The sequence below is a fragment of the Tenacibaculum sp. SSH1-16 genome, assembly GCF_040104435.1.
GTDB classification, from domain to species: Bacteria; Bacteroidota; Bacteroidia; order Flavobacteriales; family Flavobacteriaceae; genus Polaribacter; species Polaribacter mesophilus.
The window spans coordinates 57,672-107,580 of the sequence record NZ_JBECOV010000011.1 but is presented as its reverse complement, the minus strand read 5'-3'; the positions used below and the strand labels follow the sequence as shown (position 1 = coordinate 107,580).

At 32.0% G+C, this 49,909-nt stretch carries 58 protein-coding genes (1 of these 58 running past the window's edge); 44 read left to right on the top strand and 14 right to left on the bottom strand.

Features of this window, described 5'->3' with window-relative positions; translation table 11 throughout:
- The 11 genes from ABMY20_RS13005 to ABMY20_RS12955 form a co-directional block, all read left to right on the top strand.
- Positions 1–1,391 (top strand): phage baseplate assembly protein V (locus ABMY20_RS13005; protein WP_349265511.1); only part of this gene is annotated, 1,391 nt, incomplete at its 5' end.
- A 21-nt stretch (positions 1,392–1,412) separates the two neighbouring features.
- Complete coding sequence (locus ABMY20_RS13000; RefSeq protein ID WP_349265510.1) at positions 1,413–3,029, top strand: PAAR domain-containing protein; 1,617 nt, start codon at positions 1,413–1,415, stop codon at positions 3,027–3,029.
- Positions 3,026–3,808: a hypothetical protein gene (locus ABMY20_RS12995; protein WP_349265509.1), complete on the top strand. Its 783-nt coding sequence runs from the start codon at positions 3,026–3,028 to the stop codon at positions 3,806–3,808. The genes ABMY20_RS13000 and ABMY20_RS12995 overlap by 4 nt, the downstream gene beginning before the upstream one ends.
- Positions 3,809–3,811: 3 nt before the next feature.
- Positions 3,812–7,114: a toxin VasX gene (locus tag ABMY20_RS12990; RefSeq protein ID WP_349265508.1), complete on the top strand. Its 3,303-nt coding sequence runs from the start codon at positions 3,812–3,814 to the stop codon at positions 7,112–7,114.
- Positions 7,108–7,866, top strand: coding sequence for a hypothetical protein (locus ABMY20_RS12985; RefSeq protein WP_349265507.1), 759 nt, complete (start codon positions 7,108–7,110; stop codon positions 7,864–7,866). Before ABMY20_RS12990 ends, ABMY20_RS12985 begins: the two co-directional genes overlap by 7 nt.
- On the top strand, positions 7,860–8,618 hold the full coding sequence (locus tag ABMY20_RS12980) for a hypothetical protein (RefSeq protein WP_349265506.1): 759 nt from the start codon (positions 7,860–7,862) through the stop codon (positions 8,616–8,618). Before ABMY20_RS12985 ends, ABMY20_RS12980 begins: the two co-directional genes overlap by 7 nt.
- 71 nt (positions 8,619–8,689) lie before the next feature.
- A complete protein-coding gene (locus ABMY20_RS12975) occupies positions 8,690–9,409 on the top strand; it encodes a hypothetical protein (RefSeq protein WP_349265505.1) in 720 nt (239 codons plus the stop codon).
- A 67-nt stretch (positions 9,410–9,476) separates the two neighbouring features.
- A complete protein-coding gene (locus ABMY20_RS12970) occupies positions 9,477–10,196 on the top strand; it encodes a hypothetical protein (RefSeq protein WP_349265504.1) in 720 nt (239 codons plus the stop codon).
- A 116-nt stretch (positions 10,197–10,312) separates the two neighbouring features.
- Positions 10,313–10,723, top strand: a complete 411-nt coding sequence (locus ABMY20_RS12965) for a hypothetical protein (protein ID WP_047790556.1) — start codon at positions 10,313–10,315, stop codon at positions 10,721–10,723.
- A 57-nt stretch (positions 10,724–10,780) separates the two neighbouring features.
- Positions 10,781–13,006: a TonB-dependent receptor gene (locus ABMY20_RS12960; protein WP_349265503.1), complete on the top strand. Its 2,226-nt coding sequence runs from the start codon at positions 10,781–10,783 to the stop codon at positions 13,004–13,006.
- A gap of 26 nt (positions 13,007–13,032) precedes the next feature.
- Positions 13,033–13,398, top strand: coding sequence for a heavy-metal-associated domain-containing protein (locus tag ABMY20_RS12955; protein WP_125066765.1), 366 nt, complete (start codon positions 13,033–13,035; stop codon positions 13,396–13,398).
- A 37-nt stretch (positions 13,399–13,435) separates the two neighbouring features.
- Here the strand turns inward: ABMY20_RS12955 and ABMY20_RS12950 are convergent, their stop codons facing one another.
- The 5 genes from ABMY20_RS12950 to ABMY20_RS12930 are packed head-to-tail and all read right to left on the bottom strand — an operon-like array spanning position 13,436 to position 17,816.
- Positions 13,436–14,272, bottom strand: a complete 837-nt coding sequence (locus tag ABMY20_RS12950) for a pseudouridine synthase (RefSeq protein WP_047790553.1) — start codon at positions 14,270–14,272, stop codon at positions 13,436–13,438.
- 45 nt (positions 14,273–14,317) lie between these two features.
- On the bottom strand, positions 14,318–15,235 hold the full coding sequence (locus ABMY20_RS12945; protein WP_047790552.1) for a geranylgeranylglycerol-phosphate geranylgeranyltransferase: 918 nt from the start codon (positions 15,233–15,235) through the stop codon (positions 14,318–14,320).
- A gap of 9 nt (positions 15,236–15,244) precedes the next feature.
- Positions 15,245–16,171 carry a hypothetical protein gene (locus tag ABMY20_RS12940; RefSeq protein ID WP_047790551.1) on the bottom strand — a complete coding sequence of 309 codons (927 nt, stop codon included), beginning with the start codon at positions 16,169–16,171 and terminating at the stop codon, positions 15,245–15,247.
- A 51-nt stretch (positions 16,172–16,222) separates the two neighbouring features.
- The gene (locus ABMY20_RS12935; RefSeq protein WP_053056775.1) at positions 16,223–16,717 is read right to left on the bottom strand and encodes a hypothetical protein; all 495 of its coding nucleotides are present in this window, start codon (positions 16,715–16,717) and stop codon (positions 16,223–16,225) included.
- 13 nt (positions 16,718–16,730) lie between these two features.
- Entirely contained in the window at positions 16,731–17,816 is a 1,086-nt protein-coding gene (locus ABMY20_RS12930) for a diphosphomevalonate decarboxylase (RefSeq protein WP_349265502.1), read from the bottom strand.
- A 374-nt stretch (positions 17,817–18,190) separates the two neighbouring features.
- On the opposite strand from ABMY20_RS12930, the gene ABMY20_RS12925 reads away from it, so the two are divergent.
- Positions 18,191–18,421: a hypothetical protein gene (locus tag ABMY20_RS12925; protein WP_047790549.1), complete on the top strand. Its 231-nt coding sequence runs from the start codon at positions 18,191–18,193 to the stop codon at positions 18,419–18,421.
- Between the two features lie 23 nt (positions 18,422–18,444).
- Positions 18,445–18,747 (top strand): hypothetical protein, encoded by a 303-nt coding sequence (locus tag ABMY20_RS12920; RefSeq protein WP_047790548.1) that lies wholly within the window; start codon positions 18,445–18,447, stop codon positions 18,745–18,747.
- A gap of 65 nt (positions 18,748–18,812) precedes the next feature.
- On the opposite strand, the gene ABMY20_RS12915 is transcribed toward ABMY20_RS12920, so the two are convergent.
- From ABMY20_RS12915 to ABMY20_RS12905, 3 genes are all read right to left on the bottom strand, one after another.
- Positions 18,813–20,021: an NAD(P)/FAD-dependent oxidoreductase gene (locus ABMY20_RS12915; protein ID WP_349265501.1), complete on the bottom strand. Its 1,209-nt coding sequence runs from the start codon at positions 20,019–20,021 to the stop codon at positions 18,813–18,815.
- 120 nt (positions 20,022–20,141) lie between these two features.
- Complete coding sequence (locus tag ABMY20_RS12910) at positions 20,142–21,068, bottom strand: GYDIA family GHMP kinase (RefSeq protein ID WP_239178756.1); 927 nt, start codon at positions 21,066–21,068, stop codon at positions 20,142–20,144.
- Positions 21,068–22,801, bottom strand: a complete 1,734-nt coding sequence (locus tag ABMY20_RS12905; protein ID WP_349265500.1) for a hydroxymethylglutaryl-CoA reductase, degradative — start codon at positions 22,799–22,801, stop codon at positions 21,068–21,070. The genes ABMY20_RS12910 and ABMY20_RS12905 overlap by 1 nt, the downstream gene beginning before the upstream one ends.
- Positions 22,802–22,943: 142 nt before the next feature.
- On the opposite strand from ABMY20_RS12905, the gene ABMY20_RS12900 reads away from it, so the two are divergent.
- The 4 genes from ABMY20_RS12900 (at position 22,944) to ABMY20_RS12885 (ending at position 29,094) form a co-directional block, all read left to right on the top strand.
- Positions 22,944–25,091, top strand: coding sequence for a S9 family peptidase (locus tag ABMY20_RS12900; protein ID WP_349265499.1), 2,148 nt, complete (start codon positions 22,944–22,946; stop codon positions 25,089–25,091).
- A gap of 16 nt (positions 25,092–25,107) precedes the next feature.
- Positions 25,108–26,652: a peptide MFS transporter gene (locus ABMY20_RS12895; protein ID WP_047790544.1), complete on the top strand. Its 1,545-nt coding sequence runs from the start codon at positions 25,108–25,110 to the stop codon at positions 26,650–26,652.
- A 66-nt stretch (positions 26,653–26,718) separates the two neighbouring features.
- Positions 26,719–28,476: a peptide MFS transporter gene (locus ABMY20_RS12890; RefSeq protein WP_253057458.1), complete on the top strand. Its 1,758-nt coding sequence runs from the start codon at positions 26,719–26,721 to the stop codon at positions 28,474–28,476.
- Between the two features lie 99 nt (positions 28,477–28,575).
- Positions 28,576–29,094 carry a DUF255 domain-containing protein gene (locus ABMY20_RS12885; RefSeq protein WP_047790542.1) on the top strand — a complete coding sequence of 173 codons (519 nt, stop codon included), beginning with the start codon at positions 28,576–28,578 and terminating at the stop codon, positions 29,092–29,094.
- Between the two features lie 4 nt (positions 29,095–29,098).
- Here the strand turns inward: ABMY20_RS12885 and ABMY20_RS12880 are convergent, their stop codons facing one another.
- The 4 genes from ABMY20_RS12880 to ABMY20_RS12865 form a co-directional block, all read right to left on the bottom strand.
- Complete coding sequence (locus ABMY20_RS12880; RefSeq protein ID WP_349265498.1) at positions 29,099–31,126, bottom strand: ComEC/Rec2 family competence protein; 2,028 nt, start codon at positions 31,124–31,126, stop codon at positions 29,099–29,101.
- An 89-nt stretch (positions 31,127–31,215) separates the two neighbouring features.
- Positions 31,216–31,620, bottom strand: coding sequence for a DUF3592 domain-containing protein (locus tag ABMY20_RS12875; RefSeq protein WP_349265497.1), 405 nt, complete (start codon positions 31,618–31,620; stop codon positions 31,216–31,218).
- 157 nt (positions 31,621–31,777) lie between these two features.
- Complete coding sequence (lysS, locus tag ABMY20_RS12870) at positions 31,778–33,475, bottom strand: lysine--tRNA ligase (RefSeq protein WP_349265496.1); 1,698 nt, start codon at positions 33,473–33,475, stop codon at positions 31,778–31,780.
- A 449-nt stretch (positions 33,476–33,924) separates the two neighbouring features.
- Complete coding sequence (locus ABMY20_RS12865) at positions 33,925–34,425, bottom strand: DUF456 domain-containing protein (RefSeq protein ID WP_047790539.1); 501 nt, start codon at positions 34,423–34,425, stop codon at positions 33,925–33,927.
- Between the two features lie 120 nt (positions 34,426–34,545).
- Between ABMY20_RS12865 and ABMY20_RS12860 the strand changes: the two genes are divergently transcribed.
- The 5 genes from ABMY20_RS12860 to ABMY20_RS12840 all read left to right on the top strand — a co-directional run bounded on the left by ABMY20_RS12860 (position 34,546) and on the right by ABMY20_RS12840 (position 38,181).
- A complete protein-coding gene (locus ABMY20_RS12860; protein ID WP_073184392.1) occupies positions 34,546–34,914 on the top strand; it encodes a BlaI/MecI/CopY family transcriptional regulator in 369 nt (122 codons plus the stop codon).
- Positions 34,911–36,422: a M56 family metallopeptidase gene (locus ABMY20_RS12855; RefSeq protein ID WP_349265495.1), complete on the top strand. Its 1,512-nt coding sequence runs from the start codon at positions 34,911–34,913 to the stop codon at positions 36,420–36,422. Before ABMY20_RS12860 ends, ABMY20_RS12855 begins: the two co-directional genes overlap by 4 nt.
- A 51-nt stretch (positions 36,423–36,473) precedes the next feature.
- Positions 36,474–37,181, top strand: a complete 708-nt coding sequence (locus tag ABMY20_RS12850; protein WP_349265494.1) for a tetratricopeptide repeat protein — start codon at positions 36,474–36,476, stop codon at positions 37,179–37,181.
- Positions 37,182–37,541: 360 nt separating this feature from the next.
- The gene (locus ABMY20_RS12845) at positions 37,542–37,730 is read left to right on the top strand and encodes a hypothetical protein (RefSeq protein WP_349265493.1); all 189 of its coding nucleotides are present in this window, start codon (positions 37,542–37,544) and stop codon (positions 37,728–37,730) included.
- Positions 37,723–38,181: a hypothetical protein gene (locus ABMY20_RS12840; protein WP_349265492.1), complete on the top strand. Its 459-nt coding sequence runs from the start codon at positions 37,723–37,725 to the stop codon at positions 38,179–38,181. Before ABMY20_RS12845 ends, ABMY20_RS12840 begins: the two co-directional genes overlap by 8 nt.
- 197 nt (positions 38,182–38,378) lie before the next feature.
- Here the strand turns inward: ABMY20_RS12840 and ABMY20_RS12835 are convergent, their stop codons facing one another.
- Positions 38,379–38,906, bottom strand: a complete 528-nt coding sequence (locus ABMY20_RS12835; protein WP_349265491.1) for a hypothetical protein — start codon at positions 38,904–38,906, stop codon at positions 38,379–38,381.
- Positions 38,907–39,000: 94 nt separating this feature from the next.
- On the opposite strand from ABMY20_RS12835, the gene ABMY20_RS12830 reads away from it, so the two are divergent.
- From ABMY20_RS12830 to ABMY20_RS12750, 17 genes are all read left to right on the top strand, one after another.
- On the top strand, positions 39,001–39,186 hold the full coding sequence (locus ABMY20_RS12830; protein WP_349265490.1) for an XRE family transcriptional regulator: 186 nt from the start codon (positions 39,001–39,003) through the stop codon (positions 39,184–39,186).
- Between the two features lie 254 nt (positions 39,187–39,440).
- Complete coding sequence (locus ABMY20_RS12825; protein ID WP_349265489.1) at positions 39,441–41,618, top strand: hypothetical protein; 2,178 nt, start codon at positions 39,441–39,443, stop codon at positions 41,616–41,618.
- 34 nt (positions 41,619–41,652) lie between these two features.
- A complete protein-coding gene (locus tag ABMY20_RS12820; protein ID WP_349265488.1) occupies positions 41,653–42,573 on the top strand; it encodes an ATP-binding protein in 921 nt (306 codons plus the stop codon).
- Positions 42,573–42,746 (top strand): hypothetical protein, encoded by a 174-nt coding sequence (locus tag ABMY20_RS12815; RefSeq protein ID WP_349265487.1) that lies wholly within the window; start codon positions 42,573–42,575, stop codon positions 42,744–42,746. The genes ABMY20_RS12820 and ABMY20_RS12815 overlap by 1 nt, the downstream gene beginning before the upstream one ends.
- A gap of 2 nt (positions 42,747–42,748) precedes the next feature.
- The gene (locus ABMY20_RS12810; protein WP_349265486.1) at positions 42,749–43,372 is read left to right on the top strand and encodes a DUF3164 family protein; all 624 of its coding nucleotides are present in this window, start codon (positions 42,749–42,751) and stop codon (positions 43,370–43,372) included.
- A 118-nt stretch (positions 43,373–43,490) separates the two neighbouring features.
- Entirely contained in the window at positions 43,491–43,958 is a 468-nt protein-coding gene (locus tag ABMY20_RS12805) for a hypothetical protein (protein WP_349265485.1), read from the top strand.
- A gap of 162 nt (positions 43,959–44,120) precedes the next feature.
- A complete protein-coding gene (locus ABMY20_RS12800; RefSeq protein WP_349265484.1) occupies positions 44,121–44,279 on the top strand; it encodes a hypothetical protein in 159 nt (52 codons plus the stop codon).
- Positions 44,273–44,881, top strand: coding sequence for an N-acetylmuramidase family protein (locus ABMY20_RS12795; protein ID WP_349265483.1), 609 nt, complete (start codon positions 44,273–44,275; stop codon positions 44,879–44,881). Before ABMY20_RS12800 ends, ABMY20_RS12795 begins: the two co-directional genes overlap by 7 nt.
- Positions 44,882–44,974: 93 nt before the next feature.
- Positions 44,975–45,310, top strand: a complete 336-nt coding sequence (locus tag ABMY20_RS12790) for a hypothetical protein (protein ID WP_349265482.1) — start codon at positions 44,975–44,977, stop codon at positions 45,308–45,310.
- The gene (locus ABMY20_RS12785; RefSeq protein WP_349265481.1) at positions 45,307–45,759 is read left to right on the top strand and encodes a hypothetical protein; all 453 of its coding nucleotides are present in this window, start codon (positions 45,307–45,309) and stop codon (positions 45,757–45,759) included. The genes ABMY20_RS12790 and ABMY20_RS12785 overlap by 4 nt, the downstream gene beginning before the upstream one ends.
- Positions 45,760–45,771: 12 nt before the next feature.
- Positions 45,772–45,918, top strand: coding sequence for a hypothetical protein (locus ABMY20_RS12780; protein WP_349265480.1), 147 nt, complete (start codon positions 45,772–45,774; stop codon positions 45,916–45,918).
- 109 nt (positions 45,919–46,027) lie between these two features.
- Entirely contained in the window at positions 46,028–46,309 is a 282-nt protein-coding gene (locus ABMY20_RS12775) for a hypothetical protein (protein WP_349265479.1), read from the top strand.
- Positions 46,296–46,463 carry a hypothetical protein gene (locus ABMY20_RS12770; protein WP_349265478.1) on the top strand — a complete coding sequence of 56 codons (168 nt, stop codon included), beginning with the start codon at positions 46,296–46,298 and terminating at the stop codon, positions 46,461–46,463. Before ABMY20_RS12775 ends, ABMY20_RS12770 begins: the two co-directional genes overlap by 14 nt.
- A 60-nt stretch (positions 46,464–46,523) precedes the next feature.
- Positions 46,524–46,730, top strand: a complete 207-nt coding sequence (locus tag ABMY20_RS12765; RefSeq protein WP_349265477.1) for a hypothetical protein — start codon at positions 46,524–46,526, stop codon at positions 46,728–46,730.
- Between the two features lie 11 nt (positions 46,731–46,741).
- Entirely contained in the window at positions 46,742–47,209 is a 468-nt protein-coding gene (locus ABMY20_RS12760; RefSeq protein ID WP_349265476.1) for a hypothetical protein, read from the top strand.
- A gap of 14 nt (positions 47,210–47,223) precedes the next feature.
- A complete protein-coding gene (locus ABMY20_RS12755; protein ID WP_349265475.1) occupies positions 47,224–47,418 on the top strand; it encodes a hypothetical protein in 195 nt (64 codons plus the stop codon).
- A 67-nt stretch (positions 47,419–47,485) separates the two neighbouring features.
- Positions 47,486–47,767 carry a hypothetical protein gene (locus ABMY20_RS12750; RefSeq protein ID WP_349265474.1) on the top strand — a complete coding sequence of 94 codons (282 nt, stop codon included), beginning with the start codon at positions 47,486–47,488 and terminating at the stop codon, positions 47,765–47,767.
- Here the strand turns inward: ABMY20_RS12750 and ABMY20_RS12745 are convergent.
- Positions 47,764–48,024, bottom strand: a complete 261-nt coding sequence (locus tag ABMY20_RS12745; RefSeq protein ID WP_349265473.1) for a hypothetical protein — start codon at positions 48,022–48,024, stop codon at positions 47,764–47,766. The two genes, ABMY20_RS12750 and ABMY20_RS12745, sit on opposite strands and share 4 nt — an antisense overlap.
- 30 nt (positions 48,025–48,054) lie before the next feature.
- Here ABMY20_RS12745 and ABMY20_RS12740 point away from each other — a divergent pair, with 30 nt between their 5' ends.
- The 5 genes in view from ABMY20_RS12740 to ABMY20_RS12720 are tightly spaced (at most 51 nt apart) and all read left to right on the top strand, a layout consistent with a single transcriptional unit that may run on beyond the window.
- Complete coding sequence (locus ABMY20_RS12740) at positions 48,055–48,267, top strand: hypothetical protein (RefSeq protein WP_349265472.1); 213 nt, start codon at positions 48,055–48,057, stop codon at positions 48,265–48,267.
- A gap of 6 nt (positions 48,268–48,273) precedes the next feature.
- Positions 48,274–49,326 (top strand): nucleoid-associated protein, encoded by a 1,053-nt coding sequence (locus ABMY20_RS12735; protein ID WP_349265471.1) that lies wholly within the window; start codon positions 48,274–48,276, stop codon positions 49,324–49,326.
- 10 nt (positions 49,327–49,336) lie between these two features.
- Positions 49,337–49,582, top strand: coding sequence for a hypothetical protein (locus ABMY20_RS12730; RefSeq protein ID WP_349265470.1), 246 nt, complete (start codon positions 49,337–49,339; stop codon positions 49,580–49,582).
- A gap of 51 nt (positions 49,583–49,633) precedes the next feature.
- Positions 49,634–49,837 carry a hypothetical protein gene (locus ABMY20_RS12725; protein ID WP_349265469.1) on the top strand — a complete coding sequence of 68 codons (204 nt, stop codon included), beginning with the start codon at positions 49,634–49,636 and terminating at the stop codon, positions 49,835–49,837.
- A gap of 10 nt (positions 49,838–49,847) precedes the next feature.
- Positions 49,848–49,909: the beginning of a DUF3850 domain-containing protein gene (locus ABMY20_RS12720; RefSeq protein ID WP_349265468.1), read on the top strand. 193 nt of this gene lie beyond the right edge of the window; the window shows 62 of its 255 coding nt (coding positions 1–62); it begins with the start codon at positions 49,848–49,850; its stop codon lies off the right edge, out of view.

Here is a 49,909-nt window from a genome sequence, read left to right as displayed (position 1 = left end):
CAGAGAGCGATTATAAGTACCTACAAAGATTAGCATATCAGTATAATGAATGGTTTTATTTTGATGGAGTAGACGTTATTTTTGGAAAGCCAGAATCACAAGGTCAAAAACCAATAGAGCTAGAATACAGTAAAGACTTAAAAGAGCTACAAATAAAAACGAAAACGTATAATCCTACTTTAGCAACTTATAGTTACGATTCATTAAATGATCAGTTTTTTGAAGGAGATTTAAAAGTAACTAACGAAGGATTAAACGATTTAGCAAATACAGCACTTAAAGCATCAGAACAAGTTTATAAAGAAGTAAAAGACTTTGGTGTAAGTGATGTGTTTTTACAAGACAAATCATCATTAGATGAGTATTTACAAAAACGATTACAAGGGTTAAGTGCAGGAGGTAATGTACTAAAAGCAAGTGGAGGAGCGAAAGGACTAAGTTTAGGGAGCGTAATTAAAGTAAGTGCAGCAAAGTATGACGAAGGAAAATATACTGTAAAACAGTATGGAGAATATATTATAACACAAATAAGCCACTTTGCAGATGTAGGAGGAGCATATTCTAATACTTTTGAGGCAATTCCAGCAAACACAAAAAGCTTACCATTAAACGAAAATATAGCACCAGCTGTAGCTAATAATCAAGTAGCGAAGGTAGTAAGTAATAAAGACCCAGAAAGTAAAGGACGTGTACAAGTTCAGTTTTACTGGCAAGAAGCTATTGGAGCAAAAACAGATTTTATTCGTGTAATGACCCCAGATGCAGGGAGCAGTGATCTTACTAAAACTAATAGAGGTTTTGTTTTCATACCAGAAGTAGGAGACCAAGTAATGGTAGGTTTTGAGCATAACGATCCTAACCGTCCCTTTGTAATGGGAAGTATGTTTACAGGTAAAAATGGAGCAGGAGGAGATGAAGAAAATGTAAGAAAGAGTATTATTACGCGAGGTGGACACACTATTGAGTTAGATGACACAAAAGATAAAGAGAAAATAACCATAAAAGACAAAGACGGAAGTATCATAACCTTTGATACTAAAGAAAAATCATTGTTTGTTCAGTCTGCTGAAACTATGGAGTTTTCTGCAAAAAATGTAAAAATAATTGCTGAAGAAAATATCGAACTACAAGCAAAAGGAGAAATAAAAACAGCATCAGAAAAAGACACTTCAATCTTATCTCAAGGAGCAATTAAAGCTCAGGCAGATAAAGACGCTAGTATTACAAGTAGTGCAAATGTAGCCATTGAAGCAAGTAGTAAAGCTACCATTAAAGGGCAAAACACAACTATTGAAGGTCAAGCGGCAGCCGAGTTAAAAGGACAACAAACAAAAGTACAAGGGCAAATGACTGTTGTACAAGGAGCAAGCGGTAAGTTTGATATAATGTAATCTTTTTAAAAACTAAAACATATGCCAGGACCAGTAGCAACAGTAGGTAGTATGCATGTATGTCCTATGTGTAGTGGAACCACTCCTCATGTTGGAGGACCAATAGCACAAGGAGAAACAAATGTATTAGCCAATGGTAAACCCGTAGCCACCATAGGTAGTATGTGTACCTGTGTAGGACCACCAGATACCATAGCACAAGGGTTTCCTAATATTTTAATTAATGGAAAACCTGTAGCATGTTTGGGAGACCTAACAGCTCATGGAGGAACAATAACAGCAGGAGAAGCTAATATTATAGTAGGTAGTGCTACTCCAGTTCCTTCAGTTAATATGCCAGTAAATAAAATACCATTTCCTAAAATTACTATTGTAGATAGATTGGCTCATAATAGTAAAATAAAAGAAGCAGAAGAAAATCAAGAAAAGCTAAAAGAAGAAGAGCAAGGAGAACCGCGAATTTATAACTTACAATGGCTAAAAGAGAAGAATATAATACGGAAGTCAAAAGTGTTAAAAGAAGTAACACTTCGAGCTTATGTGTATAATATACCAGAAGGAGAGAGTATTACGTTTAAAGTAAAGAAACCTGTTGAAACTACCGATGAAAATGGTAGTACAACCACAAATGAAGAAGAAGTGGTAGAATTAACAGGAACAGTACAAGATAAAAAAGTAGAAGTTACTTGGGAGGTTGAAGATGCTACGGAAGAAAAGGAAAGTACCAATAATGAAGGTAGTAATTCAAATTCTAATACAAAAGAAGCGTGTAATTCAACACCATCACCTAGTAATCTAATAGTACCAGCTTCTGAAGAAGAAAAAAAAGACCGTTTTGTTGAAGTAGAAAAAGGAGAGGTTAAAAAAGGTAGTTGGATTATAGAAGAAGGAAACACAATTATTGTTAATAGGAATGGAAATAGAGCATATGATTGGGAGTATGCAGATGCTCCCAGTGAAGCTAAAATGAAGAAAAATGGGATGTCAGATCATGATATTTTTAATGTGAAGTTAACAAAATCTTACCCAGAAGCATATTTAAAAGCAGAAATGAAAGTTACTCTTTGGTTGTTTTCTGATCTGGAAGATGGTTTTGGAGAAAATGGAATACAATTAGCTAATCACTTTTTTTCTGGAGGAGGAAAAGATTTTGAATTTAATCAAAATTCAAACCCTTCAAAAGAAATACGTGATTCAAAAAGGTTTAAGTCTTTTTTGTCATCTTTAAAAAAGGAACTTAAAGAGAAATATAATAAAGATGGTGTTATAGATAATGATTCTACAAAGAATACATCTTATAAAATAAAAACTTCACTTCCTTACTATGGAGTATCATCATCATTAAACCCAAATATGAATGAAGCAGCAACATTTATTGGAGGTATTCAAGGTTGTTTGGCAAAATATAGAGTGTTAAAAAATGAAAAGACCAATGAAGTAAAAGTTGAAATAGATAGGGTGATATTTCTTGATACTTTTGGAGCAGGATGGGAAGATGGAGGAGCTAATGGTATGGCTAAGCAATGGGTGCCAGGTTTGGTGGCAATGTTCTGTTTACAACATTTTAAAAATGTAAATAATCCTGAAAAGTATAGACCTTTTACAGTGTTTGTAGATATTAAACCTTCGGAATCATGAATTTAATTTTTCTTTCTCTAGTTATTATTGTTGTAATTTTCATTCTTTTTTTTATTAAAAAAAAGAAGTCAATAAAAATCGTACTGTCTCTTTTGTTACTTTCAACTGCTTTTTGGGTATATCTTTTAAGTGAGAGGGAAGTAAAAAATAAAAACTCAACTTTTGAAATAAAACATGTTACAATAAATGATTATTATGCAGATTATGTATTTAACTTTAAAGGCAACTCTGATCAAATAGAAAGCATATTTAATTATGTTTATGATGACATAAAAAATAGAAAACTAAAACAAAAAAAGAAAGTCCAAGAGAAGATTATATCGGGAAGTGCAATGGCGGATAAGTCAGCTAAAAATGTAGTTAATAAAGCTTCAGTAACTAAAGAAGAAATAGAATCAAGCTTTTTTGATTATGAGCTTTTAAGGCCTGTTGAAAATGCAAACCCCAATGATAGAGAGAACTTAATATTTAAGTTTATAATAGATAAGGAAAAAGGAGATATAGAAAGTATTATATCAAAATTTACGAATACGGAGATAAAAAAAGAGGAGTATAAAATTGAATCAGTAAATGATACTTTATCTAACATATATTTAGAAGATACATTATTAAATTATAATTCATTTTCTAAAAGCTTAGAGTTGGCAAAAAAGAACAAATCTCACTTTACTTCGAATATTTACAATTACGATGTTTTATGCAAAAACAAATTTATTTTCAGAATAAAATATTTTGAAAGAGGAAAACATCTTAAAGTACTTTTTAAAAACAAAAATTAAAAAATGGCTAACGATATTTTAGAAAAAAACCAACTAACAGAATATAATGAGGTAGTTGCTAGGTATTTTTTTGAATGTACAGGAGGTGGTGTTACGGAACCTGTAAAGAGTCCAGAAAAAGAAGCTTTAAAACCGGGTATTCGTTTACATTTTTTACGTTATGGTTTATTTGATAGGAATTCAGAAAACCAAACAGAAGAAGATGTAAATGCACCTAAATATAACGATCCGAGAATAACCAAAGGTGTTTTAGTACAAGAAGGTAAAGCAGTATGTAAAAATGTAGCTACTTGTAATTCTAATACCCAGAATACAAATGCAGCAGAAAACAGTACGCTTGAGTTAGAAGAAGTAGAGGTGTTGTCACTAAAAGAATTGCCTCAAATTAATAATTTTTATGTAGCCCGAACTGCTCTAAATAAAGGATATATTTATCTAATTAACGATGAAGATCAAGACGATTACCACGAACTATATGTTGATGAAAGTGGACAGCTACAGCATATTATATGGGCATACAACAAAGATGAAAAAGGAAACTATAAAGATATTCGAAAACCATCTGGAGATAAGAGTGAATATAAGTTAATAATAGAACCAGAAAAAAAATATTGGGTAGCATACTCTCCTGTACAATGGAGTAGAGATTATCATAATGAGCTGAATACGGATGCTAATAAGCGTAAAGAACGTATGAAGTTGATAGACTGTAGTGGTATAAAAAAAGGAGAAGAAGAAAAACATGAAAATGTTATACCATTTACAAACGTAAGAGCAACGTTTCCTGGTAATCATCCAAGGGCAGGTGCACTTGAAAAAATGCTAGATTCAATATTATCAGATGAAAAGAAGCAAGATGAAAAAGGAGATAATGAGGTTTTTGAAGATATGTTTATCACATTACATGACCCAGCAGGTTGTGCAGCAGATATAAGTGAGGTTGTAAGTGATAAAACATTAAAGCTTCAAGCATTAACCCAAGCAATACAATCGGGTGAATCGGTAAAAGAGGCGTTAGGTAGATTAGAAAGAAAAGAAATACAAGCACCTGAGCCTAAAGATAAAGAGTATGGGCATTTATTTACATTGGCACTCACTTGTTATCAGATGGTGTATAACGATGATAAAGCTATCTTAAAATTTGATGGAGGTTCACCTGGTTGGTTTAATTTTGACGATAGGCATTCGTTAGATCCAAGGCCCATGTATTCTGAGTATTACAGTATGGCTGAAAAAGGAACAGTCTATAGAAAAAATAGTGGACATATAGGTTATGGTTTAGACCATGAAAAACTAAAAGGTATTTTAGGAGTTGAGGAACGTAAGCAAGCAAGAAAAATCTTATTAAATTATAGAGAAGATTTAGGTGTTTTATTAAGTTCTACATATGTAAGAACCTATTTAGACGATTTTTTAGGAAATCACCCAGAACGTATTGTAGAAGGGAGAGATTTTATGTTAAATATTATTGATCCTTTAAGTTACCATCCTTATAAGTTTGATAGACATTTATTACTAAAAAAGGATTATGTAGAGAATGATAAATGGGTGAATTGGTTGTATGATGTGATAGACGATAAATACCCTGAACGAGTAAAAAATAAAGAAACTAAAAGTAAAGCAAAAGGATTTGAAGGTTTAGACCCTCTATTAGCTTTATTAGCGGCGCCTTTAAATATTAACGAAGTACTTAGTAAAGGGGAGAGCTTTAGCCAAAAAATAGCTGGAGTTTATAAAAAGAATTTAAAATATCATGCAGGTAAAGCATCAAGTTTTAAGGAAGTAGATGGAATATTACTCAAGTCTATAGAAGAACGTCAAAAATTTATTGTTGAAAAGCTTAACAAAAATCTAAAAGTTTTTGGCGAAGAAATGTTTGAAATAATTGATGGTGACATTCACTTACGATTACAAGAGTTAGGTGTAGAGTTAGATCCTGAATATGTTAAAAAAGGAAAATACACAGGTAAACGTAGGGATGTATTACGTATTTTAAAAGAAAGCCATGGTAAAGATGGTTTTACCTACCGCACTCGTAAAAAAGGAAGAAGTACAACCTACGAAATAAAAGTAAAAGTAGTAGAAAATGTAAGTGACGATGCCCAAGCTGTTAAAAACTATAAACTTAGTAAGATAGTTAATGGTAAAGCCTTTAATGGGGTGTTTGCCTTATTGGAGCTTTATAATTTCGGTAATTCGGTAATCAAGGTAACAAGTGAAGGAAGTACCACGAAGGATAAAGTGTATGCCTTTGGATCTGCTATAAAATTAGCTGAAGCTAGTATGAGTTTAGCTAAAGTAACCATAATTAGTGAAGAAATGGCAGAAAAAACTTTAACACGTCTTTCTACAAGTTCTCTTACCGCTTTGGGAGGTGTTGTAACAGTAGGATGGTGTTTTTATGATAGTTATAAGGCCATGGATAAAGGAGATACAGATGCTGGTTTTGCTATGATTGGTGCTGGGGTTGCTTTTGGAATATCTTCTATGGCGTCTTTAGGAATTGTCTTTGCTTCTACAGGTCCTGTAGGATGGATAGCAGCTGCTATAGGGGTGGGGCTACTAATTATAGCATCATTACTTACCGATAGTGAGTTGGAAACCTTTTTTAAAAACTTCTTATTAAGTGATTCATATGGGGAAGGCTTTCCTAAGCGCTCAAAAGAATTACCTATGGACTACGCCCGTAGAATTTTAGAAAATAGAAAATTATTAACAGATGATGATTTTCACGATACTTTAATGAACCCTTTGGATGCCCAAGCTAAATTGTTCGACTGTATTGTATGCAAACAGATAGCTTTTAAACCCATAAATTCTAAAACAGAAACCTATACCAGTTATAGCCCATATGGAGGGGTAGCATCTTCCATAGAAACAGCTTCGTATTTTAGTGCTAAAATGGTGTTTAGCCGCTTTTTTAATCATCCTGATCAAGTAGAACCCCATGTGTTTTTTTATCCAAAAGGGGTAAAAAACGGAAAAGCAATGAAGATGAATATTGGGACGGTAAATAAAATTTACGATACAGAGAATGGTGAGGCTTTAGAGGTAAAGTTTTGGGTGCCGAAATCACATGAGGATAAAATAACCTCACAGTCTGAAGCAATATTTGCTCTAAGATTAAAAGTAGACGAGAGTGAAAAATTATATTTTCCATATTCGCTACAAAAAAAAGAACGTTACTTAGGAGCTAAAATAAGGTTACGTGCCTTAAGTGCAGGTTTATACATTACTGATTTAGATCAAAATAAAGATGTTACCATTGCTTCTTTACCAGAATTAAAAACTGATAAACCATGGTAAACGATTATACTCGTAAAATAACGCATCAAAATTATAAAAATCCAGAAAAGCTAAAAAAATATTATCATAGGGTAGTAAAGAAAATTTATACACGACCACGTGATTTGGGGCAAAAAGATATTAATATGAAGTATTCAGATTATATTTTTTTTGATGATAATTTTTTAGTGACTAAAACGAGTTATTTTATAATACCAATAATTTTTGGAGGAGCATCATTGATTCTATCTTTATTACTTATATTTCCTTTAAATGAACCGAGAGACGTTGCAGATTGGTCTGTTTTAGTTATTTCAGTTTTTTGTACTATGTTTTTTGTCATTTTTGGGCTTACGATGCCTAAAAAAGAACATATTTTAAACCGAAAAGACGGTTTAATTACTTTTACGGGCTTTTTTTGGCAAAAAGACATTACTATGGAATTTAATAAAGTAGAGTTTGCATACAGTACAGGAGGAGAAGATCTTGTAGGTGGTTTTCAGTTACAAATCATACGCCCCAATAAATGGCAAACATTTGCTATAGCAGGTTATATAGGTAGTGAATGCTATTCTAATATGTCTTTTATTACTTGGTATATGGATAAAAATCGTCCACTACCTCCTGGAGAAGCTTTTGATCCATATCGTCAGCAAGACTTTGAACGAAGAAAAGCGGAGGGGTTTCCTAAGCCTCTATATTCAAGCAAAATCTCAACACCTGAGGCTACAAAAGAACAGCAAGCAGAACGTAAACGTATTGGCGGATGGTAGATTTTACCCGTAAAATAACCCATCAGGATTATAAAAATCCAGAAAAGCTTAAAAAATATTATCATAGAGTAGAAAAGAAAATAGATATAAAACCAAGCAAGTTTGACAAAGGCTATGTTGAAAGGAAACGTTCTGATTATATTTTATATAATGATGAATTTTTAGCAACAAAAATCCCTTACTATATAGTACCTTTATTAGGAGGGGGATTATCTTTAATATTATTTTTAGGGACTTTAAAATATTCTTTGAGAGATGGGGTTACAAATGAAAATCTTTTTTTTATAATCTTTTCTTCTGCTATATTACTGTTTTTTGTTGTTTTTGGGTTAACGATGCCAAAAAAAGAACAAATATTAAATCGTAAAGATGGTTTAATTACTTTTCATGGTTTCCTTTGGCAACCTAATATAACGATGGAGTTTGAAAAAGCAGAATTTGCCTATAGTACAGGAGGAGAGGATTTAGTTGGAGGTTTTCAATTACAAATCATACGTCCCAATAAATGGCAAACATTTGCTATTACTGGTTATGTAGGAAGCGAGTGTTATGAAGATATGTCTTTTATTACTTGGTATATGGATAAAAACCGTCCGCTACCTCCTGGAGAAGCTTTTGATCCATATCGTCAGCAAGACTTTGAACGAAGAAAAGCGGAGGGATTTCCTAAGCCTTTGTACCCAAGTAAAATATCAACACCAGAGGCTACAAAAGAACAACAAGCAGAACGTAAACGTATTGGTGGATGGTAAAATATTATAGAGTCCTATCATGAAAGAGAAATTTCAATACAAATAAAGCTCTGGTATTGAATATATAATTTATGGCAAAAATTAAAAAAAGGTACGGTAAATGGGGTGGATATTTAGAGAAGCTTATTTATGAAAAACCGAAACGAAAGGTAGAAAAAGAGAAAGTAAACGATCCTGATTATTACGTAAGAGTAGATAATCAGTTTTTTATAATGAATAATGGTCTTATTGGTAATATATATATGTATACAGGGATGTGGATAAGTTTTTGTGCATTATTGTATCTTTTTGGAAGAACTGTTGTAAGTAAAGGAGTTAACTATTTAGGTTTTTTTCTTCTACTCTCTTTAGGCTTCTTTTTTATAGTATATCATTATACTCGCCCCAAAAAAGAGCTAGTATTAAATCGTTTAGAAGGGCTTATAACTGTACCGAATACATTATATTTTAAACCATATACAATGCCTTTTCAAGACGCTTTAGCAGCATGGTCAGTAAAAAATTCTGGTATCAACCCTACAGGTCCAAGTTTGTCTCTTCTTCACCCAAATGGGTTTACAAGTACAGATGTTATGGGACATGAAGTAATAGAAGATTGGAGTTTTATAGTTTGGTACATGGATAAAAATAGACCGTTACCACCAGGAAGTGCTTTTGATGAGTACAGGAAATCCGATTATGAACGCAGAAAAGCAGCAGGTTTCCCTATGCCTTTATACCCAAGTAGTATACCAACACCCGAAGCTACGCCAGAACAACAAGCAGAACGTAAACGTATTGGTGGATGGTAAAATATTATAGAGTAGTCCTACTATAAAATAAAAATTTAAATGCGAATAAAACCTTAGCATTAAATTTATGACAAAAATTAAAAAAAGGTACGGTAAATGGGGTGGATATTTAGAGAAGCTTATTTATGAAAAACCGAAACGAAAGGTAGAAAAAGAGAAAGTAAACGATCCTGATTATTACGTAAGAGTAGATAATCAGTTTTTTATAATGAATAATGGTCTTATTGGTAATGTATATATATATATAGGGACAGCACTTATGATTTTAATATCATTATTTATTTTACTTCGTGAGTTGAAAGGAGTAGCTCATAATATTCTTTTCTATATTTTTTTTTATTGCTTAGGAGCTTTTTTTATAGCCTATCATTATACCCGTCCCAAAAAAGAGCTAGTATTAAATCGTTTAGAAGGGCTTATAACTATACCGAATACATTATATTTTAAACCATATACAATGCCTTTTCAAGACGCTTTAGCAGCATGGTCAGTAAAAAATTCTGGTATCAACCCTACAGGTCCAAGTTTGTCTCTTCTTCACCCAAATGGGTTTACAAGTACAGATGTTATGGGACATGAAGTAATAGAAGATTGGAGTTTTATAGTTTGGTACATGGATAAAAATAGACCGTTACCACCAGGAAGTGCTTTTGACGAGTACAGACAAGCGGATTTTGAACGAAGAAAAGCAGCAGGTTTTCCTATGCCTTTATACCCAAGTAGTATACCAACACCCGAAGCTACGCCAGAACAACAAGCAGAACGTAAACGTATTGGAGGATGGTAAAGAGATAAAATTAAGTAAGCTATGTTATGAGTTATTGTTTTACAAATAATTTTTAAAAGAGTAAAAGCCTAAGGTTATGAAATGTAAAGTTTTAAAAATTTGTACCTTTGCAAGGCATGAAGAAACATTTTTCTAAAATAACAGCTATAACCTTAGCACTAACAGTGTTGCTATCTACATTCTCTTTTAATGTAGAAAAACATTTTTGTGGTGATTTTTTAGTAGCTATTTCTTATGTAGGAAGTGTAGCTAGCTGTGATGATGTAGAGGAGGACAGCTGCGAGAGTAAAACAATAGAACCATCGTGTTGTAAAGACGATGTAGAGCTTATAAAAGGGCAAACTCAAATTCAGAAATCGTCTGTAGAAAAAATAACCTTTATAAAGGTTGCTACAGCGGTTACTTCATATGTTTTTAACAGTCTGTTATTTCAAGACTTAGAAAAACAAATTATTCCACATAAACAGTATGTACCACCTAAGTTATTTTTTGACATACAGGTGCTTCACGAAGTCTTTATCATATGATTTACAATTCTTACTAAAAAAATAAGAATTGTATAATATAGTATGATGAAATAAATAATGAAAAAAAACTTCATAATCAGTATTTTTTTACTGATTTCTCTATCACTTTTTGCTCAAAAAGAGTTAAAAGGAGTAATAAAAGATAATAATAATTTAGAAATATTTGGAGCGAATGTATATTGGTTAAACACAAATACAGGAACGACCACCAATGAAACAGGAACTTTTAGTATTCCGTATAAAAAGGAGTATAAAAAATTAATAATAAGTTTTGTTGGTTATAAGACAGATACAATAAATGTTAGCAGTACAAAACCAATCAATCACTATTTAACAGAAAGTAATACGTTAAATGAGGTTGCAGTTTCTGCAAAAAAAAATTCAACACAAAGGTCGTATTTACAAACACAAAACTTGGTAACTATTAATAGTGATGAGTTGTTAAAAGCCGCTTGTTGTAATCTGTCAGAAAGTTTTGAAACCAACCCGTCAATAGATGTTAATTTTTCTGATGCGTTAACAGGTACAAAACAAATTCAAATGTTAGGATTAACAAGTCCGTATTTGTTAATTACCCAAGAAAATATTCCGTCAATTAGAGGAGCAGCACAAGCATTCGGATTAACATTTACACCTGGAACTTGGGTTGAAAGTATTCAAATAACAAAAGGAGCAGGAAGTGTTGTAAATGGTTTCGAAAGTATTTCGGGACAAATAAATACGGAGCTAGTAAAACCATCTACTAATCATAAGTTTTACCTTAATGCTTATGGAGCTTTGGGAGGTAGATTAGAGTTCAATACCCATTTCAATCAAAAAGTGAGCGAAAAGTGGCAAACAGGGTTGTATGTACATGGAAACTATAGAGGAGAAAAATTTGATAAAAACAAGGATAACTTTTTAGACAATCCATTAGCAGAACAAATTAATGTGATGAACCGTTGGCAATATACTGATGCCGAAAAAGGTTGGGTAAGTTTTATCAATTTTAGGTATTTAGACGATTCAAAACAAGTAGGAGAAGTTGGTTTTGATCCAGAAGTAGATAAAGGTTCAAATACTGTTTGGGGAAGTGAAATTAAAACCAAACGTTTTGACACTTCTGTAAAAGTAGGCTATGTGTTTCCAGATATGCCATTTCAAAATATGGGCTTTCAAGCGGCGTATAGTAACCATAAACAAGATTCGTATTTTGGATTGAGAGATTACAACATTCAGCATCAAAGCTTTTATAGCAGTTTTGTCTTTAGCTCTATTATTGGAGATACTCGTAATAAGTTTAAAACTGGTGCTAGCCTTACGTATGACAATTACGAAGAGTTTGTTAGTGAGCTGCTGTCCCCTAATTTTAATAGAAAAGAGAATTCTGTAGGAGCTTTTTTTGAATATGCTTATGACAATGCAGATAATCTTAGTGTTACAGCAGGCGTTCGATTAGACCATCATAACTTGTTAGGGACTTTTGTAACACCAAGATTGCACATGCGTTATGTTCCTTGGGAAAGAGGAGTATTAAGAGCTTCTGTAGGAAGAGGAAAACGAAGCGCGAATATTTTTGCAGAGAATCAACAATTTTTTGCTTCATCACGAGCAATTACTATTGAAAGTTCAGGTGGAAATATTTATGGCTTAGACCCAGAAGAGGCTTGGAATTACGGAGTATCGTTTTTACAAGGATATAAACTATTTGGTAGAAAAGGAGATGTAACATTCGATTTTTATCAAACAAATTTTTCAAATCAGGTGGTAGTCGATTGGGAGAATCCACAAGAAATTTCTTTTTATAATTTAGAAGGAAAGAGTATAGCAAATAGTTTTCAGGTAGAAATGAATCAAAATATAATCCCTTATTTTAATACTCGATTCTCTTATAAGTTTTATGATGTTTCTACAGATTATAAATCAGGAAACTTAGCGAAAACATTACAAGCAAAACATCGTTTTTTTGCTAATGTATCTTACGAAACTAAAACAGAAGAAAGCGATGCCAGTTGGAAGTTTGATGTAACTTATAACTGGATAGGAGAGCAACGACTACCTAATACAAACAACCAGTTACCAACATATTCAGATAGCTATAACTTATTAAACACGCAAATAACAAAAGTGTTTTCAAAAAAGTTTGAAATGTATGCTGGGGCTGAAAATATTACAAATTACAAACAAAAAAATCCTATACTGGGAAGTGATAATCCATTTGGTGCAAATTTTGATACTACTATTGTATATGCACCAGTTTTTGGAAGTAACTTCTATGCAGGGTTACGATTTAAAATAGATTAATTCAATAAATTAAAAATCAAGAACACATGAAAAATATATTTTTATTAGCAGTTGTTTTATTATTAAGCACATCAACATTTGCTCAGAAGAAGAATGCAAAAGTATCTTTTGAAGTAGACGGTGTTTGTATGATGTGTAAGCAGCGTATAGAAAAAGCAGCGTTAAAAACTAAAGGAGTGAAATTTGCAAAATGGGATGTGAATACTCACGAGTTAAGTTTAATTATTGATGAACGCAAAACAAGTACAGAAACAGTTAAAAAAACTATTGCTGGTGTAGGTCATGACACAAAAGAGTTTAAAGCAACAAAAGAAGCTTATGATAATTTACATGAGTGCTGTAAGTATCGTGATGAGGAAGTGCAAAAAGATCATAAAAAACCAAAGAAGTAATAAAAAAAATCCCGAGTATTAACTCGGGATTTTTATGTTATAACATTTGTAAAGTGTTAATTTCTTGTTGCGTTAATTCACGCCATCTACCACGAGGTAAATTCTTTTTAGTTAAACCAGCAAAAATAACACGATCTAATTTTTTTACATGATATCCATAATGTTCAAAAATTTTACGAACAATACGGTTTCTACCAGAGTGAATTTCAATACCTACCTCAGTTTTCTTTTCACCCTCTACGTAAGAAACGGCATCAATAAAAACTTTTCTTCCCTCAATAATTACATCACCACGTAATTTTTCTAAATCAGCAATGGTTAATTTTTTATCTAAAGAAGCATGGTATAATTTACGAACGTTATGCTTAGGGTGCGTTAATTTTTTTGCTAATTCACCGTCGTTAGTAAATAATAATAAACCAGTAGTATTTCTATCTAATCTTCCAACAGGGTAAATTCGTTCTCTAGTGGCGTTTCCTACTAATTCCATTACAGTTTTACGACCACGGTCATCTTCCATAGTAGTAATGTAATTTTTAGGTTTGTTTAATAAAACGTAACGTTTCTGCTCCATAGAAATTAAAGTTCCATCAAAACGAACTTCATCAGTAGGCTGCACTTTGTAACCCATTTCCGTAACTAATTTCCCGTTTACAGAAACACTTCCGTGTTCAATATACGTATCTGCTTCTCTACGAGAACAAATTCCTGAATTAGAGATAAATTTGTTCAAGCGAATTCCTGTATCTTCAGTTTTTTTCTGAGTAGGTTTATTGCTTTTTGGTTTTCTGAAATCTTTTTTGAATTGATTTTTTCCTTGAGGATTGCTGTTACGTCCAGCTTGTCGTCCTCTCGACGAGTTTTTTGAATTCATAATTAAATTTTAAAAGTTTGCAAATTTACGGTAATTATTTGGTTTTTAATCTAAAACCTCAACTACTTTATCTACAATTAAAGATTTATCGATAAATAACAAGCTAAAGACTCCTATTAATAACAAGACCTTTAAAATGTTGTGAGCTAATCTATATTGATTGTTTTTTGTTGATTCCCATGTGTAAAAACCAACAAATATTAAGGTAATGGCAGCTAAATAAAAATAATATTTCATGTATTCTATAGCAGGGTAGTTAAATAAAACTCCAATAGGTACTAAAGTTAATACCATTAATAAAATAATTAGCTTTTTAGTATTTCGTTCTCCATATTTAACAGGGAAAGTGTTGTAGTTATTAGCTATAGCTCCTTTAATATTTTCTAAATCCTTCATAAGTTCTCGAATCATGATGACTAGAAAAAGAAAGATTGCGTGTATGAAAATTACTTTTGAAAAATTTTTGTAGTGTACAAAAATTACAAAAAAAGGAAGTATGGTTAATACTGTGGCTGTTATTAATCCTATTAGTGGATGTTTTTTTAGTTTATGAGAGTAAAACCAAATGCCAAATATATATACAGAGAAAAAGAATGCTGCTCGCCATGAAACTAACCATCCGAAGAAAAAACCAATAAAATTTAGTGTAAAATATAACGTTAGTTTTGTTTCTTGCTTTACATAAGAATCTAAGCCTGTTTTTATAGGTCTGTTAATAATATCAGCTTTTTTATCGTAAAAATTATTGATGATATATCCGGAAGCAACTACACAAACGGTAGCAATAACTAAATAAAGTAAATGCCAATCAAAAACTACAGGTTTAACTGATTTTGCATCAGAGAAAATAAAAATAGCAGCCAAATATTGGGCTGCTATTAATACTAGAATGTTATAACCTCTTATGACAGATAAAAGGCTAAATATTTTTAAGAAAAATGTATTGTTTTTAAATGTACTCATAGTAGCATTTTAAAAGCGATACACTAATTCTAATTTATAATCTTTTAAACTGTTTTTTGCTTTTTCGTAATCTTCAGTAAATCCTAAGATGTAACCTCCACCACCAGAACCACAAAGCTTTAAATAGTAATCGTTGGTTTGTATACCTTTTTCCCATACTTTATGAAAAGCAGTAGGAATCATAGGTTTAAAGTTAGCTAAAACTACTTTTGATAGTTTTTTCACGTTACCAAATAACGATTTTACGTTTCCTTGTAAAAAGTCTTCAATACAAGCATCTGTATGTGTTGCGAACTCTTCGCTAATCATTTTTCTGAAACCTTCGTTTTTCATCTTGTTCATAAAGATGTTTACCATTGGTTCAGTCTCCCCAATTTGCTCAGAATCTAATAAGAAAACAGCTCCTTTTCCTTCTTTTTGAGAAGGAATTCCTGCTGGTTCAATATGTTCTTTTGAATTGATTAAGATAGGTAAACTTAAATAAGAGTTTAAAGGATCTAACCCAGAGCTTTTTCCATGGAAAAAAGACTCCATCAATGAAAAAATTTGTTTTAAAGTTAAAAGCTTGTCTCTCGTTAGGTTTTCTAAAATTGTAATTTTATCATTAGCATATTTATCGTAAATAGAAGCTACTAAAGCGCCAGAACTTCCAACTCCGTACCCTTGAGGTATTGAAGAATCGAAATACATTCCGTTATCAATATCACTTTTCAAAGAATCTAAATCAAAAGATACTAATTCAGAATTTAAGTTAGTCAAATAACTATAAAACTTCGCTAAGCTTTGATTTGACTTCTCAGCCTCTCCAGTTAAGTTTTTTGCAGATTTTAACGCTCCTTTATAAGAACTAAAAGGTATTGCTAATCCTTTAGAGTCTTTGATAATTCCATACTCTCCAAAGAGTAATATTTTTGCGTAAAATAAGGGTCCTTTCATAGGTGTTTTAATTACGGTGCAAACATACAAGTAAAACCACTAGTTTACAAACTAGTACACGTTTTTGTAAAAAGTTTTCCAAACGCCCACTTTTTCGTTATCGCGGTATTTACCTTTTGTTTCTATTTTACCATTCTTATAAAAAGTTTTCCATATACCTTCTCTTTCACCTTCTTCATACTTTCCTTCCTCTTTTAACTCACCAGATTCATAGTATACCTTTCGAATTCCGTGAAGTTTTCCGTTTTTGTAATTGGCTCTATGAAAAGGTTTGCCATTGGTATGGTAATATAGTACCAAACCATCAAATTCTTCTTGGTTAGGAGTTTTTACAGTACTAAAACCCTCCATTTGTACTTGACCATTTTTGTAGTAATCTACAATCCAAAAGCCGTCATTCATTCTTTTGGGAGCAGGTCTATAAAACTCATGCTCTCCTTTAGTTGTTTCTTGCCAGTTTTTATCAAACCAAATAGTATCTTGTGCATTGACTGAATTGGTTATAAAACCAATAAAAAGGGCAATTATTAATGTTGAAGTTTTCATAATAGTAGGGAATTTAGGTTAAAATAGGTCTCGCGCCAAAACCCACACTATCACAAATATAATGATTTTTTTGGCAGTATGCAGCTAAATTATTCTTAATAAATACTTCAATATCAGTCTTTTCCGAATTAGGGTATAATACATGTACATTCGCGCCTGCATCTAAGGTAAAGCAAACATTGCTATCATTTTCTTGTCTGTATTCCCATATTTTATTGATGATTTCTAACGTGTTCGGTTTCATTAAAATGAAATATGGACTACTTGTTAACATCATTGCATGTAATGTTAAAGCTTCGCTTTCAACAAGGTCAATAAATGCTTTAATATCTCCATTTTGAAGGATTTTTGAAAGTTTTTCTAAGTTTTCATTGGCCTGATTAAAACGATTTTCAGCATACGGATGATTATGCATTAAATTGTGACCAACTGTACTTGAAACTTGCTTTTCACCTTTATCAACTAATAAAATAGTATCCTGGTAGTCTTCAAAAATAGGATGAATTTTATAAGGGAATTTTGTACCGAATAAATCTGAACTTCCTTTAATCTCAGGATGATTTCCCCAAACGACTAATGGTCCTTCAATACTTCTACTAGCACTTCCTGATCCTAAACGAGCTAAAAAAGAAGCTTTTTTATTAATATATTCATCAGTTAAATTTGGATTTAATTCTTTTTCCAAATTCATTAAACACATAGCAATAGCACTCATTCCACTTGCAGAAGAAGCAATACCACTACTGTGTGGAAATGAATTTTCAGAAGAAATAACCATGTTATACTCTAAAATATAGGTACAGTATTTTTGTATTCTTTCAAAGAATTTGGCTATTTTAGGTTTAAAATCATCTTTCTTTTTTCCTTCAAAGTACAATTCAAATTCTACTTGGTTTTTTGGTAATGTCTTTATGAATTCAATTTTTGTAGTTGTATGGCAATTATTCAATGTAAAGCTTATTGAGGCATTTTTAGGAATTTGAGGTTCGCTTTTTCCCCAGTATTTTACCAAAGCAATATTACTAGGTGTCTGCCATGTAACGGTTAAGTTATCTACTTTTTTATCTTGAGAAAGAAATAAGAAATCTGATGTATTCAACGTGTAAAAAATTTGCTGTAAAGATAGAACTTCGCTTACACTTGTGCTAATTTTTGTAAAACGCTTTCTTTATAGCTTCTGCTTATTGAGATTGCTTTTTTAGTAACTTCAATATATTCGTTAGTATATGAGGAAATTTTAGAAACTGAAACGATGTACTCTTATAAAACAATCACTTGGTAATATGGCTTCAAAATTACTAATGGTTTCTCTAGTAACTATAGTATTTCGTCTCAAGTTTTAGCGCCAGCATTTGGATTGTTGAGGGCTATTCGATATTATCTTGTTGTGGAAAAGAGATAGCTAATCTAGATTTTTGATTAGTTAATCCTTTTAATACCTATTTCTAACATAGAAATGGGTATTTTTGTTGTATGAGAAAAATTAAACTGATTTGGGACTTTAAAGGTCCTGATGGATTGGAAACAGCAAAACATCACTGTATACATTTAAAAGAATTTACGCAGATAGATGGTTTGCCATATCATGAAGTAAATTTTGTATCTTTAAACGAAATGCATACCATCGCTTTTATTGTGGTTGATGAGGAATATATGAAAACCTTTAGAGATGCATTGAAACCTCATAGAGGAGAATTAGCATAATATAACACAAAAAAAATAGATCTATGTTTTTAATTAATGCCCTAGCAAAACCAAAAAAATCTTCTGAACATTATGATCAAGTTATAGGAGCTTACGTAAGCTTGTATATTGATTATAAAGATATTGAAGGAGCTATGCGATTAGCGAAATTTTATATCAAAAATGAAGATTGGAAAGTAGTAGAAATAGAAGACGAATATTTTACGTTAGATTCTGTGGATGATGTAGAAGATAATGAGCAAAAAGAATTGTATGAAGAAGCTGTAGAGTATGGATACTCTATTATTTTTAATTGCTACGAAGAAGAAGGAGAAGACGAAGATTAAAAAAAGCATGTCATTTCGAACGGAGTGAGAAACCTTAATTATTTTCGTTCGAAATGATATTTTATTTATTCAGCAATTGCATTAGCACAAATAAAACCACCTGTCCAAGCATTTTGAAAGTTGAAGCCACCAGTAACGGCATCAATATTTAATACTTCACCTACAAAAAACAAGTTTTTGTGTTTTTTACTTTCAAAACGTTTAAAGTTAATTTCTTTTAAATCGATACCACCAGCAGTAACAAACTCCTCTTTAAAAGTAGTACGTCCATTTGCATTGAATAATCCTTTGGTTAACTGATCTGCTAAGTTTTGAAGTTGCTTATTGCTCAAATCAGCCCAGTTTTGGTTGTTTTTTATTTCTGAAGTCATTACCAAACGTTCCCATAATCGGCGAGGAATATCACTAAATGGAGATTTTAAACTAACTTGTTTTTTAGCTTGTGATTTTTTTAACTCTTGTAATGTTGAAAAAACGGAATCGGTATCTTGTCCTAACCAATTTACCAATACGTTATATTGATAGTTTTTATCAGCTAAAATACGAGCACCAAAAGCGGATAATTTTAAAATAGCAGGACCACTCAAGCCCCAATGGGTAATTAGTAATGGACCAGAATTTTCTAAATTTGTTCCAACAAGTGTAACTTCTGCATTTGGAACTGATATTCCGCCTAAATCAATAATTCGCTTGTCTTTTATATTGAAAGTAAATAAGGAAGGAACAGGTTCAATAATTGTGTGATTTAACGTTTTACATAAATCCCATACTTTTTTACTACTTCCTGCGGCAACCACTACGAAATCAGCTTCAAAATCTTGATTTTTTGTGTTGATAATCCATTTCTCATTTTGTTGATAAATAGAGTTTACACCATGGTTTTTTAACACGCTAATTCCAAGGTTATCAACAGCGTTTTGAAAACAATCTATAATAGCTTGTGAGGTGTTTGCTTCTGGAAATACTCGATTATCTTCTTCTATTTTTAAAGGAACTCCGCGATTTTCAAACCATTCAAAAGTATCACCCGTCATGAATTTATGAAAAGGACCTAATAACTCCTTTTTACCTCTCGGGTAGAATTTTGTTAGTTCTTTAGGTTCAAAACAAGCATGTGTAACATTGCAACGACCTCCACCAGAAATTTTTACTTTCTGTAAAACCTCTTTTCCTTTCTCAAGAATAGTAATGTCCAATTCAGGATTAAGTTCTTTTGCATTAATCGCAGTAAAATAACCTGCAGCTCCACCACCAATAATAATAACTTTTTTCATCTTTTTTATGTCAGTTCGAGTAATTTTCGGTAGAAAATTGTATCGAGAACTTTTTTAAATCATCTCGATACAAATTTATTTCATTCTTCAATAAATTCACTCGATGTAACAGGCTTAATTTTATAAAATCATTTCTTTATAGGTGAGGATAGTATTGAATCCTTTTTGTTGAAAATAGCTTGTAGTATCTTCATTTCCTGTAACTAAAATAAAATCACCACCCCAAGCGCCTAAACTTTTTACTTCACCAAAATAGTCAGAAAATAACCTTTGTTTTACAGTGTCTTGTTTTATAATTGAACTAATGATTTGCTCATGCTCAATAATGATTTTTTCTAAATCTTTAGAAGTGTTGGCTTTTAAAAACTCTTGAGTTAAATTGTCAATTTCAGGAATTAAGATCTTAGCTTCTTCTTTGTGTTTTTTATAGTGAGCAATTCCTTCTCTGCTATTTTGTTTTTGGTTTAAATGCACAAAAAATAATTCTTCAGAAAAATGTGGATTGAAATTTACTTCTTGAATATGAGGTTGTTTTTCTTCTAGTTTATATAGAATCGGAGTGTTATGTTTTGCACAAGCGATATCGTAACCACTTCCAGAAAAAGCGTTCCAAAGTAAAGTAAACGGATTTACATTTGCCCAAGTAGCTATATTATTAATTAAGGTTGAGGAACTTCCTAATCCCCAGTTTTGAGGAAATGTTAGGTTTGTTTTTACAACGAAACCGTTTTCAGTAGTTAGAAATTCAGGATTTAAACGTTTTGCTTCTTGTAAAATATCGCGTAGTGTTTCAGCAATAAACTCAGCACTTCCTTCTTTATCAGAATTAAACGTAGCTGAGGTTAAGCGTAGTTTGGGTAAATCAAAAGAAGCCTCGAACCAACATTCTCCAGTATGCGTAAAACTTCCCCAGATAAGTTGTGATTCTTTAATTGGTTCAACAATTAAGTCTTGTCCAAACTTAGTAGGAACAGCTAACGATGTTGCACCATCTAAAACAACATATTCTCCAGTGAGTAATAATTTTCCGTTAGAATAGTGTCGCATTATACCAGTCCGAATTGTTTAAAGTGATGTGTAAAATGTTTTACTTGGAATTTTTTCCAATATTCATAATCTAACTCTCCAAAAAATGGATGTACAACTGTTCGGTTTGGATTTTCATTAAAAACAGTTTCGAAGTGCTGCACTTGCTCAATCAAATCAATAATAGCTTCGTTCATAGAACTAAACTTTAACGGAGTTGGAGCTTCTGATAAAAATGGAGCTTTAAATCCAGTTTGTAACTCATTATCAGAATTTAAAAATGGTTTTCTTCTAGCTGATTTCTCATCAGAAACATAGGTGTCAACTTTCCAGTTTCCATTTGCTATTTGAGTAACCAAGCTTAAATGTTCTACCATGTGTTGTCCACTCATTTTACCAAACAAAGGTTTTGCATCGGCTTTTAAACTTAAAAGAGTATCACGTACTTCTTCTTCATTTAAAAAGTCTACCCATTGTACTTTTGGCTTACGAAGCTCATTTAGTTTTTCAACCACGGCACTATGAGAAGCTGTTCTGTCTTCAAAATAGGTGGCTACAATTTCTTTTTCTTCATTGCTAGCTTTGTGTTGATTTAAAATGTTCATCAAGTGCATTTTCATATGCCCATGTTGAATTCCCTTGGTTGTTAAAGCACGCAAAGCAGCAAAATTTTGAGCTAAACCAGCGGCAGCAATAATTTGCATTAAAGTGCGAGCACTAGGTTTTTGCATCATATCTAACGATAATTTTGCCATTGGGTGTAAGGCAGTTAATCCCCCCACAGTTCCTAATGCTAAAGGAATTTCAATCCAAAATTTAAAAATACCGTCTTTTACTTCACAGTGAGTTAAGCTTTTATATTGTCCGTCTTTTGAAGCATACGCATGTGCACCCGCTTCAATGGCTCTAAAATCGTTTCCAGTAGCTAATACAACAGCATCTATTCCGTTCATAATACCTTTGTTGTGTGTAACTGCACGGTACGGTTCTACCTCTGCAATTTTAACAGCCTGTTCAAACTTTTGAGCAAACTTCTCAGGATTCTTTCCGCCCAATTCGGCTACTTTACAACTTACTTCCGCTCTAACTAAACATTCAGGAACGTAGTTAGAAAGAATGCTCATAACTATTTCAATATCGTCTTTTCTAAAAGCTTTAGCAATAGCTTCTAAACAAGAATTAATAAAGTTAGCTCCCATACTATCTTTTGTTTCAAACGTAACATGTAATTGATAGTAGTTTGCAAGCTTATCTGTTTTATCAACTAGTTGAATATCTAATATTCCGCCACCACGTTTTTCCATGTTTTTGGTAATAGATGCGGTAGCTGCGTATAATTCTGTTTTTTGTTGATTAAAATAGGTTTCTAACTCTTTTTTGTTACCAGCATACATAAAATGTACCTGACCAATTTTTGTAGTAGAAATTACTTCTGTTTTAAATCCTCCACGAGTACTCCAAAACTTGGCAACTAAAGAAGCAGCAGCAACAACAGAGCTTTCTTCAACCACCATTGGTATTACATAACTGCGTCCGTTAATAATAAAGTTAGGAGCAATGCCGTAAGGCATATAAAAATTAGAAATGGTATTTTCAATAAAATCATCATGCAATTGTTGTAACTTCTCGTCTACATTCCAATATTGCGTAATAGTTTGTATAATTTCTGGTTGATTGTTAAAGTAAGTTTTAGCCAACCAGTCTATTTTTTCTTCTTTGGTAAGTTTAGAAAAACCAGAGATCGTTTTAGACATTCTCAATTCATTTTTGATGGCTCAAAGATACGTGAATCATGTTAAAATGCTTGTGTTATTTGGTTTTTATGATTTTTTTGAGCGGGTTTTTGGCTATTTTTCCGTAAACTTGGCAAACTTTTTAGATAAACAACAACTTAACATGAAGAAATTATTATTATTGTTTATAGGGATATCTTCGCTAGTACAAGCTCAAAAAAAAGATATTTCTTTAGAGGATATATGGCGAAAAGGCACATTTAGAGCCGATTATATGAACTCTTTAAATTCTATGAATGGAGATTTTTATTCGTTATTAAATTATGAGAATGGAAGTTCTACTGTAGATAAATACAGTTATGAAACTTTAGAAAAAGTTGCAACGATTGTTGATAGTAAAGATTTAGCAGGATTGAAATATTTTCAATCATATAGTTTTAATAATGATGAGACCAAATTAATTTTAGGAACGAACTTTAAGCAAATTTTTCGTCATTCATATTTAGGTACTTATTATGTGTATGATATTGCTAAAAAATCATTAGACTTAATTGGTACAGATATTCAAGAACCAACTTTTTCTCCTGATAGTAAAAAAATAGCATACGCTAAAGACAACAATTTATTTATTAAAGATTATTCAGATGCCAATGTGGTAATTCAAATTACCAATAGTGGTAAAAAGAACGAAATCATTAACGGTATTACTGATTGGGTTTATGAAGAGGAATTCGGTTTCGTAAAAGCATTTGAATGGAGTAAAGACAGTAAAAACTTAGCATATTTACGTTTTGATGAGAGCAAAGTTAAAACTTTTTCAATGGACGTATATGGAAAAGAAAAATACCCAACACAGCATGTGTTCAAATATCCAAAGGCTGGTGAAGAAAATGCAAAAGTAGCATTACGTATATTTTCTTTAGAAACGAACAAAACTGCAGAAATTAGAGTTGGAGATTATGAATATATTCCTAGAATTAACTGGACAAACAATCCAAACATATTAGCTGTTAGAACATTGAACCGTCATCAAAATGATTTAAAAATGTATTTTGTTGATGCAACTACTTTTAATAGTTCTGTAGTTTTAAATGAAACAGATAAAGCATATGTAGATATTACAGACGACCTAACTTTTTTAGACGATAATAACTTTATTTGGACAAGTGAAAAAGATGGATACAACCATATTTACCACTATGATAAAGATGGTAAGTTATTGAATCAAGTAACGAAAGGAAATTGGGAAGTTACTTCTTACTACGGATATAATGCTGATAAGAAAACTATTTATTACCAATCAGTAGAAAACGGTTCTATTAATAGAGGAGTGTATAGCATTTCTTTAGACGGTAACAACAAAAAGCTATTGAGTAACTCTACAGGAACAAACAACGCTGCTTTTAGTAAAAACATGCACTATTTCATCAATACTTTTTCTGATGCAAATACACCACCAGTGTATACGCTAAGAAATGATGAAGGTAAGGTATTAAAAACTATAAAAGATAACGCAGCTTTAAAAGAAACTATTGCAGGGTATAATTTAAGTAAAAAAGAGTTTTCTACTATTAATGTTAACGGTAACGACTTAAATATGTACACTATTAAGCCTGCAAACTTTGATGTAAATAAAAAGTATCCAGTTTTAATGTATCAATATTCAGGGCCAGGTTCTCAAAATGTAAAAAATAGTTGGAATGGTTCAAATGATTATTGGCACCAAATGTTAGCACAAAACGGATATATTGTTGTTTGTGTTGATGGTAGAGGAACAGGTTTTAAAGGTCGTGATTTTAAGAAAGTTACTTATATGAACTTGGTGAAGCATGAAACTGAAGACCAAATTTCGGTGGCTAAAGAGTTAGCAAAATTACCGTATGTTGACGCGAATAGAATTGGTATTTGGGGATGGTCTTTTGGAGGACATATGAGTACGAACTGTTTATTAAAAGGAAATGATGTATTTGCAGCAGCTATCGCTGTGGCACCAGTTACTACATGGCGTTTTTACGACACAATTTATACAGAACGTTACATGCGTACACCAGAGGAAAACCCGGCAGGGTATGATGATAACTCGCCATTGAATTATCCAGAATTATTAAAAGGAAAATATTTACTAATTCACGGAACAGGTGATGATAATGTACATGTTCAAAATGCTTATAGAATGGCAGAGGCTTTAATTCAAGCAAATAAGCAATTTGAGTGGGGAATGTATCCGGATAAGAATCATGGTATTTATGGAGGAAATACTCGTTTACACCTGTATACCAAAATGACCAACTTTATTAAAAACAACTTATAAACTAAAACAATATATTATGGCTAAAAATGTAGCAACCGAACGGGAAATATTTGGACATCCAGTAGGATTATTTATGTTGTTCTTTACAGAAATGTGGGAACGTTTTTCATACTACGGTATGAGAGCTCTACTGGTTTTATATTTAATTAGCGAAGTAGCAAGTGATAATCCGGGTTTAGGGTGGACTAAAAGTGATGCTAGTAGCTTATACGGTTGGTACACAATGCTTGTTTACATTACTCCAATCATTGGCGGGATTATTGCTGATAAAATTTTAGGATTTAGAAAAGCCATTATTATAGGAGCTGTGTTAATGACATTAGGGCACATATCGTTAGCTTTTGAACCGATGCCAGCGTTTTACTTAGGACTTGGTTTATTAATTATAGGAAATGGTTTTTTTAAGCCAAATATATCTTCAATTGTAGGGCAATTATACCCAGAAGGAAGTGATAAAAAAGATTCAGGGTATACTATTTTTTACCAAGGAATTAACGTAGGAGCTTTCTTGGGGTCAATTTTATGTGGTTATTTAGGAGAAACTTTAGGTTGGCATTATGGGTTTGGATTAGCAGGTATATTTATGTTTATAGGATTGATTCAGTTCCATTTAGCACAAAAAATGTTTGGAGAAATTGGATTAGCGCCAAAGAAAGAAGTTTCTAAAGAAACTACAGAAATAGAAAAAAAGCCATTAACAAAAGTTGAAACTCAGAGGTTAATAGTTGTTGGTGTTTTAGCATTTTTCTCTATCTTTTTCTGGGCAGCTTTCGAGCAAGCAGGTTCGAGTATGAATATTTTTGCAAGTGAATATACTGATAGAAGTTTAGAAGGGACAGGAGTAATTGTATTTAAAATTTTTGGAGCTTTACTATCAGCTTTACCAGTAATAATTTTAACATGGTTATTTGTAGGAATGTTTAAAGCAATTGGTAAAACGTATGCTACAGCAATGATGTTTATGGCACTAAGTGTTGTTATTTTGTGGGGAATTATTGGATATATGATTTATAATCAGTTTTTTGATGAAAACCCGGAGGTACCAGCAACATGGTTTCAAAGTTTAAATGCGTTATTTATCTTCACTTTAGCACCATTATTTTCTTGGGTTTGGCAAAAATTAGCAAAAACAAAATATAACCCTAACGGACCTCAAAAGTTTGCTATTGGATTAATATTACTTGGATTAGGTTTTATACCAATGGTACTTGGAGCAGCAAATGTTGGAGGAGATTCCATACAAAAGGCTAGTATGATCTTTTTAGTTTTAGCTTACCTATTACATACTATGGGAGAGTTAAGTTTATCACCAGTTGGTCTTTCCTATGTAAATAAATTGTCACCAAAAAGATTATTAGGTATTATGTTTGGTATTTGGTTTTTTGCATCTGCCATGGGTAATATGATTGCAGGAACTTTTTCAAGTTACATGGAAAAGATAGCTCAAGAATCTTCTATGTCTGATTTCTTTAATATCTTAGTTTGGATTCCAATTGGAGGAGGTATAGTATTATTCCTTTTAAGTTTTCCACTTAAAAAGTTAATGCACGGAGTAAAATAATAAGGAGCATTTAACCTCATGATAATCTTTATCATGAGGTTTGTTACATATAAACGATAAATAAATATGAGTTCAGTTACATCAAACGATTTTTTTAAATCAAAAGTATTAGGGCATCCATCAGGGTTGTTTGTGCTATTTTTTACAGAAATGTGGGAGCGCTTTTCTTTTTACGGAATGCGTGTTTTATTAGTTAACTTCTTAACAGCAGCAGCTATTGGAACTAACCCTGGTTGGGAATGGTCAGCAGAAAATGCAGGTGCTTTATTTGGTACTTATGCAATGTTATTGTATTTAACCCCAATTTTAGGAGGAATTTTAGCAGACAAATTAACAGGATATCGTTGGGCAGTTGTTATAGGCTCTATTATTATGACACTTGGTCACGCTGCTATGGCTATTGAAACTGAGTTTTGGTTGTATGTAGGTTTAGCTTTATTAGTAATTGGTACAGGTTTCTTTAAACCTAATATGACATCTATTATTTCTGAGATGTATAAAGACTTACCAGAAAAAAAAGATGGAGCATATACTATATTTTATATGGGAGTTAATGCAGGAGCTTTCTTTGGAATGATGTTATGTGGATATTTAGCTGAAAAGATAGGTTGGTCTTGGGGGTTCGGTTTAGCAGGAATTTTCATGTTATTAGGTACTTTACAGTTTTGGTTAGCAAAACCATTATTTGGAACTATAGGAGATGTTCCTTCAAAAGAAGAAAATAATGTTGTTGAAACTTCTGGTCTAAACTCAAAAGAAGAGGATAAAAGAAATCCTTTCACAGGTTTAGATAAAATATTAATTGTAATTTCCTCTGTTATAGGTTTAGGATACGCTATTAACGATCCTTTATCAAAAATTGGAGGTATAGATGTTTTTGGAGCTCTTAAAATAGGAAATTTTGAAGGACAATATGTAGCTGTACTGTTTGGGTTAATAGTATTTTTAGTTTTAACTATTTCTCGTATATCTCGTTATGCTAAGGTTGTACGAGATAGAATGATTGCTGTAATTATATTTGCTTTTTTTACTGTTTTCTTCTGGATGAGTTTCGAACAAGGAGCTTCTTCTTTAGTGCTTTTTGCTCGTGATAATGTTGATAGAGTTTTAACAGGTAATGCACAAACAATTTTTAATATTGTAAATACACTATTAACTGTAATTCCCTTAGCTATTATTACTTGGGTACTAATTTTATTAGGAAAAGAAACAGGAAAAAGAATTCCTGTATCCAACTTTGTATTAGCAATATGTTTTCTGGGAGTTTGGGCATTGGTAGGTTGGATGTTATATCGTGAGTTTTCAGCAGAAGCTTCTGAAATAACGGTATCATGGTTTTCAATATTAAACTCATTTTTTATTATAGCCTTTGCTAATTTCTTTTCTAAATGGTGGGATTCAAAATACAACCCGTCTGCAGCTGTAAAGTATGGATTAGGACTAATTATAATGGCAGTAGGTTTTGGGTTGTTAGCATTTGGATCTTATGGAATAACCGATGGTGTTAAAGTGAGTATGATATGGTTAATATTAGCATATTTGTTTCATACCTTAGGGGAGTTATGTCTTTCTCCAGTAGGTTTATCATATGTATCTAAATTAGTACCTGCAAGAATGATTGCATTTATGTTTGGTATGTGGTATTTAGCAATAGCAATAGGAAATAAAGCAGCAGCTGTTTTAGGAGGTCAAATAGAAAACATAACAAAAGAATATAGCCTATCAACATTCTTTTTAATTTTCACAATAGTTCCAACATTAGCAGGATTGTTAGTAATAGCTTTAAATCCGTTAATTAAAAAACTAATGCATGGAGTTAAATAACTCTAAATAAAAGTTAAAACAATATTTTTAGAACCTGTCAATTTTAAATATTGGCAGGTTTTTTTGTAATTTTGGAACACTTATTGAGACTTAAAGGGTATGAAAAAAATAATATTAATAGTAGTTTTAACCTTTATTTCATATGGAGTAAAGGCACAAGACAAGGTAAATTGGTTAAGCTTTGAAGAAGCGATGGAAATGAGTGAGAAAGACCCTAAACCAATTTTAGTAGATATTTACACCGATTGGTGTGGTTGGTGTAAAAAGATGGATAAAACCACTTACAAAAACAAAGTAATTGTTGAGTATATCAATACACACTATTACCCAGTAAAGTTAAACGGAGAAGCTAAACATGATATTACATTTCAAGGAAAAACCTTTAAATACCAGTCTCAGGGAAGAAGAGGTTATCACGAGTTAGCGGCTGCTATTATGAAAGGACAATTAAGTTATCCTTCAACAGCTTTTTTTAATACTGATAAGCAATTATTACAAAACGTACCTGGCTACTTAGAAGAAAAAAGATTTGAGAAAATACTGGCGTATTTTAACAAAGATAATTATAAAAATACACCTTGGACAGAGTTTGAAAAGAACTTTAAAAGTGCCATGTAAAAACTTATTCTTTTATAATATAAGCACCATTTTGACCAGTATACCAAAATGGTGTTTTTTGTTTATAACAAGTTTCTTTCCACCCGTTAATGTACGATTTGTAATTACTTCCATCAGCAATGATTTGCTTTGGTTTTAGCCAAAAAATAAGTCTGCTTAAATTTATTTTTGGGTTATTTTTTAAAACCACTATTGGGTTTTTAAGTTTTTTTATTTGATACATCCCTAAACTATCTACAATTAAAATTTGTTTGTTACTGAAAGAAGCAATGTATGATATCGAATCAATATTTTTAGAAATAATGCCTTGAGCAACTCTGTAAGATTGTAAAATTTTTTCTTGCAGAAGAATAGAGTCATTTAGTGAACTAAAAACGTTAAGCTCGTTCCTGTTTCTTTCTCCTAAAATTGAATACCTACTTTTATGAAATACAATAAATTCACTTTTGTTTACTCGCTGGCTTTTTTCATATAAATAAACCCCTTGTAAAATAATAGTTGAAGTTAGAAAGAGTACAATATTATTATAGGTTTTACGAAACCAAAGTTGAAATAAGAAAATAATGAATATGTACCAAGCTATCATTGCTTCAAAAGACATAGAAAGTTCTTTCAATAAAAACACTTCTTGTTTCGAAACCCAACTAACAAAATAATTCATCAAAGAAATAATTGATCCATATATATTCGCCAAGAATTGAGGCAATATATTAAACGTTGCTAGTATAATAATTACAATTCCACCAAACAAAATTGTACCTAAAAAAGGAATGATAATTAAGTTAGATAGGATAAACAACCCTGGAAACTGATGAAAGTAATACAAGCTAATTGGTAAAATTCCTGCTTGTGCAGCTATAGAAACTGTAAATAATTGCCAGCCTTTGTCGAGAAATCGTAATTTAGGTGTCCAAATACTGTAAAGTAAAGGTTGTACCCAAACAATACCAAAAACTGCTAAATAACTTAATTGAAACCCAACATCAAATAAAAACATCGGTTTTATTAAAAGTAAAAATAGCATGGAGCTTATTAAAGAAAACTCAATAACCTTTTTTCGTTTAAAGGATAACCCGATAGCTACAAAAGTAAACATAGTTACTGCTCTAACTACTGAGGCAGATAAACCAGCTATAAAAGCAAATGACCAAAGTAAGAAGATAACACAAACGACTTTAATGATTGTTCCATGCGGAAGGTTTTCTAAAGGTTTAAGTAGATAGGAGAGTAGTAATAATAAAATTCCTACGTGGAGTCCTGAAATGGCAAGAATATGAATAGCGCCTGCGTTGGTGTAGCTTTCTAATAACTCTTTTGAAATTTCTTGACGTTGACCAAGCAATAGAGCATTAATCACAGCAAATTGATCGTTTGTAAAATGATACTTTTTTAAGGAAGCTTGTATTTTACCTCTAATATGAGCAGATAAACTGATTAAAGAAAGCTTTGAGTTTTCAAGTTTTTTGAATTGATGATTATCTATAAATACTTGATGATAAACATACTGTTTTGCTAAATATTGTTTGTAATCAAATTGATGTGGATTTAAAGGCGGAATTAATTCTTTAAAAGGAGTTTTGATAAATATTCGATTACCCACCTTTAATATAGGTGATAAACTGTCCTTTTGAATATTTAGAAGAATATATCCAGTGGTTTTAGTAGAATCTACTTGTGAAACTTTAACTACATATTTTGTATAGTAGTTCCCTGGTTTTAATACTTTTTGTACATCAAGTATATAAGTAGAATTCTTAGTTAATTGATGTTTATAATGGCTTACATAATTCTTTGGATTGTGAATATAGGTGGTGCTAACCCCGATAAAAACAAAGAACAATAATGTGACTATACTAAAAGCTTTTCGCGCTTGAGTTCTTTTTAAGAAATAAAGAATGACAAGAAACCCTATTAAAGAATAAAACAAGTATATAAAATTATACAGCCATATCTGTGTATAAAACTGAAGAGTTATTCCAATAATAAGGCACACCAAAAAGTGAGAAGGAGGGTATTCTAAAATTTTTTTCATAGCTCTCTAAAGTTATGAAAAAACTATGAATATGAAAGAATTTAGTCATTAGGGTTAGTTAAACCCATTGTAATTACGGTTGTAGAATGTTAACTATATTCTATAATTCCAAATGTCAAAAAAATAATTCCAAATATTAAGAATAAATATTTAACAAAAAAGTCTTTTTTAGGTAAATAGAAATTCTCTTCAGGGGCATTGGGATCATAATATATTGGGGTTACTTCTCCAATTTTAAATTTTGAATTGTTTTTTCCTTTTACTCGTATATTTTTTATTTCCCCATCTACTATTTGTTCAAATATTAAAATAGGGAATTTTAATATTACTTCATTATAGTTTCCTGGTTCAGAGTCTTTTCTTTTTTCAGTAATATAAGATACTACTCTAGCATTAGTGAGAATTCCATTTCTTTTAATCTTATTATTTTTAATCATCGTTTTTAATGATAAAAACAAAAAAACAACTCCTAGTATTATAAGTAAGTAGTGCATGATTTAGGTTATTGTAGTTGACGTTATTAAAGATATGAGTTAGTTTTAATAACAGATATTCATAGCTAGCTAAGTTATCCAAAATAGAATTAAAACCAAACAAAAAGCAATCTCAAACGAGATTGCTTTTTAATTTTATATAGTTTTTTGAAATACTTTATACAACTTCAACAAACAAACCTTCGGCTGTTTTTTCAACTTTAGCAAGGTTGTTTTTAGTTAATCCTTTAATGGTTTTGTCCCACTTTTTATTAGACAAACCACTTTGAGATTTTAAATCATTTAAACCTATTTTTTCAGCTTTTTCTAATAAAGCTAGTACAGCTTTTTCGTCGTCGTTTAACTCAACTGTAGGAGCTTTCTTCTCAGGTTTCATCTGTGGGAAGAATAATACTTCTTGAATTGACGGATTGTTCGTTAAATACATAATTAAACGATCCATTCCAATTCCTAATCCAGAAGTAGGAGGCATACCATACTCTAACGCACGTAAGAAGTCTTGATCGATAAATTCTCCTGCTTCATCATCACCACGTTCAGCTAATTTTAATTGTGCTTCAAAACGCTCACGTTGATCGATAGGGTCGTTTAATTCAGAGTATGCATTGGCAATTTCTTTACCACATACCATTAACTCAAAACGTTCAGTTAATTCAGGATTGTCACGGTGTTCTTTACACAATGGAGACATTTCTTTTGGATAATCGGTAATGAATGTTGGTTGAATGTAGTTTCCTTCACACTTCTCACCAAAAATCTCATCAATTAACTTTCCTTTACCCATCGTGTCATCTACCTCGATACCCATGTCTTGAGCAGCTTTACGGATTTCATCTTCCGATTTTCCGTTGATGTCAAAACCAGTAAAGTGTTTGATAGAATCTGCCATGGTAACACGTGCATACGGAGCTTTAAAATCTACCTTATACTCTCCAAAAGTAGCTTCCGTAGTTCCGTTTACAGCTAAAGCACAATGTTCTAATAATTTCTCGGTGAACTCCATCATCCAGTTGTAGTCTTTGTAAGCTACATAAATTTCCATGGCTGTAAATTCTGGGTTGTGAGTTCTGTCCATTCCCTCATTACGGAAGTTTTTAGAAAACTCATATACACCGTCAAAACCACCAACAATCAAACGCTTTAAGTATAATTCATTCGCAATACGCATGTATAAAGGAATGTCTAGTGCGTTGTGATGTGTAATAAATGGTCTTGCAGCTGCACCCCCTGGTATTGGTTGTAAAATTGGCGTTTCTACTTCAAAATATCCAGCATCGTTAAAAAACTGACGCATCGCATTGAATAATTTTGTACGCTTTACAAAAACCTCTTTTACCTGTGGATTCACAACTAAATCAGCATAACGTTGACGGTAACGCATCTCAGGATCAGTAAAACCGTCAAAGGTATTTCCTTCAGCGTCTACTTTAGGTAATGGTAATGGCTTTAAAGACTTACTTAATAATTTGAAATCTTTAACCATTACTGTGGTTTCTCCAACTTGAGTTTTAAACAACTCTCCTTCAATACCTACAAAATCACCAATATCTAATAACTTTTTGTATACTTCGTTGTATAAAGTTTTATCCTCACCAGTACAAATTTCATCTCTGTTAAAGTATACTTGAATACGTCCTTCACTATCTTGCAATTCAGCAAAAGAAGCTTTTCCTTGAATACGACGAGACATTAACCTACCAGCAATAACTACCTTCTTACCTTCCTTAAACTCCTGTTTAATCTGTTTGGAATTTGAATTGAATGGAAATAAATCTGCTGGATATGGATTGATACCCAGTTCACGTAATTTTGATAGTTTTTCTCTACGTACAACTTCTTGTTCTGATAATTGCATTGACTTAATTTTTAAGTAATTTTAATTTAAAGGTGCAAAGATACAATCAATTACAAAATTAGACAACGGTAGTATCACATAGATTTTATAAAAAAGTTATTTTTTATTTGTGAGTTTCTAAAAAGAATGTATATTTGCAGGCTGTCTAATTTTAAAAGGACAGCATTTAGTTGTGTTGTTAGATACTTTAAATAGTATCATGGTTTTGTTAACCAATGGAAAGCTTCCCTTAGATGGGTTGCTTTTTTTTTGCATTTTATTTACGTTTATTCTGAAGCTATTTCCCGCTTTCCGCACTCGCTCTCTTCGAAAAGCTCAAACAAATGCTTCAATCTGGGGACTAAGTGTAATTGCTGACTTCTTAAATCATGAATACCTGTCATTCCAAACGAGGTACGAGGAGGAATCTCATGATTGGAAGTAAAAAGCTAAATATAGCGAGCTTATTCCTAAAAGAAAGCACCTTTATACTCCCAAAACTTAACAAAAAATAGCACTAAGAATACCATAGAAATTGAAAACTTAATGGTTGCAGAAGCTAAAAAACCTAAAAAAGCACCAAATGATGCCTTGATTGCTCTGTTAGTGTCTTTGCTATCATAAATCAATTCACCAACCAAAGCACCTACAAAAGCGCCAATTAAAATTCCGAAAGGAATAGGAGAGAGTAGTCCAATAATTAATCCGATAGTAGTGCCATATACTCCATATTTGGTGCCGCCAAAACGTTTAGTTCCCATAGCAGGGATAAAGTAGTCAAGAAAAAAGATAATGACAGCAATAGCTAAAGTGATTCCCAAAAATGTCCAGTTTTGAGGAACAGCTTTTGTTAAATGTAATAATAACAAACCTACCCAGCTAGTAATAGGGCCTGGTAATACTGGTAAAAATGAACCAATAATTCCTAAACAAGCAAATACAAAACCGAGTATTACTAAAAATATATCCATTAACCTTTTTATTGATAAGACGAAGATATAAAAGCTTTGTTACATATTTATTAACTATAAAATTAGTTTAAACTAATTTTATAGTTATATTTGTTTCGGAAATATTTATAAAAAGATATCATGAGTAAACAATTAACGAAGGCAGAAGAGCAAATAATGCAGGTATTATGGAAGTTAAAAAAAGCTTCAGTAAAAGAAGTAATAACTGAATTACCTGAGCCAAAACCAGCATATAATACTGTTTCAACTATTATAAGGATTTTGGAGACCAAAGAGTTTGTGGGGCACGAGTCAAAAGGTAGGGGATATATTTACTATCCATTGGTAGAAAAGTCTGAGTATAGTAATGAGAGTTTACATAAGTTAATGAACGGCTATTTTGGAGGTTCGTTCAAGAGCATGGTGTCGTTTTTTATGAAAGAAAACAAAATGGATATTCAAGAACTAGAGAGTATTTTAAAAGAGGTGAATAAAAATAAAAAGTCATGATAAATTATATCATTCAAGTTGTATTATTCCAGGTGCTTTTTGTGGCGGTGTATGATTTCTTTTTAAGTAAAGAAACTTTCTTTAACAAAAATAGATGGTACTTGTTAAGTACTGCACTGCTTTCTTTTGTGTTGCCTTTGTTTAAAATTTCAACAGTTCAAAAAGCAGTACCGCAAGAATATTACACTTTGTTGCCAGAGGTAGTGTTGTCACCTCAAAAAGTCATTGAAAAAGCGGCTTGGTATCAATCCATTAACTATTTAGATGTATTATTTTTAGGTGGATGTATATTGTTTTTTATTGTGTTTTTAGTGAAATTAGAGCGTATTATACGATTAGTTTTAAGGTATGGAACTACCCGAAAGGACAATTATAAATTGATATTCCTTCCAAAGGAAACAAAAGCCTTTTCATTCTTCAATTATATTTTTTTAGGAAAGGATATTCCATCGTCAAAACAAGAAAAAATTATTCAGCACGAATTAGTACATAGCGAACAGAAACACACATTAGATTTGTTGTTTTTTGAGTTTTTGAAAATAATTATGTGGTTTAATCCAATGGTGTATGTGTACCAGAATCGTATATCGTTAGTTCATGAATATATTTCAGATGCTGTAGCCAGCAAATCAGATAAAAAAGAAAATTATATCAATCATTTACTCGCTGATATTTTTCAGGTCGAGCATATTTCATTCATTAATCAATTTTATAAACATTCATTAATCAAAAAACGAATTATTATGATGACGAAAACACAATCAAAAAAAGTTAAACAATTAAAGTATTTATTACTAATACCTCTCTTAGGAAGTATGATTTTGTATACAGCTTGCTCAGACGAGAATAAAGGTAGTCAAGCTATTGCGAAAAAAGAATTAGTAACTATTTATAACAGTAAAGATGGAGAAATTACTTCAGTTAAAGGAGAAAAGAGTACGTATTTAGATCGTTACTTTGGAGAGAAGATAGACTTAGGTAAAGAGTTGTCAATTAATGATTTATCTGAAGAAGAAAAGAGTGAGTTTTTAGCTCTTAAAGAGAGTTTAGAGGACGAGGGTTCAGTGTTGGGAGTTAAAGTATATAAAAGAACAAGTAATAGGAAGATTATAGCTTATGACTTAGTTAAAATAAAAGTAAAAGAAATGGTTGATAAAGGTGGAAGTATACCTTTCTCACTTTTAGATAAAGCACCAACTTTCCCAGGGTGTGCTGAAGGAGATAAAGATTGTTTCAATAGAAGCTTACAACAATTTGTAGTTGATAATTTTGATGCTTCTTTACCAAAAACTTTAGGATTATCTTCAGGAAAAAAACGAATTTATGTGCAATTTAAAATAGATAAAGAAGGTAAAGTAATGGATGTAAAGGCAAGAGCGCCACACCCAACTTTAGAAGAGTACGCAGAAGAATTGGCACAAAAATTACCACAAATGCAACCAGGCGAACATAATGGTAAAAAGGTAAGAGTAGGTTATACTTTACCAATTACTTTTAACATCCAATAAATTAAGTATATTGGTCACCAATAACCAATGAACAACACCAAAAATAGAAACGTGAGAAATAAAATTTTACTTATTGTTTTTGTAATAGGAATTTTAAAAGTCGAGGCACAAGTTTCGACTTTTAAAACTATTGATAGTTTAGTGAATATAGGACGTTACCAAACAGCATTAACAAAGTTACATGAGTTAGATACTACTTTTCAATCAACCTCAAAAGTAGCATCTATTTACGCTTCAATTGATGATTATAAAAAAGCTTCTATATATTACGAAAAAGCATTGGAGTTAAAAGATGATTATTCAGTAAAAATAAAGTTAGCAAAAGCTTATAAAAAAGAGAATAAACTACAAAAAGCTATTGATGTTTATGAAGGTATTATAAATGATGATGCTGAAAATTTACTCATTAAGTATCAATTAGGAAAATTGTATACACAAACCAAGCAACCTGCAAAAGCAATCGATACTTTTAAAAATATCATTCAGCAAGATAGTACAAGTGCAAATTATTATTACCGATTGGGAGTTGCTTATGGAATGTTAAAAAAAAGAAATCTAAAAATAAATAGTTTTTTAGAAGCTTATAAAAATGATACAACTCACATTAAGTCTATTCACCACTTAGCATTAGCCTACACTTTATTAAGAGATAAAGATTCAGCAAACATTTTTATAAATAAAGGTTTGGTAGTGAACCCAAATCATTATTATAAGCAAAACCAAAAATACAGCTTTTTAACCCCTTTTTCATCATTTTAGTTTAATTACACCTTAATTTTTTTACACCTAAATTAACATTTAATTGATTTTTGCCCGATTTTATTTTAATTGGGCTTTAATCTTTTTTTAATTTGTGTAAGAGGCAAATGTTAAAAAGTGTTAAAAAAACTTCAGGGTTTTCCCTAATTATAAAACAAAACAATTAGGGGTATTGTGTATTGCACCAATTTAAAAGAGTGTTTAGCTTCGCAACCTATTAAAAGGGGATTCTTAAAATTTAAAGTATTTTTTTGCATAGTTGCAAAGCTTGCGTTAAATTAGCAAACCACATATAAAAAAGCCTGTTAAGAAGGTAGTTTTCTTTAATTTTGAGTTTTTATAAACTTTAAAATATTAATTATGAAAACTTTAAAAAACTTGTTTGTGATTGCTATGGTATTAACCTTCTCATTTTCATTCACTTCATGTACAGATGATGATGAGAAAATAGAAATTATAGAAGAAATAAATAAAGAGCGTGAAAAAAACTCTACAACCGAAGAAAACCTTGTCGACCCAAAAGATGTCAAGCCACCTACTAATGGGTAGTTTTATAGCATTGATAATAGCTTTGTCTCCATTGCTGTTTTATTCATATAAATTAGGGGTCTTTCCAAATGGTAAAGTTTGGAAAACCCCTTTTTTCACGTTAACAAGTCAATACTACGAGAGTCTTTCCACTTTTTCTTGGGTTCTATTAGGTAAATTAACACCTCTTTACCTTTTATGTATTTGGTTCTTTACATGCAGGTATTGGTGGTATTGGGCTATTATCATACCGATAGGTATGTATATCTTTCAAATAGTATCATTGTTTAATGATGAGTTTAATCTTAAAGATGAACCTGTAGAGTTAATTTACATATTTCCTTATATGCTTATTGTAGGGGTTGGGCTGTATTTTATACGAAAAAAGATATTAAAGTACATTGAAATGTTTAACTTGAAAGAACAGATTGAATCTGAGGTTAAAAAAGTAGAGTTAGAATTAGAAAGATAAAGTCCCTTCGATTATGTGCAGTAACTGTAATAGTTTGAAAAAGTTAGAGAAAGAATTAGAAGAATTAAAAGGAATATACCCGTTTTTAACTAATAATCAACGTGTTGATAGATTGAATTCAATTAGAAAAAAGTTGCTTTTGGAGATAATAGAATTGAAAACAGGTGAAAAAAAACGGTTTGAAGAGTTTAAAAAAGTTAACTTTCTTTATGAATCTCTTTCTTTGAATTAGATTCAATACTTTCAATCTCGCTTTCTATTTTTATTTTTAGCCTTATAGCTTCCATAAAACACTCGATATCCTCTATTTTACGTAATACTTTATCGTTAGAAGATATTAGCAAAGGGTAAATCTTCATTAATACCTTATTTGCTATTATATCCTCTACGCTTAAATTTGACTTTTCACTATCTGTAAAGGGTAACGAATTTTCTACATTTCGTTTATGTTCTTTTTTGTTACCCTTTTTGTTACCCTTTGAAAGAGTAACGTTATCTGTATTTTCCGTTTTAATAAAATCAACACTTTTTATCATTTCTCCCTTACCTAAGATTAACCATTCAGGGCTTAAGTCAGGGTATGTATTGAGTATACACTCAACCTTTGAAGCTCCGATATCTTTAACTTTATCCAAAAAACCGTTAGAAAGCCCAGTTTCTTTATAAAACTTGTTCTTGCTAAGGCCTTTGTAATCAATAAAAGATAGTATTCGCTCTATAATCATTTTTATATTTTTAGACTATTTACTATATTTTTTTGGATTTATATAGTATATGCTCTATATTTGCATAGTAATTTATTAGCAAATATAAACAAATATGAGTACACTCGCCGAAAAAATTAAAAGCTCCCGCACTACCCCTTACCAAAAGATAGCTATAGAATTTGATACAAGCGAGGATTATGTAGGCCAAATAGCAAGGGGTGACAGAATACCTAAAAGAGGTAAGGGATTAAAGATTCAAAAACGCTTAAATGAACTGTTTAATCCTGTTGAAAAATGAAAAAGTGCATAAAAAATCATTTTAAGTCAATACTGAGGAGCGAACAAAAGAAAGTCTATTGTTTAGATTCAAAAAAGGAAATGATTGCGACATACTACACATTCTTAGGTTTTTTTGTGTGTGTTAAGTATGAAGAGATGGAGGAACCAGTATTAGGTATTTAATCATAAGATAGTTTTAGTAGTTAGTTGATTATCCCGAGTGGCACACTCTCAGGTTCGAGTCCTGAGCGGGAGCAAAGTTAAAAAGTACAAATGCAATTACAACAAGGAGATATCATCATAAAATCAAGCAAAGGAGAGTCTATTTATTGGATTTCTGAGCGCTTGTTGATGTCTGTTTGTGAAATAACCGAGAATTACCTAAGGAAAGTAAGGGCTAAGTACAAAAAAACAGTCCCTGCACGCTATCAATCAAATGAGTTTTTACCTGATACTGGTAAAAGTTGGAGATGGGCAAAGACAAAACACGGGTTTTATTACTGTTACGACAATTTACCCGATAGAAAGCCTAATTTCTATAAAAGCAAGTTAGGTACTGAAAAAGACTTAAAAGATGCTTTAAAGCAGCTTAAAACCACCTCTAAAGCCGCTTTAAACGAAATTGTAAAGCAGCAAATCGTACATCAAATCACAAATAAAGTTAGGAATGAGGATATACACTACTACATGTATAACGATTTAGTTCCGTTTTCTGACAAAAAAGCAAAAGAACTGGCTGAAGCATTGGCTTGGTGTAGTTTTATAAAGCATTCATATGAAACAGAGAGCTTTAAAAATTTTGGTGTACGTAAGAAAAAAGACTTTTTAGAAGTATGTACGTCTATCTTACAAGAAAAGAAACTCGAAGGTTTCAAAGTAAGCAGCGCTGCATATTTAAGAAATAAGATATCAAACTTCCCTTCTAGTGGAGTTTTACCACAAAGAAATTACCTAATATCAAACAAATACGATAACGATAACGCTCGTATTGTTGGAAAACATCAACTTTTTGACGAGGAAACAGGCGAAGTCTTCAGGTTTGATATACATGAGGCCTTAATGTATTACGGTTTTATGAATCCAGGAGGAAGTTCTAAGGAAGCAATAAGACAGATTTATGTTAATTTCTATTGCGAGTCAATCAAAGAGTATGGTTTAGAACCTGTAGCATATAGAACCTTTTGTATGCACTTGGGTAAATTCCATACAGCAATAAAAACCGCTAGAGAAAGACACGGAAAAGACTACTTTAAAAAGTCTGTTCTTACCTATGTTCCTTCAGAAAAATTAAAATACGCTCATTCATTATTTGCGGGTGATGGTTCAGGAACTATCAACTACAAATACTACAAAAAAAATAAGAAAGGCGAAGAGGTACTTTCTACAATGAAGCTATATGTGATGTTGATTTCAGACGTTGCGAGCCGTCAAATTGTGGGTTATTCATTTTCAAGGAAAGGTTCACACTATGAAAGTACCGAAATGATGAAAGATGCCGTTAAAATGGCTATAAAGAATTGTGATTATCAAACAATGTTTGAATTTGTAAGTGATAACCACTCAGCATTTACTTCAGGAGAAAGTAAAGACTTTTTAAACCTGGTGTTTAACAAAGTGAGAACTATTCAATCAGGAAACTCACAAGCAAACCCTGCCGAGACAGAATTTAGACTCTTTAAACAGTCTTTAAAAGGTCTTGAAAATTTCAGTTCTACGTCTTGGGATGTAGGTATTGAAGGTCAATCAAATCCTGATTACTTAGAGATAAACAGGTTGCCAACCTATGAGGAGGCGGTGTTGCAATTTTACGACATTGTTAATGCTTGGAATAATACACCGCTTCGTGATGGTGTTAAGCCTTGTGAACGATTTGAAAACAAGCATCCAAATTGTGCCAAGAAAGACGAAAGAATACTACGAAGAATCTTTGGTAACACTTCGGAAAAAGATATAAGCTACATGCGAGGTTTTGTGATGGTTACAAAATCACACGGTTACAACCTTACAGACGAATACCTGTTTGAAATACCTGATTATTGGGAAGCAGGTTCTGAAAAGATATCGAAAGCTTGCGGATATAAGAAGAACGCAAAAGTTAAGATTGTATGGGATGAAGAGGGAGCAGATTTGTACACTTTAGATAATCAATTTATTATCTCTTGCCCAAGAGCTACAAAATCAAGTCAATCACATGCAGAAAGCGACGAACTTACTAAGAATGCACTAGGTCATCACTTGAATAGGAAAACGAGACAAGACGAGGCTGTTGATGAGTTTGAACAAGCGCTTTTAGATTCATTTGATGCTTTACCATATACGCATGAAATGGCCTTTGGCAGCAATAAAGAAGATTACAACGCTAAGATGTTGGAAAACGAAACTACTGAAGAGAAAGTATTATCCAAAAAGGAAATTAATAACAGAGATTTTGACGAGGACGAGTGGAATTAGTGCCTCGCCAAACCCCCTTAACTAAATAAATAGTATGGCAAATTTAAGCAAATTTCAAAAGGAAACTGAAATACCTAACGCAATTAAAAGGTATTTAGAAGATGTAGGAACAAACCAAACCCAACTAGGTCGTGATGCTAAAGTTGGTGAGGCGTACATGTCCCACATCTTACAGGGTAAAACCCATATTGGAAAAACCGCAATAAAAGACAAGTACTACTTGGCATTGTGTAATGCTATTGGGTATGAAGTAAAAGTTGAGATTTGGAGACACTTCAACACTAATAACTTTAAAACTATCATAAATGAGCTTAAAAAAGCTCGTAGAAACAAAACGAGGCTTGTTATTGATGCTGACACAGGTGCAGGGAAAACGTATGCTTGTAAGATGTATAAACAAAAGTATCCTGTAGGAACTTTTGTTGTTAAATGTTCAGCGATCGAAAATAGCAAAGAGTTCGCTATAAATATAGCTGAAGTAGTTGGCGTTGAGACTCATGGAACTGCGGGTAAAATAATTAAAAGAGTAGCAAAAAAGCTGTTGAGTTTAGATGATGCTATTTTAATTATTGATGAAGGTGAGCATATCGGTAAAAAAAGCGGGTACATCAACATCATTAAAAGTGCAGCTGACTTGTTAGAGGAAGTAGTTCCTTTTGTCATTTTGGGAATGGGAATAAACGAGATTTTAAGAAAAGGATTTGAGCGTAATAAGCAAAACTTCAGACAAACAGCGAGACGTTTTTCAAAACGTGAAACTTGTGAGCAAAGTATTGCTGAAGACGTAGTGAAAATTTGTGAAGAGTTAAACCTAAGTAAAACAGTACAAAATTGGTTTGCTAACAGGATGCGAAACTTTGATGAATTTAAGGTGTTGGTAGTTGAAGCAATTACTGAAGCTAAGAAGTTGAGTCAACCTGTTACTGTTAGGTTGTTAAACGAATTATACAGCTAATGAAAAGTAAAGCAAACAGAAGGTACTACCTGCACAGATGTGTAAAGAGAATTAAAGGAGTTACTGTGAAAGCAAGGCAAAGAACCGTGTTAGTTCCTTTTGATTTAGAGCTTACAGACAAGCTAAAAGAGTTACAAAATTTAAACTATAGCATACAAACAGAAATTTATTAAACATGGGATTAGAAGCATTAACAGACGAGCAGATAAAGCAGGAATACGAAAGAAGACAACAAAAGTCTATTGAGCAAAAAGAAGCGCAACGCAAGGCTTATGAGGATTTAAAAGACGAAACGATAAATAAGCTTTGCAAAAGAGCTTGTGAAATTCACGATACACTTGCAGTTTTTAAAGTAGAATCGTTTGAGGACATGCAGTCATTGTACACTATTCTACAAGAGTACAGTTCAAGACATGCGGACGGAAAAGGAAATTTTAAGATTGAAAATGCAGATTTTAGAATTTCATACAAGCGTCAAGGTAAGCCAACCTTTGACGAGCGCTCAATACAAGCAGAAAAACACATTATTGACTTTTTAAACTCTAGGTATTCAGGAGACCAGGACACCAAAGATTTAATTATGTCTTTACTCGAGCGTAAAAATGGCGACTTAGATATCAATCTTATTCAAAAGCTGTATCAAATGGAAGATAGGTTTGACGATAAGAACTGGAAACGAGGTATTGAGTTGTTAAAAGAAAGCTACAAGTACAGTCATTCAAAAGATTACATACGCTTTGAGCGTAAAACTGAAACGGGCGAGTTTTCCCCTATCGTCCTTCAGTTTTCAAAAATTTAGTTTTCCAAGGGGGTATCCCGAGTGGCACACTCTCAGGTTCGAGTCCTGGGCGGGAGCTAATGGCCTAAAGCCCTTGTTTAAGTACAGGGGCGATAAAAGGCTTTAAAATTGAAGAAAAATGACTAAAGAAAACCAAAAAAACAGATTGCTGAGTAAGTTCTCGAGAGAGAATTTAGAGCAAAGCGTTTACATGCAAAGCAACGGTAGAACCTTTGATATTGACATGTTAACAACTGATGAGCTACAAGGGCTTTTTTACTTGTTCTTTCCTATGGAAAAACCACAAAAACAAGCTAAAAGGGTTCTTGATTTAGAGCAAGAAAAAGAGTTGAAAAGACTACGTTCTGTAATTCTTTCAGATGCTCAAAAAATAGGATTGTACACCCCTGGAGATTGGACTCGATTTAATGAGTTTATGAGTAAGTCTAGTGTACTGAAGAAAGGTTTAAACAGATACAAGTTAGACGAGTTTCCTGAGCTTATAAAGCAATTTAAAAGCATGAGGTACAGGTTTGATAAAAGTAGAACGGTTGTAGGTTCTAAAGCTTGGTATCAGGCGTTAGGTTTAACACCTTCTTTAAACTAAAAAAAAGTTCTAAAGCCATACGACAATAGAACTCTTTTGATGAGTAGCACCACAAAAGTAATAAAAACTCGTATGGCTTACAACAAAAAAAATTATTACAAGCGAATAATTAAGGTTCAGACCCTTGTTCTTGAGAAACAAAATGAGGGTAAGCGCTTGTTTTTGAAAGAAATATACTGGGAATACGTGTATCCTGAGTTTAATATATGCTACAGGACATTTCACACCTGGTTAGGGACTCCTGCCAAACGAGAGTTGAAGAAAATACGAGAACAAGAAGAATTACAAAAACAGATACAACCAAAATTAGAATTATGGTAAAACAGAAACAAAAATTAAATGAATGCGATTTTATTGACGCTTCAGAACAATTAGGCGTTACTGTGGCAATTATTAAGGCCGTTTGCGAAGTTGAAGCTCCAAGAGGTGGTTTTTTGCGTAACGGTGAGCCAACGATACTTTTTGAGCGCCACAAATTCCACCAATTTACTGGAGGAGTTTATTCAAAAAAGCGTCCTGATATTTCAAACCCAAGACCAGGAGGTTATTTAGGGTACTCTCAAGAACATTTAAGGCTTCAAGAAGCTGTTGCGTTAGACCGTGAAGCAGCTTTAAAGTCTGCAAGTTGGGGTCGTTTCCAAATAATGGGATTCAACTACAAGCTTTGCGGATTTAGCAATTTACAGCAGTTTATCAATGCAATGTATCGTTCTGAGAAAGCGCAACTAGATGCTTTTATCAACTTCATAAAGTCGGTAAAGCTTCAGGATGAATTGCAGAAAATGGACTGGCACGGCTTTGCGAAATCCTACAATGGTAAATATTACTGGAAAAACCACTACGCTCGAAAATTAGAGAAAGCATACATCAAATACAGGGATGAAAAACTTACAAACAAAAAAGTGCAACCACAAAGGTTCTAAAACCCGAAAGCATGTAGCTTATTTATTCACTATTGAAGTGGTAGAGGTTATTTGCGATGAATGTAAAGAAGTAATTAAAACCCTGCATTTGTAATGGAAAAAATTAGTATTCAAATATCATATAACATCTTAGATATCCTTTGCGATTTATATAACGATGTTATGGAGTATGATAAAAAAAACCCTTCTGAAATTCAATTTAACAAGGGGTTTAAAGCTAATAAAAACATCATTGATTTGCTGTTTGTTCGATTAAAAAAAGAAGTGATTAGTAAAGCGGGAACTAACAAGCTTATAAAGTTGAGTTTTAAATACTATCAAGCGTACTTTTTAATCAATTTTATTAGTGAAAACATCACGTTTGTTAAAGGGATTTATGAGCAAAATTTAATGTTGAGCTTCACTTCTCAAATACATGAAGAGTTATGAGTGAAATGGTTACTACTTATACTGTAAAAGGTCGAAAAACCTCGATTATATGGGAGTTTAAATATGATTTAAACGGTCTTTTAAGCAACTTTAAAATAGTTGAAGGAGAATTGGACGACCAACAAAAGAAATGGCTTTTTTATTATACCAGGTTTCCATATACGGAAAACAAGATTAAGTCTTGGGATAAGGTGTATAAAAACTTTGAAGTTGTAATTGGTGAGCCTGATTTGAGTTTTGACACATTTTGGAACTTGTATAACTATAAAGTTGGAAAACTACAAGCTAAAAAGGCTTGGGATAAGCTAAGTAAATCAGACCAATTAAAGGCGATTAAACAAATCAAAGCTTATGATGGTATGTTGTATCGTAAAAAGATACAAAAAGCCAATCCTGCCACTTATTTAAACCAAAGAAGATTCGACGACGAATTTAATTCAATCCACTAAAAACAATAAAAGATGATAGCATTTATAAAAGATTTTTTCAAAGAATGTCTGTTTTTTCAGACGAAGGACAAACCAACAAAAGTAATTGGTGCAACTGCTTGGGTTATTATAGGGTTAGCTAGTTACTTGTATTATGAAATATCACAACTTATCCCTTAAACAAAAAAACCACTCCTAAGAGTGGAAAATTGCTATGAAAAAGAAAAAGTCTTAGGACGTCTCCAAGACATAGCAAATATAAATCAAATAAATTAAAATCCAAATATTTATGAGTATTGAAGAAATTTATACACAGTATCAAAACTTCACTGTAGTTACTGGTTTTAGACCAAATATTTTGACTCTTAATGAGGAGGCAGCTAACAAACTAGTAAAAAAACTCAATGAGTCATTATCTTTTTCTGTTCCTCCTAAAGTAAGGTTAGATTTTTTAGGTTGTAAAGTCATTCGTTCTAAAGATGTTGACGAGGAATGTATTGAATTTGCAGTAGATATAGAGGGGGTTTTAAACAAAAATGCATCTAAAATGCCATGCCATGTACAACGATAAATGTCCTACTTGCCCAAAATGGGGAACGGGAATGTCTTGTGATTGTGGGCGTTCAAAACACCAATCTCAAGGATTGGGAATAATAGGCCTATTTGCTTTAGGTTTTATTACTGGAGCTTTAATATTTGTTATAGCTGCTGAGCTTTTAAGCTAACAAAATCCCACCACGGCTTTGCGTGGTTTCGACACCACGGTGGGAACTAAGAATATACCAATGAATAGTTTTTTAAATCAATTAGACGAGTTTGGAAAATTCCAAAAAGCAACAATTGTCTATAAAAAATGTCTTAATGCAGGTAAAACAGAGCTAGCTGCAAAGATTAAACAAAAGTATAAGTTATACTTTAAGTCAGACGATGCTGTGGACGCTTTAATTTATTCTTTAAATGGATTGAAACGTATAAATAATCAATTAAAATAAATTAAAATCAAATGAAAGAATTACAAACACGGAGGTTTTCAGAGCAAATTGCAGAAATATTAAAAAGTAAATTTTCTTTAAAGCTTGTATTTGAAGGAGATTTGTTAGTGAACTCTCGAGTTAATACTGAATCAAATCTAGATGTTTTTAAAATCAAAGCTTTGATGGCTATGGCTGAAAGATGGAGCTTTAAGAATCTTGATATTTCACGTTCAGGAGCTGGGTTGAAAATTCAATTTTTAAATCATGTAAAAGGAGGTTTAGGGATTAAAAGTGTAGGTAAGCATGCGGAAAAATTCACTGCTAATTTACCAACTACTAAAAAGGAATTAATCGGCTACCAAAGTCCAAGAGGACTCAGAGAGGAAGGTAAAAGAGTATTAACTTATGATATCGAAATCAATAAAAATTATGACTTTAATAGCTTAAGAAACCTATTGGTTTATTTAGAAACACTATTGTTTTCAATGGAAAAATAAACTGCGAAAAAAAGATGAAAACAGTAATATACTTTTTGACTTATAAGTTAGAAAACGGAATTGAAGGTAGTAGAATGTCTGAATGGCAAGTAGACTTTAAAACAGATGTAAAAAGTCATTTTTATAAATGGTGTGTTGAGCAACAAAGAATAGTTGAAAAAGAACAAGATTCACTATTGTATGTAAAAAGCATTAATCTAATTGAATAATAACAAAATGATAAAAAAGATTTTTAGGTGGGCTTTTAAAAAGGAGTTGTTAGAACTTGAAAAAAAAATGCAAAAGCTCGAAAATCAGATTATAAAAAGCCACAATCAAACGATAGTTGTGGAGAATCTTCTTCAAAATATAGATGTTTCAGTTGATTTACATAAATACGCTCCTAGTTGGGCTGTTATTTCTATCCAGGGAGAAAAATCTGACTACATAAAGTTTGTTGATTTAGGACGAAGTGATATTCAAGAAATACAACGTTTTCTTAGATACTTTGATAGGAAGAGGGTAAAAGTTGATGCTCCGTTTCCTGAAGCAAGATTTTTAAAAATCAATCAATATTAGACTTTGTGACTAACAGGCAGGATATAAGCAATGTTTTTAGTAGTATCGATATGATGAAGCATGTATTCAATACCTTCTATTTCAGTTCTACTATTAGTAGAAAAAGAGGTGTTTCCTATTTTCAGTGTATCCTCATGAGGACTGCGAGAAAATGGATGAACCATTGTTGTTTCTGTGATTTCACAAGAAATGTGATTGAGGTCTATGCTGCATAAATCGAATAAATCTTTCCCTTTAATAATAGTAAATGTATCCATATAACAAATTTAATTAAAAAAATAACAACCATGTCAAAACAAGAAAAATTTAATAGTAAAGAAGAGTTGAATACTATCATAAATATCTTTCGAAAGCAATCACATTCAGCAGAACCTAGTGAAGTTTTGGAGTTTCTTAATGAAGTAGAGGGTTTTGTCGTGAAACTACATCAAATGGGATTTGCTCAAGGTTACGAAAAAGGGGTACAATTCAAAGAAGAAATAGAAGATAATTTAAAATAAAAACCAATGATTAAAAGAACACGAGCCGAAATCTCAAAATGTATTATACATAAAGTGGCTAACAAGTACAATAGCGGGCAAAACGCTTTTTCTGAAGAATTAGTAAGGTTTGACGAAGAAAGCTACGAGCTTTTACTACCTTTCCTATTAAAGCCTTTTGGAACAGAAACGCAAAGTTATCGTTTTACTCATCATGCCGATACCAGGTTAAACAACTTGAACAAGTACGCTTCTAATGTATTTGATGATAGTAAGGATGCAACATTTATAGAGAACTCAAGAAACATTGTAAATCACTTATACGAGCAATCAAATTCAGCTCAGATAAAGACTGGAGACGTTCTTGTTGTTTACTTTGAAGGAATTGAATATAAAGACATTCTTACTGAAGCTGTAGGGGTTTTTAAGATAGAATCTAAATCGGATTTCTTTCAAACGTATTTAGACGGGAACTACTATGATGTAGTTGTTCAAAAGGGAATATCACCTAAAAAGCTAGACAAAGGTTGCTTGATATTGAATACTTCAGACGCTGAAGGAACGGTTGTACTTTCAGTTGACAATAACCAATACGACGCTCAGTATTGGCTTAAAAACTTTCTAAATGTTAGGTATGCAGATGACAAGAACCTGCATACACAAAACTATTTAGAAATGTGTAGAGAGTTTTCTGAAGAAGTTTTAAAACCTGAACAGGGAAAGCTGAAACAAAACGCTTTTTTAGCTGATACAATTGACTTTTTTAAGGAAAATGAAACAGTAAGTTTTGATGATTTTAAGAGTGAGGTTTTACCTAAAGAAACGCATTCACAATTTGAAGAGTATAAGAGTTATTTTGAAAAGTTAAACGACTTGCTCCTTCGTAATACTATTGAAGTGTCTGAAATGGTTTTAAAGAAGGAAAAAAGCAAGTTTAAAACAGACATTAAACTCGATACCAATATTCAAATTAAAATTGATATTGACGCTCCTGATGCTGCTACTGAATACTTAGAGCAAGGTTATGACGAAGTAAAAAAGATGAAATTTTACAAGGTGTTTTATAATGCTGAAAAATAGGAGTTGTACCATGACAGAAACAAACGTAAAAAAGGCAGGATTTGAATTTGAAAAAGAGTACGAACACGACCAGTTCTATACACGACGATATAAAAAAGGAGTTATGCAGGTTGAGTTCACTTATTTGTCGGAAAGGTCAACGCTTGAAAATGTTTATTTAACGATTGACGAAGTAGTGGCCGAAACAGTCGATTATAAAGAACTGTTGATGTTAGATATGATTTTAAATAAGGAAGTTGCGGAAATCCGTAAATAATTATCAATCTGTCAAACTAACTTTGTTCTAAACTTTAAAAATAAACACATTATGACACAAGACGCAATTAACTCAATATCAAAATTATTAGAAATGTACTCTGATGCTACAGGTTTAGAGATTTACAGCTCAAGAAAAGTAACGCTATGTTACAATGACCCGATAACCAAAAATCCTAAAAAACAATCGTTTGAAGGTGATTATGTTGCTATTCCATTAGTTGAATGGATGGAGGAAAATTTATCTGAAGCGTAAAACAGTAATTATGAGAGTACATGAAGTAAAAGTAAAACAACCATTTTATGATGATTTATACTTTAAAAGAAA

Bases quoted from the DNA above. Each gene is read 5' to 3' on its own strand.
- ABMY20_RS13000 (WP_349265510.1), top strand. From the start codon at position 1,413: ATGCCAGGACCAGTAGCAACAGTAGGTAGTATGCATGTATGTCCTATG.
- ABMY20_RS12995 (WP_349265509.1), top strand. From the start codon at position 3,026: ATGAATTTAATTTTTCTTTCTCTAGTTATTATTGTTGTAATTTTCATT.
- ABMY20_RS12990 (WP_349265508.1), top strand. From the start codon at position 3,812: ATGGCTAACGATATTTTAGAAAAAAACCAACTAACAGAATATAATGAG.
- ABMY20_RS12985 (WP_349265507.1), top strand. From the start codon at position 7,108: ATGGTAAACGATTATACTCGTAAAATAACGCATCAAAATTATAAAAAT.
- ABMY20_RS12980 (WP_349265506.1), top strand. From the start codon at position 7,860: ATGGTAGATTTTACCCGTAAAATAACCCATCAGGATTATAAAAATCCA.
- ABMY20_RS12975 (WP_349265505.1), top strand. From the start codon at position 8,690: ATGGCAAAAATTAAAAAAAGGTACGGTAAATGGGGTGGATATTTAGAG.
- ABMY20_RS12970 (WP_349265504.1), top strand. From the start codon at position 9,477: ATGACAAAAATTAAAAAAAGGTACGGTAAATGGGGTGGATATTTAGAG.
- ABMY20_RS12965 (WP_047790556.1), top strand. From the start codon at position 10,313: ATGAAGAAACATTTTTCTAAAATAACAGCTATAACCTTAGCACTAACA.
- ABMY20_RS12960 (WP_349265503.1), top strand. From the start codon at position 10,781: ATGAAAAAAAACTTCATAATCAGTATTTTTTTACTGATTTCTCTATCA.
- ABMY20_RS12955 (WP_125066765.1), top strand. From the start codon at position 13,033: ATGAAAAATATATTTTTATTAGCAGTTGTTTTATTATTAAGCACATCA.
- ABMY20_RS12950 (WP_047790553.1), bottom strand. From the start codon at position 14,272: ATGAATTCAAAAAACTCGTCGAGAGGACGACAAGCTGGACGTAACAGC.
- ABMY20_RS12945 (WP_047790552.1), bottom strand. From the start codon at position 15,235: ATGAGTACATTTAAAAACAATACATTTTTCTTAAAAATATTTAGCCTT.
- ABMY20_RS12940 (WP_047790551.1), bottom strand. From the start codon at position 16,171: ATGAAAGGACCCTTATTTTACGCAAAAATATTACTCTTTGGAGAGTAT.
- ABMY20_RS12935 (WP_053056775.1), bottom strand. From the start codon at position 16,717: ATGAAAACTTCAACATTAATAATTGCCCTTTTTATTGGTTTTATAACC.
- ABMY20_RS12925 (WP_047790549.1), top strand. From the start codon at position 18,191: ATGAGAAAAATTAAACTGATTTGGGACTTTAAAGGTCCTGATGGATTG.
- ABMY20_RS12920 (WP_047790548.1), top strand. From the start codon at position 18,445: ATGTTTTTAATTAATGCCCTAGCAAAACCAAAAAAATCTTCTGAACAT.
- ABMY20_RS12915 (WP_349265501.1), bottom strand. From the start codon at position 20,021: ATGAAAAAAGTTATTATTATTGGTGGTGGAGCTGCAGGTTATTTTACT.
- ABMY20_RS12910 (WP_239178756.1), bottom strand. From the start codon at position 21,068: ATGCGACACTATTCTAACGGAAAATTATTACTCACTGGAGAATATGTT.
- ABMY20_RS12905 (WP_349265500.1), bottom strand. From the start codon at position 22,801: ATGTCTAAAACGATCTCTGGTTTTTCTAAACTTACCAAAGAAGAAAAA.
- ABMY20_RS12900 (WP_349265499.1), top strand. From the start codon at position 22,944: ATGAAGAAATTATTATTATTGTTTATAGGGATATCTTCGCTAGTACAA.
- ABMY20_RS12895 (WP_047790544.1), top strand. From the start codon at position 25,108: ATGGCTAAAAATGTAGCAACCGAACGGGAAATATTTGGACATCCAGTA.
- ABMY20_RS12890 (WP_253057458.1), top strand. From the start codon at position 26,719: ATGAGTTCAGTTACATCAAACGATTTTTTTAAATCAAAAGTATTAGGG.
- ABMY20_RS12885 (WP_047790542.1), top strand. From the start codon at position 28,576: ATGAAAAAAATAATATTAATAGTAGTTTTAACCTTTATTTCATATGGA.
- ABMY20_RS12880 (WP_349265498.1), bottom strand. From the start codon at position 31,126: ATGAAAAAAATTTTAGAATACCCTCCTTCTCACTTTTTGGTGTGCCTT.
- ABMY20_RS12875 (WP_349265497.1), bottom strand. From the start codon at position 31,620: ATGCACTACTTACTTATAATACTAGGAGTTGTTTTTTTGTTTTTATCA.
- lysS (WP_349265496.1), bottom strand. From the start codon at position 33,475: ATGCAATTATCAGAACAAGAAGTTGTACGTAGAGAAAAACTATCAAAA.
- ABMY20_RS12865 (WP_047790539.1), bottom strand. From the start codon at position 34,425: ATGGATATATTTTTAGTAATACTCGGTTTTGTATTTGCTTGTTTAGGA.
- ABMY20_RS12860 (WP_073184392.1), top strand. From the start codon at position 34,546: ATGAGTAAACAATTAACGAAGGCAGAAGAGCAAATAATGCAGGTATTA.
- ABMY20_RS12855 (WP_349265495.1), top strand. From the start codon at position 34,911: ATGATAAATTATATCATTCAAGTTGTATTATTCCAGGTGCTTTTTGTG.
- ABMY20_RS12845 (WP_349265493.1), top strand. From the start codon at position 37,542: ATGAAAACTTTAAAAAACTTGTTTGTGATTGCTATGGTATTAACCTTC.
- ABMY20_RS12840 (WP_349265492.1), top strand. From the start codon at position 37,723: ATGGGTAGTTTTATAGCATTGATAATAGCTTTGTCTCCATTGCTGTTT.
- ABMY20_RS12835 (WP_349265491.1), bottom strand. From the start codon at position 38,906: ATGATTATAGAGCGAATACTATCTTTTATTGATTACAAAGGCCTTAGC.
- ABMY20_RS12830 (WP_349265490.1), top strand. From the start codon at position 39,001: ATGAGTACACTCGCCGAAAAAATTAAAAGCTCCCGCACTACCCCTTAC.
- ABMY20_RS12825 (WP_349265489.1), top strand. From the start codon at position 39,441: ATGCAATTACAACAAGGAGATATCATCATAAAATCAAGCAAAGGAGAG.
- ABMY20_RS12820 (WP_349265488.1), top strand. From the start codon at position 41,653: ATGGCAAATTTAAGCAAATTTCAAAAGGAAACTGAAATACCTAACGCA.
- ABMY20_RS12815 (WP_349265487.1), top strand. From the start codon at position 42,573: ATGAAAAGTAAAGCAAACAGAAGGTACTACCTGCACAGATGTGTAAAG.
- ABMY20_RS12810 (WP_349265486.1), top strand. From the start codon at position 42,749: ATGGGATTAGAAGCATTAACAGACGAGCAGATAAAGCAGGAATACGAA.
- ABMY20_RS12805 (WP_349265485.1), top strand. From the start codon at position 43,491: ATGACTAAAGAAAACCAAAAAAACAGATTGCTGAGTAAGTTCTCGAGA.
- ABMY20_RS12795 (WP_349265483.1), top strand. From the start codon at position 44,273: ATGGTAAAACAGAAACAAAAATTAAATGAATGCGATTTTATTGACGCT.
- ABMY20_RS12790 (WP_349265482.1), top strand. From the start codon at position 44,975: ATGGAAAAAATTAGTATTCAAATATCATATAACATCTTAGATATCCTT.
- ABMY20_RS12785 (WP_349265481.1), top strand. From the start codon at position 45,307: ATGAGTGAAATGGTTACTACTTATACTGTAAAAGGTCGAAAAACCTCG.
- ABMY20_RS12780 (WP_349265480.1), top strand. From the start codon at position 45,772: ATGATAGCATTTATAAAAGATTTTTTCAAAGAATGTCTGTTTTTTCAG.
- ABMY20_RS12775 (WP_349265479.1), top strand. From the start codon at position 46,028: ATGAGTATTGAAGAAATTTATACACAGTATCAAAACTTCACTGTAGTT.
- ABMY20_RS12770 (WP_349265478.1), top strand. From the start codon at position 46,296: ATGTACAACGATAAATGTCCTACTTGCCCAAAATGGGGAACGGGAATG.
- ABMY20_RS12765 (WP_349265477.1), top strand. From the start codon at position 46,524: ATGAATAGTTTTTTAAATCAATTAGACGAGTTTGGAAAATTCCAAAAA.
- ABMY20_RS12760 (WP_349265476.1), top strand. From the start codon at position 46,742: ATGAAAGAATTACAAACACGGAGGTTTTCAGAGCAAATTGCAGAAATA.
- ABMY20_RS12755 (WP_349265475.1), top strand. From the start codon at position 47,224: ATGAAAACAGTAATATACTTTTTGACTTATAAGTTAGAAAACGGAATT.
- ABMY20_RS12750 (WP_349265474.1), top strand. From the start codon at position 47,486: ATGCAAAAGCTCGAAAATCAGATTATAAAAAGCCACAATCAAACGATA.
- ABMY20_RS12745 (WP_349265473.1), bottom strand. From the start codon at position 48,024: ATGGATACATTTACTATTATTAAAGGGAAAGATTTATTCGATTTATGC.
- ABMY20_RS12740 (WP_349265472.1), top strand. From the start codon at position 48,055: ATGTCAAAACAAGAAAAATTTAATAGTAAAGAAGAGTTGAATACTATC.
- ABMY20_RS12735 (WP_349265471.1), top strand. From the start codon at position 48,274: ATGATTAAAAGAACACGAGCCGAAATCTCAAAATGTATTATACATAAA.
- ABMY20_RS12730 (WP_349265470.1), top strand. From the start codon at position 49,337: ATGACAGAAACAAACGTAAAAAAGGCAGGATTTGAATTTGAAAAAGAG.
- ABMY20_RS12725 (WP_349265469.1), top strand. From the start codon at position 49,634: ATGACACAAGACGCAATTAACTCAATATCAAAATTATTAGAAATGTAC.